Consider the following 57,671-nt stretch of genomic DNA (forward strand, 5'->3'; position numbering starts at 1 on the left):
TCCGCGACCTTGACGATGGTCACCACCACCTGATTGATGTTGCCGGCCTTTTCGTTGAGGATCGCCAGTTTGGCGTTGACCAGATCGGCGGCGCCCATCACCGAGTGCATGGTGTCTTCCATGCGCGCCAGGCCCTGCTGACCGGAACCGGCCAGCACCGAGGCCTGATCGGCGGCGGTGGAGACTTCGGTCATGGTCCGTACCAGATCCCGCGAGGTGGCGGCGATTTCGCGCGAGGTGGCGCCGATTTCAGTGGTGGTGGCTGCTGTTTCAGTGGCAGTCGCCTGCTGCTGTCTGGAGGTGGCGGCGATTTCGGTCACCGACGTGGTGACCTGTACCGAGGAACGTTGCGCCTGGGACACCAGCGAGGTCAGCTCGGTCATCATGCCGTTGAAGCCGGTCTCCACCGCACCGAACTCATCCTTGCGATCGAGGTTCAGACGGCTGCTGAGATCGCCGGTGCGCATGATGTCGAGGATCTGCACGATGCGATTCATCGGCGCCATGATCGCGCGCATCAACAGCAAGCCACAGAGGCCGGCGGCGATGACCGCCACCAGTAAAGACACACCCATGCTGATTTTTGCCGCGGTGACCGCCTGGCGGATTGCCTCGGTGGCGTTAGCGGACTGATCACGATTGTTATCAATGACAACATTCAACTGCTTGCGGCCATCGTCCCAGGCGGGCGTCAACTCCTGCTCCAGCGCCAGGCGAGCTTGTTCGTATTGTTTTTGCTGATACAGACCGACGACTTTATTCAGCACCTGATTGTACGTTTGATAACGAACCTCGAACGCGCCGAACTCGGCCCGATCCTCGGCAGTGAAGATCGTTTTCCGATAGTTGCCCATCTCGTCTTTCAGGTGCGCGTCGGCGCTCTTGTACAGCTCCAGGTCAGCGGCACTCAGGTCGCGATGGTCCGAGAGACCGACGATCCGTTGGGTCAAGACGTAGCTGTCGACCCAGGCGCCGCGAATCATCGAGCTGTAAAACAGCCCCGGAACGGCATCCGTGCGGACCGTTTCCTCACTGGACTCAATCTTCAACAGACTGGAGAACGAGACCATTACCATCAACAGCATGATCGCGATAATCACCGCAAAGCTCGCCAAAATGCGTTGGCGCAATGTCCAGTTCTTCACAGTCAGTCCTCGGGGGCGGTTCAAATGGGGGGGAGTATAGCCGAGGGCGTGCCGTGTTTTATAAGCAGTGCATCTCAAGTAGCAACGAAACACGTGTGGCGAGGGAGCTTGCTCCCAATACTGGCGATTGATCGTTCCCACGCTCCCGCGCGGGAATGCCTCTGGGGACGCTCCGCGTCCGTTGACGCAAGGCGACGTAGCCTCAGACCGAGGCTTTGGGGAAGGATTAAACAAATCAGCGACTGCGCACTCTTTGTGGCGAGGGGGCTTGCCCCCTCGCCACAGGTATTTTGATCGTTCCCACGCTCTGCGGGCTTGCACAGATTCTGTGGGAGCAACCCAGGCCATCGATTAAAAAGATATACACTCGGGTAAATCTATAAAAACCGCCCACCGGGTAATTCCCCATGATGACCTTGCGTCAGATCCGTCACTTCATCGCCGTGGCCGAGACTGGCTCGATCTCGGCTGCCGCGCAAGCGGTGTACATTTCCCAGTCCACCTTGACCCTGGCCATCCAGCAGCTTGAGCAGGAAATTGGCGTCAGCCTGTTCAATCGCCACGCCAAGGGCATGACCCTGACGCACCAGGGCCATCAGTTCCTGCGTCAGGCGCACTTGATCCTGGCCACGGTCGACAACGCCAAACGCAGCCTTCAGCAAAGTACCGACCAGGTCGCCGGCCAGTTGACCATCGGCGTGACCAGCCTGGTCGCCGGTTACTACCTCGCTGATTTGCTCACACGCTTTCAACGCGCCTACCCCAACGTGGACATTCGCGTAACGGAAGACGAGCGGCCCTACATCGAGCATTTGCTGGTCAGCGGCGAAATCGATGTCGGGGTGCTGATCCTTTCCAACCTTGAGGATCGCCATGCACTGCAAACCGAGGTGCTGACCCATTCGCCCCATCGCCTGTGGCTGCCGGCCCAGCACCCGCTGCTGGAGCACGACAGCATCAACCTCGCCGATGTCGCCCGTGAGCCGCTGATTCAATTGAACGTCGACGAGATGGACCGCAACGCCCAGCGCATGTGGTCAGCGGCCTCCCTGCAACCGCGCATCACCTTGCGCACGGCCTCCACCGAAGCCGTTCGAAGCCTGGTGGCGGCCGGCCTTGGCGTGTCGATTCAACCCGACATGACCTACCGACCCTGGTCGCTGGAAGGCGACATCATCGAAGCGCGAGCGATCGCCGACCTCAGCCATACCCTCGACGTCGGCCTGGCCTGGCGTCGCGGCACTGCCCGCCCGGCGCTGGTCGACCCGTTTTTGACCGTCGCCCGCGAGCAGCCTCACGGTGGGCGCAAGCCATCTATTTAATCGAACGCTGCATTCAGTATTTAGTATTTGTCGACCACAAGCTCGACCACTAGTCTCCGTGTATCTAAATAAGACGGTCGGGCCCCCAGTCACAGGGAGCACCATGGCCACACAAGAAAAGAGAACCCGAAAAATGGCTGGCGCGCAGACCCCTTTGTTCACTGCATTGTTGATCGATGGTGAATTAGTCGCAGGCCAGGGTTTTGTCGAGCCGATCCTCAACCCGGCCACCGGTGAAGTGCTGACGCACATTGCCGAAGCCAGCACCGAACAAGTCGAAGCCGCCATCCTCGCCGCCCACCGCGCCTTCGCCGGTTGGTCGCGCACCACCCCGCAACAGCGCTCGAACATCCTGCTGGACATCGCCAACGCGGTGGAAAAGCACGCCGACCTCCTCGCCCGCCTCGAGTCGCTGAATTGCGGCAAGCCGCTGCACCTGGCCCGTCAGGACGATTTGAGCGCCACGGTCGATGTGTTCCGCTTCTTCGCTGGCGCCGTGCGCTGCCAGACCGGCCAGCTCAGTGGTGAATACCTGCCGGGTTACACCAGCATGGTGCGTCGCGATCCGATTGGCGTCGTCGCCTCGATTGCGCCGTGGAACTACCCGATCATGATGGCCGCGTGGAAAATCGCCCCGGCACTGGCTGCTGGCAACACGCTGGTGTTCAAGCCGTCCGAACATACACCGCTGTCGATCCTCGCCCTCGCGCCGGCACTGGCAGAAATCCTCCCGCGCGGAGTGATCAACATCATCTGCGGCGGCGGTGAAGGCGTCGGCAGCCATTTGGTCAGCCACCCGAAAGTGCGCATGGTCTCGCTGACCGGCGACATCGTCACCGGGCAGAAGATTCTTCAGGCCGCCGCCAAAACCCTCAAACGTACGCACCTCGAACTCGGTGGCAAAGCCCCGGTGATTGTCTGCAACGACGCGGATATTCAAGCGGTGGTCGAAGGCGTGCGCACTTACGGCTACTACAACGCCGGGCAAGACTGCACCGCCGCCTGCCGGATTTATGCACAGGCCGGGATTCATGATCGTCTGGTGGCCGAACTCGGCGCCGCGGTCAGCAGCCTGCGCTTCGCCGGTAAACGTGACGCCGACAACGAGCTCGGCCCGCTGATCAGCACTCGCCAGCGCGACCGCGTGGCCAGTTTTGTCGAACGCGCCCTCGGCCAACCGCACATCGAGCGGGTAACCGGCGCGGCAGTGCATTCCGGCGCCGGCTTCTACTACCAGCCGACTCTGCTGGCCGGCTGCAAACAGAGCGATGAAATCGTCCAGCGCGAAGTGTTCGGGCCGGTGGTCACCGTGACCCGCTTCGATGAACTGGAACAGGCGGTGGACTGGGCCAACGACTCGGAATACGGCCTGGCGTCATCGGTCTGGACCCAGAACCTGGATAAGGCGATGCAGGTGGCTGCGCGTTTGCAGTACGGCTGCACCTGGATCAACAGCCATTTCATGCTGGTCAGCGAAATGCCCCACGGCGGCTTGAAGCGCTCGGGTTATGGCAAAGACTTATCCAGCGATTCGCTGCAGGACTACAGCGTGGTGCGGCACATCATGGCGCGTCACGGTAATGATCTGAAGTAACCGCACTACGTTAACAACGAGCCGAAAAGGCCAGCTCTATCACGTTCAAACACTGCCCCGACGATAATTAAAGAAGAGGGAAACCCCATGTTCGTGCACAAGACCGCACTGTTCAGTGCAATCACCCCCTTGCTGCTGGCCAGTGCCAGTATTCAAGCCGCCGAACCGCTGAAAGCCGTTGGCGCGGGCGAAGGCCAGCTGGATATCGTTGCCTGGCCGGGCTACATCGAACGTGGCGAGAGCGACAAGAACTACGACTGGGTCAGCGGTTTCGAGAAGGAAACCGGCTGCAAGGTCAGCGTCAAAACCGCCGCCACGTCTGATGAAATGGTCAGCCTGATGGCCAAGGGCGGTTACGACCTGGTGACCGCGTCCGGCGATGCTTCGTTGCGCTTGATCGGCGGCAAGCGTGTGCAACCGATCAATACGGCATTGATCCCGAACTGGAAAGACATCGACCCGCGCCTCAAGGACGGGCCTTGGTACGTGGTCAACAAACAGGTTTACGGCACGCCTTATCAATGGGGCCCGAACGTGCTGATGTACAACACCAACGTGTTCAAGACCGCGCCTACAAGCTGGAGCGTGGTGTTCGATCCGCAGAACCTGCCGGACGGCAAGGCCAACAAGGGCCGCGTGCAAGCTTATGACGGCCCGATCTACATCGCCGACGCCGCGCTGTACCTGAAATCGACCAAGCCGGAACTGGGCATCAAGAACCCTTACGAACTGACCGAAACCCAGTACAAGGCCGTGCTCGACCTGCTGCGCGCCCAGCAACCGCTGGTGCACCGCTACTGGCATGACGCGACCGTGCAGATGAGTGACTTCAAGAACGAAGGCGTCGCGGCCTCCAGCACCTGGGGTTACATGGTCAACGGCCTGCAAGCCGACAAGCAGCCCGTGGCCTCGACCATTCCGAAAGAAGGCGTTACCGGGTGGGCCGACACCACCATGTTGCACGCCGATGCCAAGCACCCGAACTGCGCCTACAAGTGGATGGACTGGTCGCTGCAACCCAAGGTCCAGGGTGACGTAGCCGCATGGTTCGGCTCGCTGCCAGCCGTGCCGGCGGCCTGCACGGGAAGCGAACTGCTGGGCGCCGAAGGCTGCAAAACCAACGGTTTCGATCAGTTCGACAAGATCGCCTTCTGGAAAACCCCACAGGCTGAAGGCGGCAAATTCGTGCCTTATAGCCGCTGGACCCAGGACTACATCGCGATCATGGGCGGTAGATAACACACCGTTCCCTGTGGTGAGGGGCTTTTGTGGTGAGGGGGCAAGCCCCCTCACCACAGTCAGTATTCCAACCACAAATGTGCGATGGCGACATCGATCACGATTCAGCTTTTTCAGAAGTCCAGGCCGAGCCGCTGCGACGGTTTTGGCCTTTTTGGAGCACCGCACCATGACGCTTGCAGTCCAGTTCACCAACGTCTCCCGTCAGTTCGGCGAAGTGAAAGCCGTCGACCGGGTTTCCATCGATATCCAGGACGGCGAGTTCTTTTCCATGCTCGGCCCTTCCGGCTCGGGCAAAACCACCTGCCTGCGGCTGATCGCCGGTTTCGAACAACCAAGCGCAGGCTCGATCCGCATTCACGGCGCTGAAGCCGCCGGTTTGCCGCCCTATCAACGTGACGTGAACACCGTGTTTCAGGATTATGCGTTGTTCCCGCACATGAACGTTCGCGATAACGTCGCTTACGGTTTGAAGGTCAAAGGCGTCGGCAAGGCCGAACGCCTGAAGCGCGCCCTCGATGCCCTCGACATGGTCGCCCTCGGCGGTTACGGCGAGCGTAAACCGGTGCAATTGTCCGGCGGCCAGCGCCAGCGCGTGGCCCTGGCTCGCGCCTTGGTCAATCGCCCACGAGTGCTGTTGCTCGATGAGCCGTTGGGCGCACTCGATCTGAAACTGCGCGAACAAATGCAGGGTGAATTGAAGAAGCTCCAGCGCCAGCTCGGCATCACCTTCATCTTCGTGACACACGACCAGACCGAAGCGCTGTCGATGTCCGACCGCGTGGCGGTGTTCAACAAGGGCCGCATCGAGCAGGTCGACACACCGCGCAACCTGTACATGAAACCAACGACTACCTTCGTCGCCGAATTCGTCGGCACCTCCAACGTGATTCGCGGCGAGCTGGCCCAACAGTTGAGCGGCCATCCGCAGCCGTTCTCGATCCGTCCGGAACACGTGCGTTTCGCCGAAGGCCCAAAGGCCAGCCATGAAATCGAAGTCAGCGGCCTGCTGCACGACATCCAGTACCAGGGCAGCGCCACACGGTACGAAATGAAGCTTGAAAACGGTCAGACCCTGAATATCAGTCAGGCCAACACTCAGTGGCTGGACGTCAGCGCCCCACATCAAACCGGACAACGCATCAGTGCTCGCTGGGCCCGCGAGGCCATGATTCCGTTGCACGACACCGTTGCGGGCGGGGTGTGAGATGAACAGCGTGGCCATGACCCAAACCCCGGTCGGCAGCTCGCCGCTACGCAGGTTTTCCAACCTGCTGTATCGCCGGCCCAACCTGTACCTCGCGATGTTGCTGGTGCCGCCGCTGATCTGGTTCGGCGCGATCTATCTGGGTTCGCTGCTGACACTGCTGTGGCAGGGTTTCTACACCTTCGACGACTTCACCATGGCGGTCACTCCCGAGCTGACCCTGGCGAATTTCGCGGCGCTGTTCAACCCCTCGAACTTCGACATCATCCTGCGCACCCTGAGCATGGCGATCGTGGTCTCGATTGCCAGCGCCATCGTCGCGTTTCCGATTGCCTACTACATGGCGCGCTACACCACCGGCAACACCAAGGCGTTTTTCTACATCGCGGTGATGATGCCGATGTGGGCCAGTTACATCGTCAAGGCGTATGCCTGGACCTTGCTGCTGGCCAAGGGGGGCGTGGCGCAGTGGTTCGTTCAGCACCTGGGACTGGCGCCGGTCTTGCAGTTCGTGCTGGGGATTCCCGGCGTGGGCGGCAGCACCCTGTCGACCTCCCATCTCGGCCGGTTCATGGTGTTCGTCTATATCTGGCTGCCGTTCATGATCCTGCCGATCCAGGCGTCACTGGAACGCCTGCCGCCATCGCTGCTGCAAGCCTCCGCCGACCTCGGCGCCAAGCCGCACCAGACCTTCATGCAAGTGATTCTGCCGCTGTCGATCCCGGGCATCGCGGCCGGTTCGATCTTCACCTTTTCGCTGACCCTCGGTGACTTCATCGTGCCGCAGCTGATCGGCCCGCCGGGTTACTTCGTCGGCAGCATGGTGTACGCCCAGCAAGGCGCCATCGGCAACATGCCAATGGCCGCGGCCTTCACGTTGGTGCCGATCGTGCTGATCGCCATCTACCTGTCCATCGTCAAACGTCTGGGGGCCTTCGATGCGCTCTGATGCCAAAAAACGTGAGCCCGGGATTCAGGGAGAGAAAGCCTCTCTCGGCCTGCGCATTGCAGCCTGGGGCGGGTTGGTGTTTCTGCACTTCCCGATCCTGATCATCTTCCTGTACGCCTTCAACACTGAAGACGCGGCGTTCAGCTTTCCGCCCCAGGGCTTCACCCTGAAATGGTTCAGCGTGGCGTTCGCGCGGCCCGACGTGCTGGACGCGATCAAGCTCTCGCTGCAAATCGCCGCAATCGCCACGCTGATCGCCATGGTCCTCGGGACCCTTGCCTCGGCGGCGCTGTACCGGCGTGACTTCTTCGGCAAACAAGGCATTTCGCTGATGCTGATCCTGCCGATTGCGTTGCCGGGAATCATCACCGGTATCGCGCTGCTGGCGACGTTCAAGACGCTGGGTATCGAGCCCGGGATGTTCACCATCGTCGTCGGTCACGCGACCTTCTGTGTGGTGATCGTCTACAACAACGTCATCGCCCGCCTGCGCCGGACCTCGCACAGTTTGATCGAAGCGTCGATGGATCTCGGCGCCGACGGCTGGCAGACCTTCCGCTACATCGTCCTGCCGAACCTCGGCTCGGCATTGCTGGCCGGCGGCATGCTGGCGTTTGCGCTGTCGTTCGACGAAATCATTGTCACCACCTTCACCGCTGGCCACGAACGCACCTTGCCGTTGTGGCTGCTCAACCAGCTCAGCCGCCCACGCGACGTACCGGTGACCAACGTGGTGGCGATGCTGGTGATGCTCGTGACGATTTTGCCGATCCTCGGCGCCTATTACCTGACTCGCGGCGGCGAAAGCGTTGCGGGCAGCGGCGGTAAATAACTCAATAACTGACAACGACTACTCACTGTGGGAACCGGATTTTTGTGGGAGCGAGCCTGCTCGCGATGACTGACTGACATTCAACAGAGATGTCGACAGTAAGACCGCTATCGCGAGCAGGCTCGCTCCCACAGGGACCGGTTCCAGCAAGACAACAAGAACTGTTTCAAAGAGGGCAAAACCATGCAAACCAAACTCTTGATCAACGGCCAGCTTGTCGCCGGCGAAGGCCCCGCTCAACCTGTATTCAACCCGGCTCTGGGCCGGGTGCTGATAGAAATCAACGAAGCCAGCGAAGCCCAGGTCGACGCCGCGGTGCGCGCCGCCGATGCCGCCTTCGATGGCTGGTCGCAGACCCCGCCCAAAGACCGTTCGCTGCTGTTGCTCAAACTCGCCGACGTCATCCAGGCCCACGGCGAAGAGCTGGCCAGGCTGGAGTCGGACAACTGCGGCAAGCCCTACAGCGCCGCCTTGAACGACGAGATCCCGGCGATTGCCGATGTGTTCCGGTTCTTTGCTGGCGCCAGCCGCTGCATGAGCGGTTCAGCCGGCGGTGAATACCTGTCGGGCCACACCTCGATGATCCGCCGCGACCCGGTGGGCGTGATCGCCTCCATCGCACCGTGGAACTACCCGCTGATGATGGTCGCCTGGAAGATCGCCCCGGCCCTGGCGGCCGGTAATACCGTGGTGCTCAAGCCGTCGGAGCAAACCCCGTTGACCGCGCTACGCCTGGCAGAACTGGCGTCGGAGATTTTCCCGACGGGCGTACTCAACCTGGTCTTTGGTCGTGGGCCTACGGTCGGTAGTCCGCTGGTGACCCACCCGAAAGTGCGCATGGTGTCCTTGACCGGCTCTATCGCCACCGGCTCGAACATCATTTCCAGCACCGCCGACAGCGTCAAACGCATGCACATGGAATTGGGCGGCAAAGCCCCGGTGATTATCTTCGACGACGCCGACATCGACGCCGCCGTGGAAGGCATCCGCACCTTCGGTTTCTACAACGCTGGGCAGGACTGCACCGCCGCCTGCCGCATCTACGCCCAGGCCGGCATCTACGAAAAATTCGTCGAGAAGCTTGGCGTGGCCGTCAGCAGCATCAAGTACGGTGTGCAGGATGACCCGTCCACCGAGTTGGGCCCACTGATCACCGCCCAGCATCGCGACCGTGTAGCCGGTTTCGTCGAGCGCGCCATCGCGCAACCGCACATCCGCTTGATCACTGGCGGCAAAGCCGTGGAAGGCAACGGCTTCTTCTTCGAACCAACGGTACTGGCCGACGCCCGACAAGACGACGAGATCGTCCGCCGCGAGGTGTTCGGGCCGGTGGTGTCGGTGACCTCATTCGCTGATGAGGCACAAGTGCTGGCGTGGGCCAACGATTCGGACTACGGCCTGGCGTCGTCGGTCTGGACGTCCGATGTCGGCCGCGCTCACCGCCTCGCCGCCCGCTTGCAGTACGGCTGCACCTGGGTGAATACGCACTTCATGCTGGTCAGCGAAATGCCTCACGGCGGTCAGAAACTGTCCGGCTATGGCAAGGACATGTCCATGTACGGGCTGGAGGACTACACCACCGTGCGGCATGTGATGTTCAAGCACTAAAAGCATCGTCGGATCGCCGCCCGGAGCAAGCTTTGCTCCTACAGGTCCGCGCGAAACCTGTAGGAGCAAGGCTTGCCCGCGATAGCGTCACCGCAATCTCAAGGAAGAAACCGGCAACCAGCACCACCAGGTTCCACCCCAAAGAAACCAAAACAATAACCACCGATCCGGGTTGAGCCGTCATGGCCCAGCCACGGTTTCGGACATCCGAAATCTGCCGATTTTCCGGAGCATGAACGCCATGAGTGCACTACCCGATTTATCTGCAATTGCCGCCGACAGCGATGCCGAGCAGTTACGCAAGCTGGGCTACACCTCGAACTTCAATCGCAGCATGAGCCTGTGGGAAAACTTCGCCCTGGGCTTCACCTACCTCTCCCCGGTCGTAGGGGTTTATACCCTGTTCGGCCTGTGCCTGGCCGCCGGTGGCCCGCCGATGTTCTGGGCGTATTTGCTGGTCGGTTGCGGCCAACTGCTGGTCTGCCTGATATTCGGTGAAGTGGTGTCGCAGTTCCCGATTTCCGGTGGTGTCTACCCATGGGCCCGCCGCTTGGTGGGCAAACGCTGGGCGTGGATGGTCGGCTGGATCTACTCCATTGCCCTGTGCGTCACCATCGCGGCCGTTGCGGTCGGTGCCGGTCCTTACCTGGCGGCGATGATGGGCTTTGAACCGAGCAACAACACCAACATCGTCATCGCCCTGGTGCTGACGCTGTTCGCCACTCTGGTGAATCTCAGCGGCACCAAGGTGCTGGCGCGTATCGCCATGTTCGGCTTTCTCTGCGAGCTGGTCGGCGCGGTGGTCGTTGGCGTGTACCTGCTGGTCTTCGAACGCCATCAGCCACTCAGCGTGCTGTTCAACACCTTTGATATCCGCGTCGACGGTTCCTACCTGCCGGCGTTCCTGACCGCCTCCCTGGCCGGGATGTTTCTGTACTACGGCTTCGAGGCCTGCGGCGACGTGGCTGAAGAAACCCCGAACCCGAGCAAGCAGATTCCGGTGGCCATGCGCATGACCATCTACATCGGCGGCATTGCGGCGATGTTTGCCTGCCTGGCGCTGATTCTTGCGGTGCCGGACATGCAAGCGGTGATCAACGGCACTGACAAGGACCCGGTAACCACTATCCTCAACAACGCCTTCGGTCCTGTGGGTTCGAAAGTGGTGATGGGTGTGGTGATGATTTCCTTCATCTCCTGCGTCATCAGCCTGCAAGCGGCGGCCAGTCGTCTGCTGTATTCCTATGCTCGTGATGAAATGGTCATCGGCAGTGCACTGCTGAAAAAGATTTCGCCGACGACTCAGGTTCCGGTTGCCGCGCTGTTCGTGTCTGGCGTCCTCCCTGCACTGATTATTGCCCTCGGCTTTTTCCTGCAAGACGCCGTCGCCACCATCGTCAGCTTCGCGGCCATCGGCATCTACCTGGCGTTCCAGATGATCGTGCTCGCCGCCCTCTACGCCCGCGCTCGCGGCTGGGAACCCAGCGGTAAATTCACACTGGGCGCCTGGGGTCTGCCGGTGAACATCGGCGCGCTGGTCTATGGCGTGGGCGCCATCATCAACATGGCCTGGCCACGCACACCGGATGCCGCGTGGTACATCAACTACGCCATGGTCTTGAGCACTGCCATCGTGATTGGCCTGGGCCTGCTCTACATGTGGCTCGGCAAACCGTATGACCACGGCACCGCCCCTGCGGGTGATGCCTGGAAAGTCAGCCGGTAATGACAGCGCCCTGACCTGTGATAACGGGTCAGGGTGACGAGGAAAGTGGGTTAGCACATTTGCAGTTAGCAGATTAGAGGCGTTTCCTTCAGAGCGAGCCTCCAGATAAAGACACCCATTCCTACAGTAGGTAGTGCCAGAGTAGACTTGCCGCCGTAAGCACCCTGTCGATAGGCTTCATCCCGTCGCTGCAAAATCAGCGGCCCGGGGTCGAAGCCGGGAAAAGTCAAAACGGTGCTTACGCGCCCCCATAGAACTGAGGCTGTTTTATGCCTTCAGTTCTGCTTTATGGCGGGCCGTGTGGCGCGGGCCTTCCGGCTTCCGTTTTGACTGGAAGTGTCCCGACTTCGAACGCCACTCGGTTCGCCACCCAACCTGTCGAAGGGTTGGTGGCGACTCTCCAAATCGAAACGGAAGTCATCTAATGTCCAAATACGCTCGAAATCCGTCCAAAAATGCCTCTTGCCGTCTCTTCGGAGGCAGGCCATGACCCATCCTCATTTCACCCCCACCGTCTTCACCCGCCACAACCGCTTCCTTCACGCCTTCATGCACGAAAACCAAGCCTGGTTCTGCGTTCAGGATCTTGGCCGACTGATGGGGCGCCCGCTGGATCAACGACTCACCCTGAAGCTCGATCCTGATCAGCGTCGATACGTTTGGTTGCTCAAAAGCGGCAATCCCGTCGAAGCGCTGATGGTCAGTGAATCAGGTATGTACGCGCTGCTGATCCATCACTTCGTTCCGGAAAATCGCAACCTGCGCCAATGGCTGAGTCATGAAGTGATGCCGACATTGCGCAGCTCGCAGCCAGCGTTTGAGGCAAACTCTCCAAGCCTGAGTTCGTTGCAGTGGGCCGGCGTGTCTGTGCCGCTGCTGCATTGGCGGGATCAGGCGTGGGTGAAGTGGCGAGACATGCCTGACTTGCTGTTGGCGCAACGCCCATCGATAACAGCCAACGCAGGCTGAACCGCCACAATTCAGCCCGCATAAAAAAATGGGTGGACCGAGTTTTCAGTCCACCCATTCTGTAGGCGAGATATCAAACAACCTCTCTTCAAAACCGCGAAACACGGTGCATCGCATCCACCAGATAGCGCATCGCAATGCGGTCGCTCTCCGATAACTGCCGATACTGCTCGACGAGTTTCACCTCCTCCGAGCTGAGCCGGCGCGACCTTCGCGAGAGGCTCAAGCCTGAGAAAACCCCTAAAAACCCGATGATGCCTTGTGCTTTTTCCATGGACGATGTCCCTCTGCACGTGAACGGAAACTTCAGATACCTCATCGCCCTGCTCCTGTTTCAACCATGTCTGGCACTTGCGTGAGTCCGGCTGAACGTTCACCGGTCTCAAGGGCAAAGTCCGGTCATGAGCCTAAGAATAGGAACAAAAAAACGTTTGCGAGCCGTTTTTAGAGTAATTAGTCAAAAAATAAAAACACTTATTTGAAACACCAAATCGGCTTGAACGACAGCTGAATATCCTCGGGAGGCCAGCTCCTGCAGCTGCGTGCCTTGCGCTGCGAGTAACACGCAGCCCTGGCACGGCCTGTGGGAATTCTCCATAAAGCGCACGCTCATCATTTTCGAGCTATTTCGAACGCTTTATCTTATTGGGCATCTGTTTAAAATCCGATGCGTTTGGCCGAAGGCTTGTCCGAACCTCACATTTTGATCCAAAACGCAGCCAGGAACGCCGCGGGATCGTCCACGACAGGTTGTCCTATGCACCGCAGGAATTTGCTCAAAGCCTCCATGGCCATCGCTGCCTACACCGGCCTTTCGGCCACCGGACTGTTGGCCGCGCGTGCCTGGGCCGGGACGGCCGATGGCGAGGCTCAGGCCTTCGACTTCGAGGCGTTGCAGGCACAAGCCAAGCAACTGGCCAGCAGTGGTTATGCCGACACCAAGCAGGTGTTGCCAGCGACGCTGGCGAACATGACGCCGCAGCAGTTCAACGCGATTCAGTACGACGCCAGACATTCGCTGTGGAATGACCTGAACGGGCAACTCGACGTGCAGTTCTTCCACGTCGGCATGGGCTTCAAGCAACCAGTGCGCATGTACAGCGTCGACCCCAAGACCCGTCAGGCGCGGGAAGTGCATTTCCACCCTTCGCTGTTCAATTACCAGAATTCCAACATCGATACCGCGCAGCTCAAGGGCGACCTGGGCTTTGCCGGGTTCAAGCTGTTCAAGGCCCCGGAACTGGATAAACACGACGTGGTGTCGTTCCTTGGCGCCAGCTACTTCCGCGCTGTGGATAACACCGGTCAGTACGGCTTATCGGCCCGTGGCCTGGCGATCGATACCTACGCCAAAAAGCGCGAAGAGTTTCCGGACTTCACCAAGTTCTGGTTTGAAACCCCGGACAAGGACAGCACCCGTTTCGTGGTCTATGCCCTGCTCGACTCACCGAGTGCCACCGGTGCCTATCGCTTTGACATCGACTGCCAGGCCAATCAGGTGGTGATGGCCATCGACGCACACGTCAACGCGCGCACCGCCATCGAGCAACTCGGTATCGCACCAATGACCAGCATGTTCAGCTGCGGCACTCACGAACGGCGCATGTGCGACACCCTTCACCCGCAGATCCATGACTCGGATCGGCTGGCCATGTGGCGCGGCAACGGCGAGTGGATCTGCCGTCCGCTGAACAACCCGGCGACCCTGCAATTCAACGCCTTTGCCGACACGGACCCGAAAGGTTTTGGTCTGGTGCAGACCGACCATGAGTTCGACAGCTATCAGGACACTGTCGATTGGTACAGCAAGCGCCCGAGCCTGTGGGTCGAGCCGACCACCGCCTGGGGCGAAGGCTCCGTCGACCTGCTGGAAATCCCGACCACAGGCGAAACCCTGGACAACATCGTGGCCTTCTGGACCCCGAAAAAACCGGTGGCCGCCGGCGACTCGCTGAACTACGGCTACAAGCTCTACTGGAGCGCCCTGCCGCCCGTTGGCACGCCGCTGGCGCGGGTCAATGCCACGCGTTCGGGGATGGGCGGTTTCGTCGAAGGCTGGGCTCCCGGCGAGCACTATCCGAAAGTCTGGGCGCGGCGTTTTGCGGTCGACTTTACCGGCGGCGGACTGGATCGTTTGCCTGAAGGCACGGGAATCGAACCGGAGGTCACGGCGTCGAGCGGTCAGGTCAAGGACTTCAACGTGCTGGCGCTGGATGACATCAAAGGCTATCGAATCACCTTTGACTGGGTCCCGACCGATGACAGCGTGGCGCCGGTGGAACTGCGGTTGTTCATCCGCACCCATGACCGAACGTTGAGCGAAACCTGGCTGTATCAGTATTTCCCGCCTGAGCCGGACAAGCGCAAGTACCCGGATTGGCCGGCGTCATAAGACAAGTGGCGTCTGGACGGGGCCCATCGCGGGCAAGCCTTGCTCCTACGGAATCTACCTCGTCGACACCGCTCCCCCGTAGGAGCTGAGCTTGCTCGCGATGAGGCCAGCAAAGCCAATAAAAATTTCCGCCAGACAAGCAAGCCCCGGCCAAACAACCGGGGCTTTTCGTTTTTGCAGTGTCACTCAGTCCCGCAAATCCGACTCATGGATCGGCTGATCGCGACTCGTCGCCCGTTGATACTGCGCCGGCCAGATGGCTTTGCGGCCACCCAGGTCGTCGTCGGCGTGCAGTGGCCAATACGGGTCGCGTAACAGTTCGCGAGCCAGCAGGATGATGTCGGCCTGACAGGTGCGCAGAATGTGTTCGGCTTGCGCGGGCTCGGTAATCAATCCGACGGTGCCGGTGGCAATTCCCGACTCCTTGCGCACGCGCTCGGCAAACCGCGTCTGATAACCCGGCCCGGTCGGGATCTCCGCATTCGCTGCAGTGCCGCCGGACGACACGTCGATCAGATCGACCCCCAACGCTTTCAAGCGCCGCGCCAGCTCCACGGTTTCATCCGGGTTCCAGCCATCTTCAACCCAATCGGTGGCCGATACACGAACGAACAATGGCAACTCTTCAGGCCAGACCGCGCGTACCGCCTCGGTCACTTGCAGCACCAGACGAATGCGGTTTTCGAAAGACCCGCCGTACTGATCACGGCGCTGATTGCTCAGCGGCGACAAAAATTGATGTAGCAGATAGCCGTGAGCCGCATGCACTTCAACCACTTTGAAGCCTGCGGTCAGTGCACGCTTGGCCGACTCGACGAATGCCTGAATCACCTCGGCGATTTGTGCCTCGGTCAGTGGTGTGGGTGGTGTGTGTTGAGGGTCGAAGGCTATCGGCGAGGCGCCGACCGGGGTCCAGCCGCCATCCGCCGGTTTGACACTGCCGTGTTTGCCCAGCCACGGCCGGTGAGTGCTGGCCTTGCGTCCGGCATGGGCCAGTTGAATACCGGCGACCGCGCCTTGGGCAGTGATAAACCGGGTGATGCGTTGCAGTGGTTCGATCTGTTCGTCGTTCCACAGGCCCAGGTCCTGGGCGGTGATCCGACCCTCGGCGGTGACTGCCGTGGCTTCGGTAAAGACCAGGCCGGCCCCGCCCACGGCACGGCTGCCGAGGTGGACCAGATGCCAGTCATTGGCCAGTCCATCGACGCTGGAGTATTGGCACATCGGCGACACCGCGATGCGGTTGAGCAGGGTCAATTGACGAAGGGTATACGGTTCAAGCAGCAGACTCATGGGGCACCTCTCAAATCAGTGGGCAGGCTCCAGGGTTCTGTTTGAATAGTCGACGAGTGACAGGAAAGGATATGGCACCCGCCCCCGCGGGTAAAAAATGGACAAAACGTCACAAGGCCAATCAAGCAGTGATTAGAGCCTAGACGACATCGAGGGATCAGGGAGGGCTCATTAGTAGCCAGAGCGAAACCTGTGGCGAGGGAGCTTGCTCCCGCTGGGGCGCGGAGCGGCCCTAAATGCGTTTTGTCTGACGCATGTCGGTAAGTGGTTTTACGACTGCTGCGCCCGAGCGCGGACCGGCCAGCGGGAGCAAGCTCCCTCGCCACAAAGGCCTCATTGAAACTTCTGCTGGAACCGGGTTCAGCGCGGTTCGATATGGGCAATCATCAGCTGGACGGTTTCCTGGCCGCGGAATTCATTGACGTCTAGCTTGTAGGCCAGCTCGACCCAGCGAATGGTCGGGTTCGGCCAGACGTCGCGGTCGATGCCAAACGCAATGCCGTCGAGTTTCACCGAACCACATTCGCTTTTCAGCACCACTTTGAGGTGACGCTCACCGACCACTCGCTGCTCGACCAACTGGAACACCCCGTGAAACAGCGGTTCCGGGAAGTGTTGGCCCCAGGGACCGGCATGGCGCAGGGCGCGGGCCAGTTCCAGGTGAAATTCTTCGACTGCCAGGGTGCCGTCCGACAGCAACCGCCCGGTCAGGTCCTCTTCACGCATTTGCCGACGAACTTCCGCGTCGAAGGCCACGGCAAACAACGGGAAATTCGCTTCCGGTAACGTCAGGCCCGCCGCCATGGCGTGGCCACCGTACTTGCTGATCAGATTTGGATGCTGCGCCGCCACCACACTCAAGGCGTCACGAATATGAAAGCCCTGCACGGAACGTCCCGAGCCCTTGAGCATGCCGTCACCGGCGTCGGCAAAGGCGATGGTCGGACGGAAATAACGCTCTTTCATACGCGACGCGAGAATCCCGATGACGCCCTGGTGCCACTCGGGGTCAAACAGGCACAAGCCGAAGGGCATCGACTCCAGCGGCAAGTCCTTGAGCTGGGCCAACGCTTCGCGCTGCATGCCCTGTTCGATGGATTTGCGGTCCTGATTCATGCCGTCGAGTTGCGCAGCCATTTCACGGGCCATCGCCACGTCTTCGGTCAGCAGGCATTCGATGCCCAGGCTCATGTCGTCCAGACGCCCCGCCGCGTTCAGGCGCGGGCCGAGAATGAACCCCAGGTCGGTCGAGGTAATGCGCGAGTGATCACGCTTGGCCACTTCGAGAATCGCCTTGATGCCCGGTCGAGCCCGGCCAGCGCGAATCCGCTCCAGGCCCTGATGCACCAGAATCCGGTTGTTGGCATCCAGCGGCACCACGTCGGCAACACTGCCCAGCGCCACCAGATCCAGCAACTCACCGATGTTCGGCTGCGGCTTGCTCTCGTACCAGCCCAGGCTGCGCAAGCGTGCACGCAACGCCATCAGCACATAGAAAATCACCCCGACCCCGGCCAGCGCTTTGCTCGGAAACTCGCATCCGGGCTGGTTCGGATTGACGATGGCATCGGCCAACGGCAGCTCGTCGCCGGGCAAGTGGTGATCGGTGACCAAAACCTTGAGCCCGGCCTTTTTCGCCGCCGTCACGCCCTCGACGCTGGATATGCCGTTGTCCACGGTGATCAGCAACTGTGGCTCGCGCTGCAACGCCACCGCAACGATTTCCGGGGTCAGGCCGTAGCCGTACTCGAAACGATTGGGCACCAGATAATCGACGTGAGCCGCGCCGAGCAGACGCAGTCCCAACAGGCCAACGGTGCTGGCAGTCGCGCCATCGGCATCGAAGTCGCCAACGATCAGAATCCGTTGACGCTGCTCCAGCGCTACCACCAGCAAGTCCACCGCGGCCTCGATGCCCTTGAGCTGTTGATACGGGATCAAGCGCGCCAGGCTCTTGTCCAGTTCCGCCTCCGACTGCACACCCCGCGCCGCGTATAAACGGGTCAGCAGGGGTGGGATATCACCGAGGAATGGCAGGGTGTCGGGCAATAGGCGAGGTTCGATGCGCATGGGGTGACAGGTGCTTCTCTTGAATACGTAGGATAAAACCGGGTGATGCGATCCTGCGGCGAAAAATCAGCCGCGCTCGCCCGCCAACCATTGCAGCTGGACTTCGTGTTGACCACGGTCGTCAGTGACGAAGATCGTCCCTTCGCTGATCATCACGTCCCACTTGATAACGCGGGGCATGTCCTTGGCCAGGGTTTCCAGGACTTCCTGAGGAACCGCGGCAATGTTGACGTTTTTCAGGTTTTTTACCGCCGGAACCACTTTGGTTTCCCAGACGCGCAAGCTGCCGTAGGCCAACAGGCTGGTGCGTTCGGTACGACGCGAGCACCAGGTCAGACGATCGGCGTCTGGCTGGCCGACTTCGATCCAGTGCAGAACGCGGTCATCCAGGCTCTTTTCCCACAAGGCTGGCTCGTCCACTTCCGACAGACCACGGCCAAAGGACAGCTGCTCGTTGTACCAGAGGGCGTAGGCCAATAGCCGCACGGTCATGCGTTCTTCGGTTTCCGAAGGGTGGCGGGCTATGGTCTGCTTGACGCTCTCGTACACGCTGCGGTCGAGGTCGGTAAGGTTCAGTTCAAACTTGTAGGTCGTGGACGGCTGGGCCATGAACGGGCTTCTTGATACGAGGAAAGGCGGCAAGTCTAACCGATGCCGGGGTCAATCAACGAATCATGACGGCCATCAAGCGTGGGCGATGAGCTCCTGCCTATGATAAAACGATCTACTCGCTCAGCCTTTGTCCTACAGGATTGACCATGCCGCTCACCGCCAAGCCCCTTGCCGGCCTGAAAATCATCGAACTCGGTACTTTGATCGCCGGCCCTTTCGCCTCGCGTATTTGTGCCGAATTCGGCGCCGAAGTGATCAAGATCGAATCTCCGGATGGCGGTGACCCGTTGCGCAAGTGGCGCAAACTCTACGAGGGCACTTCACTGTGGTGGTTCGTCCAGGCGCGCAACAAGAAGTCCCTGACGCTGAACCTCAAGCACCCCGACGGCCTCGCGATCCTCAAGCAGTTGCTCAGCGAAGCCGATATCCTGATCGAAAATTTCCGCCCCGGTGTACTGGAAAAACTCGGCCTGGGCTGGGACGTGCTGCATGCGCTGAACCCGAAACTGGTGATGGTCCGTCTGTCGGGCTTTGGGCAAACCGGGCCGATGAAGGATCAACCGGGCTTCGGCGCGGTGGGCGAATCCATGGGCGGTTTGCGTTACATCACCGGCTTCGAGGATCGACCGCCAGTGCGCACCGGGATTTCCATCGGTGACTCGATTGCCGCGCTGTGGGGCGTGATCGGCGCGCTGATGGCCTTGCGTCACCGTGAGGTCAACGGTGGTCAAGGGCAAGTGGTGGACGTGGCGTTGTACGAAGCGATCTTCGCCATGATGGAAAGCATGGTCCCGGAGTTCGATGTGTTCGGGTTTATCCGCGAGCGCACCGGCAACATCATGCCCGGCATCACGCCCTCCTCCATCCACACCAGCGCCGACGGCAAGCACGTGCAGATCGGTGCCAATGGCGATGCAATCTTCAAGCGCTTCATGCAGACCATCGGCCGCGACGACCTGGCCAACGATCCAGCGCTTGCCAGCAACGATGGCCGCGATAGCCGTCGCGATGAATTGTATGGGGTCATTGATCGCTGGGTCAGTTCATTGCCGCTGGATGCAGTGATCGAGCAGTTGAACCTGGCCGAAGTGCCGGCCAGCCGAATCTTCAGCGCCGAAGACATGTTCAGCGACCCGCAATTTCTTGCCCGGGAAATGTTCCTGCAAGCCAAGCTGCCCGACGGCAAGGACTTCAAGATGCCGGGCATCGTGCCAAAACTTTCGCAAACGCCGGGTGCTTGCGAATGGGTCGGCGCAGAGCTGGGTGAACATAACGCGCAGGTGCTGAACGAGCTTGGTTATGACGCGCAACAAATCGCACGGCTGCGTGCCGATGGGGCTATCTAAACTGAAGGGATTGTCATTGATTCACCAGTGTGTGGCGCAACACCTGCGCTTGCTGGGTTTCGGCGCAACACTTTCGTGCTTGCTGGCAATCCCCTCAGCCGCTCAAGCCAAGGACTCGCTGATCTGGTTGATGCGCGATTTACCGCCGCTGACGATTTTCGACGGACCGCAAAAAAACCAGGGCGTGATCGACCGGTTGTTACCGGCGTTGATCGCCAGCATGCCCGAGTACCAACACACAACGTTTCGGGTCAACCGCGCGCGCGGCATGCAAATGCTCCTGGAACCCAGCTTCACCTGCGATCCTTCGCTGCTGTGGAGCCCGGAACGGGCAAAACACATCACCTATTCCATCGTGGCCTATCGAGTCCCCGCCAACGGCATTGTGATACGCCATGCGGACCGCGAAGCACTTGCGCCCTTCATCATCGGCAACAGCGTCGATCTGGAACGGTTGCTGGCGGATCGGGACAAGAAACTGGGAGTGATCGCCGAACGCAGCTACGGCCAGGTCGTTGACCGCCTGCTGCAACAGGCACCGAGCAACAGCCTGGCAGCCCATTACGGTAACGATGCCCTAGGCAGTCTGCTGCAAATGCAGCGCCTGGGTCGTTTGACCGCCCTGCTGGGGTACTGGTCGGAAATTCGTTATCAGGCGCAACAGCAAGGCATTTCGCCCGACGAACTGGAGTTCTACAGGCTTCGCGGCACGGACAAGTACCAGTCGATTCATATTGCTTGCTCGGATACCGAGCAGGGTCGTCAGGCCATCACTCACATAAACACACTATTGCGCGGACCGGGACAGACCAGGCTGGTCGAGTTTTACGCCCAATGGCTCGACCCGAAAATGCGCAGCGAATATCTGGAAGATGCCAAGCGGTTTTTCCAGAATGAGACACCCTGACCAAACGCCAGGCAAAAGAAACCCCGAGAAGTGGGGAGACGACTCGGGGTTAAACGTGGCCTGCAAAGACCCGCCCAACAAGCGACAGGCACCGGAGCACAATGCCTGCTCTTGATGATACAGGGTCTGACTAACCTGATTGCGGGAAGGTTCCCGCAAAAAACAAATCAGCTTCTGCCAGCCAGACGTTTGTCTTGCGCAACATTGCGCAGCGCCGCAATCACGCTGGGCTCAAGCCGTCCTTCGGCGATCAACAAGTCGCGGTGCAATCCGTCGACAACATCTGTCAGCAGCCGATTATCCGTGAACTGCGCCTGATTGAACTCATGTTCGACCACAATGGCGCCAGCGCTACTCTTCAATGTCACCAGGCATTCGCCATGAGCACCTGACGGGGTCAGCGTTACCTGATACGGGCTCAATGCCTCACCCAGCAATAGGCTGATACTTTCCATCTCGATCACCACTCAATAGTCCGAAAACAAATTGCCAAGGGCGTGGTAAATGACCACTGGCCCGAGAAGAAAGTTCTGAACTCGACTGACGGCCTGTTGCTTTACCCTGAGTCTTCAGAGCATGCATGGGAAAGATGACAGGAAAAAAACAGCAGGTTAAACGGGTGCTGGAGGAGCGGCCCCACGACAAGTGCGCCATGCAGAAACGAGGAAGCCCGTCAGGAGACGGGCTTCAACATGCGACAGGAACCCTGTCAGAGTGGCTTGCCGCGGTTGCCATGCTGGCTGACAAAAGCCTGCACGGCTTTCAGGTCATTTGGCAAAACGGTGCAGCGCTCATCTCGCTCGAACAAATCAGAAAGATGGGCAGGCAGTTCAAGCGCTTTTCCTATACCGGCTTTTTCGACGGCTTCAGGGAATTTGACCGGATGGGCCGTTCCCAGAATCACCATCGGGATATCCAGGCTACGACGGCACTCACGCGCAGCCTTGACGCCGATGGCTGTGTGCGGATCGAGCAGCTCACCGGTTTGTGCGAAGACTTCAGCGATGGTCTCGCAGGTTTGCGCGTCATCCACGGCCAGCGAGTCGAAGAGTTTGCGCGCTTCGGTCCAGCGCTCTTGCTCGACGCTGAAACCGCCACCTTGCTTGAAGGTGTCCATCAGGCCGGCAATCGCGGCGCCGTTGCGACCGTGCAGGTCGAACAGCAGGCGTTCGAAGTTCGACGAGACCATGATGTCCATCGACGGCGACAGCGTGGCGTGCAGGGTTTCCTTGACGTACTGATTGCCGCTCATGAAGCGGTGCAGAATGTCGTTGCGGTTGGTGGCGACGATCAACTGATTGATCGGCAGGCCCATGTTGCGCGCCAGATAGCCGGCGAAGATGTCACCGAAGTTGCCGGTTGGCACCGAGAACGACACCGAGCGCGCCGGGCCGCCCAACTGCAGGGCTGCGTGGAAGTAGTAGACGATCTGGGCCATGATCCGCGCCCAGTTGATCGAGTTCACGGCCACCAGACGCGTGCCCTTGAGGAAGCTCTGGTCGGCGAAGCTCGCCTTGACCATTTCCTGGCAGTCATCGAAATTGCCTTCGATGGCGATGTTGTGGATGTTCTCGCCGAAGATAGTGGTCATCTGGCGACGCTGCACTTCGGACACGCGGTTGTGCGGGTGCAGGATGAAGATGTCGACGTTTTCGCAGTGCTTGCAGCCTTCGATGGCGGCTGAACCGGTATCGCCCGAGGTGGCGCCGACGATGACCACGCGTTCACTGCGTTTCTCCAGCACGTAGTCAAGCAGACGACCGAGCAATTGCAGGGCGAAGTCCTTGAACGCCAGGGTCGGGCCGTGAAACAGCTCCAGCACCCATTCGTTGCCGTTCAACTGACGCAATGGCGCCACGGCGCTGTGAGAGAACACACCGTACGTTTCTTCGAGGATTTTTTTGAAGTCGGCATCCGGGATGCTGCCGGTGACAAACGGGCGCATCACCCGCAAAGCCAGCTCGTGATACGGCAGGCCGGCCCAGGAAGCGATTTCTTCCTGGGTGAAACGTGGCAGGTTTTCCGGTACGTACAGACCGCCGTCAGTGGCCAGACCGGCCAGCAGCACGTCTTCGAAATTCAGGGCCGGTGCCTGGCCGCGGGTACTGATATAACGCATGACTGGCTCCACAATTCAGAGTTCGCAAACCCGGGCTCGTGCACGAGCCCGGTGAACGATAACGACTTAGTTCAGGTGCTCGACACGGATCCGCACCACCGGACCGACCACGTCCGCCAAGGCTTCGAGGGCGGCGATCGCATCATTCATGCGCTGTTCCTGCACACGGTGGGTCAGCAGGATCATTGGCACCAGGCCGTCGTGTTCTTCGACTTCCTTTTGCATGATCGATTCGATGTTGATGCCACGCTGCGACAGAATGCTCGCGACCTGGGCCAGCACGCCCGGATGATCCTTGGCCTGGATGCGCAGGTAGTAGGCACTTTCGCAGGCTTCGATCGGCAGGATCGGGTGGGCCGACAGCGAATCCGGCTGGAAGGCCAGGTGTGGTACGCGGTTTTCCGGGTCGCTGGTCATGGCGCGAACCACATCCACCAGGTCGGCGATGACCGACGAAGCGGTCGGTTCCATACCGGCGCCCGCACCGTAGAACAGGGTCGAACCGGCAGCATCACCATTGACCATCACTGCGTTCATCACGCCGTTGACGTTGGCGATCAGGCGATCGGCCGGGATCAGCGTCGGGTGCACGCGCAGTTCGATGCCGGCAGCGGTGCTACGCGCCACGCCCAGGTGCTTGATGCGATAGCCCAGCGCTTCGGCGTAATTCACATCAGCGGTAGTCAGCTTGGTGATGCCTTCGGTGTAGGCCTTGTCGAATTGCAGCGGGATGCCGAATGCGATGGAGGCCAGGATCGTCAGCTTGTGCGCCGCATCGATGCCTTCGACGTCGAAGGTCGGATCGGCTTCGGCGTAACCCAGGGCTTGCGCCTCGGCGAGTACGTCTTCAAAGGTCCGGCCCTTCTCACGCATTTCGGTGAGGATAAAGTTGCCGGTGCCGTTGATGATCCCGGCGACCCAGTTGATACGGTTGGCCGACAGGCCTTCACGAATCGCCTTGATTACCGGAATGCCACCGGCTACCGCGGCTTCGAACGCGACGATCACGCCTTTCTCGCGGGCCTTGGCGAAAATTTCATTACCGTGAACAGCAATCAGTGCCTTGTTCGCGGTGACCACATGCTTGCCATTCTCGATGGCTTTGAGTACCAGCTCGCGGGCAACGGTGTAGCCGCCCATCAGCTCTATAACGATGTCGATCTCAGGGTTCGTGGCCACTTCGAAGACATCGTTGGTAATCGCAATACCGGTCGTCTGGAACTGAGGCTTTGGCGTGCGCATGGCAATTTGTGCCACTTGGATTCCACGCCCGGCACGACGAGCAATTTCCTCGGCGTTGCGCTGAAGTACGTTGAAGGTACCGCCACCGACGGTCCCTAACCCACAGATGCCTACTTTGACCGGTTTCACTGTGAACTCCCCATAAAACGGCCGACTCAAGGTCGGCCGTGGAAAACAGCCGCACAGCGTGCGGCTCTCTATTAATGGAGCGCCGACTTCTGTCGCCGCTCCATGATCGTCAAAGGCTTACCGTGACGACGCAGGATTATTTCGCACTCAGTGCCAGTTTGGCGACTTGTGGTGCTGGCTGGTAGCCCGGAATCACTTGGCCATCGGCCAAAACGATGGCCGGTGTACCGTTCACGCCGATCGACTGACCCAGGGCGAACTGCTTGGAAACCGGGTTGGCGCACTTGGCAGCCTTGATTTCCTTGCCGTCGACCATGTTGTCCATCGCCGCTTTTTTGTCAGCAGAGCACCAGACCGCTTGCAGTTGTTCATCGCCCGGCGAGCCGAGGCCCTGGCGCGGGAAAGCAACATAACGCACTTCGATGCCCATTTTGTTCAATGCAGGCACTTCGGCGTGCAATTTGTGGCAGTACGGGCAAGTGGTGTCAGTGAATACGGTGATGTGGGTCTTGGTTTCGCCAATCGCCGGGTAAACCACGGTTTCAGCAACCGGAATGCCGTTGATCAGTTTGGAGATACCCAGACGCTCGGCCTTCTCGGTGAGGTTGACCGGTTTGCCGTCCTTGAGCTGGAACACATAGCCCTGAACGATGTACTGGCCGTCGGCGCTTGCGTACAGCACGCGGCTGCCCTTGAGTTTGACTTCGTAGAGACCGGCCAGCGGGCTGGCACTGATGGACTCGATCGGGGTGTCGAGCTGTAGGGTTTCCAGGCTTTTACGAATAGCTTTATCAGCCGCATCATCGGCGATGGCAAAGGTGCTGACCAACGCAATGGCTGCGGCGGCGAAAATCTGGGTCAGACGCATGAGGACTCCTGAAGGCGGGCAAATGAGTCGGCTAGAACGCCGGTACTGGAACACCGGGTCATAACCGCCCATCGTGCAAACCCGCAAAGCCTACCACATAAGGCCCGCGTGGCCGACTGTGGCTGATGCATGACTATATGCAAAGCTCAAAGGCCAATGATCATTGTGGCGAGGGAGCTTGCTCCCGCCGGCCGGTCCGCGCTCGGGCGCAGCAGTCGCAATCCGGCTGCTGCGGCTTACCGGAATAACTGCGGTGACCGGCTTTGGGGCCGCTTCGCACCTCAGCGGGAGCAAGCTCCCTCGCCACAGAATCAAGCTCGCCACCGGTGTTCCGCTAGCCACGTGGGTGGTGTTTGGCGTGCAGGTCCTGCAAACGGGCGCGAGCGACGTGGGTGTAGATCTGCGTGGTCGACAGGTCGCTATGACCGAGCAACATCTGCACCACCCGCAAATCGGCGCCGTGGTTGAGCAGATGGGTGGCAAAGGCGTGGCGCAAGGTATGCGGCGACAGGGACTTGCCGATCCCGGCGACTTTGGCCTGGTGCTTGATGCGATGCCAGAAGGTCTGGCGGGTCATCTGCTCGCCGCGCAGGCTCGGAAACAGCACGTCGCTGGGCCGCCCACCCAGCAATTCGCTACGCGCATCGCGCAGGTAGCGCTCGACCCAGACAATCGCCTCCTCGCCCATCGGCACCAGTCGCTCCTTGCTGCCCTTGCCCATGACCCGCAGTACGCCCTGACGCAGATTGATCTGCTCCAGCGTCAGGCTGATCAGCTCGGTAACCCGCAAGCCGCAGGCATACAGCACTTCCAGCATGGCGCGATCGCGCTGGCCGATTGCTTCGCTCAGATCCGGTGCAGCGAGCAAGGCTTCCACGTCCGCTTCCGACAACGACTTGGGCAACGGCCTGCCGAGTTGCGGCATGTCGACACGCAATGTCGGGTCGACGGCAATCAGCTTTTCACGCAGCAAATAGCGATAGAAGCCACGCACGCCCGAGAGAAACCGCGCAGTCGAGCGGGGTTTGTAGTTTTGCTCGAGGCGCCAGGACAGATGATCGAGGATCAGCTCGCGCCCGGCGTCGAGCAGCTCCAGGCCCCTCTCCTGCAACCAGCCGTTGAACAGGGCCAGATCGCTGCGATAGGCGTCACGGGTGTTATCGGACAGGCCTTTCTCCAACCACAGGGCGTCGAGAAACTGGTCTATCAATGGATGATCGATGGCAGGCATAAAGGCTCAAGCAAGACAGACAACAACGGGAGGGTGGCGAACAGTCTTTCATAGCATGGCCGCTCGCGAAACCATGGCACTTTCAGGAGGAGGAATAAATGACGGGCAACAAAAAAGCAGCCCGTAGGCTGCTTTTTTCTGCATCGGAAGCTGGACTTAAGCCAGTTTTTCCTTGATGCGAGCTGCTTTACCCGACAGGTCACGCAGGTAGTACAGCTTGGCTTTACGTACGTCACCGCGACGTTTAACAGCCATGCTGTCGATTTGCGGGCTGTAGGTCTGGAAAGTACGCTCTACGCCAACACCGTTGGAGATTTTACGAACAGTGAAAGCACTGTTCACACCACGGTTGCGCTTGGCGATTACTACGCCTTCGAACGCTTGCAGACGCGAACGGTCGCCTTCCTTCACTTTCACCTGAACGACAATGGTGTCGCCCGGGGCAAAGGTAGGGATCTCTTTGGTCATCTGCTCTGCTTCGAGTGCAAGGATGATTTTGTTAGTCATGCTGTGCTCCTAAGGTAAATCGTCGGATCTACCATCGATACGTTGTTAACTATCGTCCCGCTCGCGGATGTATTCCTCGAGCAGCTTCTTCTCTTCTCCAGAAAGCGAGCGGCTTTCCAGAAGATCGGCGCGTCGTTCAAAGGTCCTACCAAGGGACTGCTGTAAACGCCAACGCCGGATATGCGCGTGATTGCCACTCAGCAACACGTCGGGAACACGCTGATCCGCATACACCTCAGGTCGGGTGTAGTGCGGGCAATCCAGCAAACCATCCGTAAAGGAATCTTCCTCGGCGGAGTCCGCATGCCCTAAAGCTCCAGGCAGCAGTCGTGTAACCGCATCGATCAGGACCATCGCCGGCAGCTCGCCGCCAGACAGTACATAGTCGCCAATCGACCACTCTTCATCGACATGAGCGTCAATAAAACGCTCGTCAATGCCTTCATAGCGGCCGGCAATCAGGATTAATGCTTCCTCATTCGCCAACTCGCGTACCGCCGACTGAGTCAGCTGACGGCCTTGGGGCGACAGGTAAATTACCTTCGCCGCCTCCCCGGCTGCTGCCTTGGCCTGAACCAGAGCATCTTCCAGGGGCTTGATCTTCATCACCATGCCCGGACCACCGCCAAATGGGCGATCATCCACAGTGTGATGTCGATCCGTTGTGTAGTCTCGCGGATTCCAACAGGTCAGCTGCAACAGCCCCTGTTTCACCGCACGACTGGTGATGCCGTAGTCGCTGATGGCGGAAAACATCTCGGGAAACAAACTGATCACTTCGACGCGCAAGTTAGCCACGCTTAGAAGTCCGCGTCCCAATCCACCTTCATCTCGCCCGCTGCGAGGTCGACAGCCAACACGCATTGCTCCGTATAGGGCAACAGGCGTTCGCGATCATCCAGGCTGCCAGCGCAAGGCTTGACCACCATGACATCATTCGAGCCGGTCTCCAGCAGGTGATCGATCTTCCCGAGCAATTGCCCGAGGTGGTCGATAACCTTCAGACCTTCCAGCTGGTACCAGTAGTACTCGCCGTCGGTCAGATCAGGAAACAGGTTACGCGGCACGCAGATTTCAAAACCGGCCAGAAGACGAGCTTCTTCGCGGTCATCGAGACCTTTGAGCTTCGTGACCAGAAACTTGCCGTTATGTACACGGCCGCTGACCAGCTCTACCTGCCGTACATCGCCTTCGCGCTTGAGCGTCCAGGTTTTGTAGTCCAACAGGTTTCCAATCGGATCAGTAAAGGAAAAGACCTTCACTTCGCCGCGAACGCCATGAATAGAATAAATCTTGCCGATAACGATCAAATCATCAGCATTTGCCGGCGTCGCGTTCATATTGCTCAGGCCGCAGCCTTAGCAGCGTCCTTCAGCAACTGAGCAACACGCTCAGAAGGTTGTGCACCAACGCTCAGCCAGTAGGCTACGCGCTCTTGGTTCACGGACAGGCGGATTTCTTGACCACGAGCGATCGGGTTGAAGAAACCAACTTGTTCTTTGTGCGAACCGTCGCGTGGGTTGCGGCTGTCGGTCACGTTCAAGTGGTAAAACGGGCGCTTTTTGGAGCCGCCAAGGGCAAGACGGATTGTTAGCATGTGAACATAGTTCCTGTAGTCGGTGCTGCAAATCTAAATGCACAGCGGGCATAGGTGCCCGAAAGGCCGCATATTCTAAGGAATATCCGGACTTTTGCAAATGTCTTTTTCCGGCACCTGTCAGTGTGCCATCCAGATTTGCTATAGAGCCGTTGCGAACAACGGCGAGTCAGCTCCCGCCAATGCGGGCTTGCTGTAGGTCCCACGTCCGTGTGGGGCCGCGCCGACATGAATGCCGGCGCGAATCTTTTACATCTTGGGCATGCCGCCGCCGGGCAACATACCGCCCATGCCGCGCATCATTTTGGCCATTCCGCCTTTGGCGGAGAACTTCTTCATCATCTTCTGCATCTGCTTGTGCTGCTTGATCAAGCGACCGATATCCTGCACCTGGGTGCCGGAACCCATGGCGATCCGACGTTTGCGCGAACCGCTGATCAGCTCAGGGTCGCGGCGCTCGGCCGGGGTCATGGAATTGATGATGGCTTCCATCTGCTTGAATTGCTTCTCTGCCGCACCCTGGGCATTGCCCATTTGCGCCAGATTCACCCCGCCAATGTTCGGCAGTTTGTCCATAAGCCCGCCGAGGCCGCCCATGTTCTTCATCTGCTGCAGCTGATCGCGGAAGTCTTCAAGGTCGAAGCCTTTGCCCTTCTTCAGCTTTTTGGCCAGCTTGTCGGCCTTGTCTTTGTCGAGGGTCGCCTCGGCCTGCTCGATCAGGCTGAGCACGTCGCCCATGCCGAGGATACGCGACGCAATACGCTCCGGGTGGAACGGCTCGAGGGCTTCGGTCTTCTCGCCCATACCGATGAACTTGATCGGCTTGCCAGTGATCGCACGCACCGACAGCGCGGCACCGCCACGGGCGTCACCGTCGACCTTGGTCAGGATCACCCCGGTCAGCGGCAGCGCGTCGCCAAAGGCCTTGGCCGTGATGGCGGCGTCCTGGCCAGTCATGGCGTCGACCACGAACAGTGTTTCGACCGGTTTGATCGCCGCGTGCAGGGCCTTGATCTCGCCCATCATCTCTTCGTCGATGTGCAGACGACCGGCGGTATCGACGATGACCACGTCGATGAATTTCAGTCTGGCTTCTTTAATCGCCGCTTCGGCGATGTCGACCGGCTTCTGGCTCAGGTCGGACGGGAAGAACGTCACGCCGATGTCGTTGGCCAGGGTTTCCAGCTGCTTGATCGCGGCCGGGCGGTAAACGTCCGCCGACACCACCATGACCGACTTCTTCTTGCGCTCTTTAAGGAAGCGCGCCAGTTTGCCAGCGGTGGTGGTTTTACCGGCACCTTGCAGACCAGCCATCAAAATGACGGCTGGCGGCACGGCGCTCAGGTTCAAATCTTCGTTGGCCGCGCCCATCAGGCTTTCGAGTTCGGCCTGGACGATCTTCACGAAGGCCTGGCCCGGCGTCAGGCTGCGCGACACCTCGGTGCCGACAGCGCGCTCCTTGACCGAATTGACGAAGTCTTTGACCACCGGCAAGGCGACGTCGGCTTCGAGCAACGCCATGCGCACTTCGCGCAGTGTGTCTTTGATATTGTCCTCGGTCAGCTTGGCCTTGCCGGTGACATGGCGCAGCGTCTGCGAGAGACGGTCGGTTAAGTTTTCAAACATGCGCGATCCTTTCAGGCCCTATGGAGACCGAGGTAATGGCGGCCCAGACCGTGAAAAACATGTGCTCGGCGAGCCTGCGGCGTGGGCAGGTCGCGGATTATAGCGAAGACTGCGTCTGGCGCACACCCGCCGTCTGGTTGAGTGGTCTTTCGTGTCATGTCGGTTGTATGCCAAACTCAGCCTCTTTCGGGCTTGCCTAACAGGATTTATGCTCCCTTTGTCACCCAGTTTGCTCAGCACCCTCGCCGCCGCCTGCTTATATGCCGCTGCGACTCTCTATCAAGGCACTCGTCTGGCCCAAGGCGCCAAGGCGAACAAACGCCTGCTGGTCTCGCTCGGCATCCTTGCCGTGCTGGCCCACAGCGCGAGCCTTCTCACCCACCTGATAACGCCGACTGGCCTGGGTCTGGACTTTTTCAGTGCCGCCAGTCTGATCGCCGCGGCCGTCATCGCGCTGACACTGCTGGCCTGCTCACGGATCCCGGTGGAAAACCTGCTGGTGTTGCTGTTCCCGCTGGGGATGGCCACGGTGCTGCTGGCGCAATTCGCGCCGTCGGGCACCGTGCAGGTGATCGACGAAGAGCCGGGGATTCTTGCGCATATCCTGCTGTCGATCCTCGCCTACGGAATGTTCACCATTGCGGTGTTCCAGGCGTTGCTGCTGTTGGTCCAGGACCACCAGCTCAAGCACAAGCACCCGTCCGGCCTGATCAAGAACTTCCCGCCGCTGCAAACCATGGAAAGCCTGCTGTTCGGCTTCCTCTGGGCCGGCTGGACCCTGCTGTCACTGTCGCTGATCTCCGGCTGGCTGTTCGTCGAAAACCTGTTCGCCCAGCATCTGGTGCACAAGACCCTGCTGGCATGCCTGGCCTGGATCGTGTTCAGCGTGTTGCTGTGGGGTCGCAATCGTCTTGGCTGGCGCGGCCACAAGGCCATTCGCTGGACCCTCGCCGGTTTCTGCCTGCTGATGCTGGCCTATTTTGGCAGCAAGCTGGTCCGCGAATTCATCCTGCACATCTGACGGGTATTCGTTATGGATAACCTGCCCATAGGGCCGCTGCTCGCCGTGCTGGCCCTGCTGATCTTATGGTCGGGGCTGTTCACTGCCATCGAAGCCGCACACCAGCACCTGTTGACTCAGCGCACCGCCTCGCGCTCCGGCGACAAGCCGCTCGCGAAACTCGGTTTCCCGCTCAACAGTCTGATCTTCTGCAATACCCTGTGCCGCGTGCTGGTGGTGGTCATCAGCACCCTGCTGGCGATTTTCGGCTGGGCGGAAAAAGGCCCATGGCTCGCCTGCCTGAGTGCCGCTGCTGCGCTGCTGGTATTTGCCGATTACCTGCCACGCACCCTCGCCAGCCGTTATCCAGACGCCATTCTGGCACTGGGTAACACCCTGCTCGGCGTGCCGCTGAAAATAATTTACCCGGCCGCCTGGCTGCTCAGCGGCATCAGCCAATTGCTGCTCAAGCCCTTCGCACGCAAGATCAAGGTCGTTCAGCAAAGCGAAGACGAGCCACCGGCACCGCAGAACAACGGCACCGACCACGAACACGCAGCCTGCCGCCCACACATGCTGTCGGGCATTCATGCGCTGGACAACATTACCGTCAACGACATCCTGGTACCGCGCAGTGAAGTCGACGGGATCAATCTGGATGACTCGATCGAGGAAATCATCGAACAGCTGCGCGCCAACAAACGCACGCGCTTGCCGGTGTTTCACAGCGATATCAATCAGGTCGAAGCGGTTCTCAATACCCGGCAGATCCGCCATTTGCTGCCCGACGCCAGGCTGACCAAAGAAGCCTTGCTCGACGCGTGCCACGAACCTTACTTCGTCCCGGAAAGCACCCCGCTGCAATTGCAACTGCTGAACTTTCACAAGCAGCAGCGCCGCCTGGGCATGGTGGTCGACGAATACGGCGAAGTAGAAGGCATCGTCACCCTGGAAGACATTCTCGAAGAAATCGTCGGCGAATTCGAAAGCCAGCACAGCCTCGACAATCCGCACATTCACCCGCAGGCCGATGGCCGGTTGGTGATCGAGGGCGCGGCCTCGATTCGTGAACTGAACAAGAGCCTGGGCTGGCACCTGCCGAGCGACGGCCCGAAAACCCTCAACGGACTGGTCACCGAAGCGCTGGAAACCATTCCAGACAGCGCGGTGTGCCTGAAAATCGGGCGTTATCGCCTGGAAATCCTCGAAACCGAAGACAACCGCGTCAGCCGGGTATTGATCTGGCACGTAGCCACTGGCGAGGCCACAAGCCTGCGTTCGGCGGCGAAACCGCTGTAAAACCCACATCCCTGGGTGTTCGACCATAATAATTCGCTCCACCGGAGCACATGACTGTCAGGGATTACCGCATGACGACCAGCACCACTTACAGCGACGCTGCGCCTGCCCAACCGACGAACTCCACCACGCGAGTCGCAACGGCCAGCTTCATTGGCACCGCCATCGAGTTCTACGACTTCTACGTCTACGCCACCGCCGCCGCGCTGGTGATCGGCCCGGTGTTCTTTCCGCAGACCTCCGGCACCGCCCAGATGCTCTCGGCCTTCCTGACCTTCGGTATCGCGTTCCTGGCCCGCCCTTTGGGCTCGGCGCTGTTCGGCCACTTCGGCGACCGCATCGGACGCAAATCCACCCTGGTCGCGTCCCTGCTGCTGATGGGCGTCTGCACCACGCTGATCGGCGTGCTGCCGGGTTACGAGAGCATTGGCGCCTGGGCACCGATCCTGCTCTGCGTGTTGCGCTTCGGCCAGGGCCTTGGACTGGGCGGCGAATGGGGCGGTGCAGCCTTGCTTGCCACTGAAAACGCGCCAAAGGGCAAACGCGCCTGGTTCGGCATGTTCCCGCAACTCGGCCCTTCTATCGGTTTTCTCGCAGCTAACGGGCTGTTCCTGACCCTGGCGATGACCCTGAACGACGAGCAGTTCCGCTCCTGGGGCTGGCGGATTCCGTTCCTGCTCAGCGCCGTGCTGGTGATGGTCGGCCTCTATGTGCGCCTGAAACTGCATGAAACACCGGTCTTCGCCAACGCGATAGCACGCCAGGAACGGGTGAAGATCCCGCTGGTCGAGCTGTTCAGCCAATACTGGGCACCGATGCTGTTGGGTGCGGCGGCGATGGTGGTCTGCTACGCGCTGTTTTACATCTCGACGGTGTTTTCCCTGAGTTACGGTGTTTTGACCCTGGGTTACAGCCGCGAAACCTTTCTCGGCCTGCTGTGCTTCGCCGTGCTGTTCATGGCTGCAGCCACACCACTGTCGGCCTGGGCCAGTGACCGTTTCGGGCGCAAACCGGTGCTGATCATCGGTGGCGTGCTGGCGATTATCTCGGGCTTCACCATGGAACCGCTGCTGACCCACGGCACGACCTGGGGCGTGGCGCTGTTCCTGTGCATCGAGCTGTTCTTGATGGGCGTGACGTTCGCCCCGATGGGCGCGCTGCTGCCAGAGCTGTTCCCCACCCGTGTGCGTTATACCGGCGCGTCGGCGGCCTACAACCTGGGCGGCATTGTTGGCGCTTCGGCTGCACCGTTTTTCGCGCAGAAGCTGGTGGCGATGGGCGGCTTGAGTTGGGTCGGCGGGTATGTGTCAGCCGCAGCGGTGATCAGCCTGATCGCGGTGCTGTGCCTGAAAGAGACGCGGCATAACGACCTGAATCAGGTTGCCTGATAGATCGTCATCGCGGGCAAGCCTTGCTCCTACGGATACATGTCGAACACACCATTGTGCATTGACCCAATCCTGTAGGAGCAAGGCTTGCCCGCGATGCTTTTAGAGCTCTACAACGACGGCCTGGGAGGCGCGGGTCGCTTTGGCGCGGGCGGCTTCGATCGACTCGTCACGAGCCAGGGCAACGCCCATGCGGCGCTGACCGTTGACTTCCGGCTTGCCAAACAGACGCAGTGCCGTATCCGGCTCGGCCAGTGCAGCACCCAGGTTGGCGAAAGCGGTCTGGGTCGACTGCCCTTCCACCAGAATCACTGCCGACGCCGATGGGCCGAACTGACGGATCAACGGGATCGGCAAGCCGAGAATCGCCCGTGCATGCAAGGCGAACTGTGACAGGTCCTGAGAAATCAGGGTCACCAGACCGGTGTCGTGCGGACGCGGCGAGACTTCGCTGAACCAGACTTGATCACCCTTGATGAACAGCTCAACGCCAAACAGACCACGGCCACCCAGGGCTTCGGTCACGGCTTTGGCCACGCGCTCGGATTCCGCCAGCGCAACCGGGCTCATGGCTTGCGGCTGCCAGGATTCCTGGTAGTCGCCCTTCTCCTGACGATGGCCGACCGGCGCACAGAACGTGGTGCCACCCACGTGACGAACAGTGAGCAAGGTGATTTCGTAGTCGAAGTCGATGAAGCCTTCGATGATCACCCGACCTTTACCGGCACGACCGCCTTCCTGCGCGTAATCCCAGGCTTTCTGCACGTCATCGACGCTGCGCAGCAGGCTCTGGCCCTTGCCCGAGGAGCTCATGACCGGCTTGACCACGCACGGGAAGCCCAGGTCGTCGACCGCCTTGCGGTAGTCTTCGAAGGTATCGGCGAAGTGGTACGGCGAGGTCGGCAGGTCCAGCTCTTCAGCGGCCAGACGACGAATGCCTTCACGGTTCATGGTCAACTGCGCGGCGCGAGCGGTCGGGATCACGGTGAAGCCTTCAGCTTCCAGTTCAACCAACGTGGCGGTGGCGATGGCTTCGATTTCCGGCACGATGAAGTGCGGCTTCTCGGCTTCGATCACTGCACGCAGGGCGGCGCCGTCGAGCATGTTGATCACGTGGCTGCGATGCGCCACCTGCATCGCCGGCGCGTTGGCGTAGCGATCCACGGCAATCACTTCAACGCCCAGGCGTTGCAGCTCGATCACCACTTCCTTGCCCAACTCACCACAGCCACACAGCAAAACGCGGGTCGCGGTTGGCGACAATGGAGTTCCGATACGGGTCATCTCAGGTCCTCAAAGGAGCGGATCATCGAGGGATGCGGCGCCAGGCGCGCATCCCTTAGGGAGAAAGCGCGGCATTTTACATGAACCTGAGGTTTTGGCTCAGCTTGCCAGCGCGTTCTTGCGCAAACGCCAGGCCATGGCCAGCCAGACGATGGTCACGCCGGCGAATTTCGAGCCCAGGGCGGTGAGGATCACGCCCGGCGTCAGGGCATCGATCATGCCGAAGAAAATGAAGGTATCCAGTGGAATGCTCAGCGCCGAACTTATCCACAGACGGTCGTGCAACGGGCGCTTGGTGATGCTGAATACCAGCCAGTCAATGCACTCCGAAACAGCGAAGGCAATGGCGCTGGCCAGGGCAATGGACGGATCGGAGGTGATGTAGGACAGCACCAGCGCCGCCAGCATCGCGGCCAGCGCGCCGTGACCGAAACGGGTTTGCACCATGTCGCGCAGCACAAATACCAGGCCACCCCAGGCTGACCAGATGATGTCCAGGTGCGGGGCAGTGGAAAAGGCGTAGTTAATCAGCACGACGCTGCTGATGTAAGCGATCAGGAAGAGCATGGTGCGCGGGGATACCTGTCAATTTTGTGCACAGGGTACTTCAGGCAAAGAACTCGGCCAAGTTCAGTACATGAGGCGTACACATCACCTGTGGCGAGGGGGCTTGCCCCCGTTGCGTTGCGAAGCGGCGCAAATACTTGCAACCGCGCTCTGTCAGGCACACCGCATTTACTGATTTTACGGCTGCTGCGCAACCGAGCGGGGGCAAGCCCCCTCGCCACAAAAGCCCCGGACTCAGGAATTGGACTTGGAAGGCAACATCCAAAGCAACCCACTCGACTTGGCCCTTTCATGGCACAACCCCAGCACCTTGCGGCGTTCGTCGTTGTCCATGCGGCTCCAGCGGGTAATCTCCTCCACCGTGCGTTGGCAGCCAGTGCAGATATCGTCCTCATCCAGTGCGCAAATGTTCACGCACGGCGAGCGTACGGGTTTTTCGGTGTCGTTCATTGTTCCTGCTCGACCAGATCGCGGGCATAGCGCTGCGAGTTATGCACATAGTGGGCCGCGCTGGCTTCGAGCATTTTCTTCTGCGGCTCGGTCAGTTCACGCACTACTTTGCCCGGCGAGCCCATGACCAGCGAACCGTCAGGGATTTCCTTGCCTTCGCCGATCAGCGAGTTGGCGCCGATGATGCAGTTCTTGCCGATTTTCGCGCCGTTGAGAATCACCGCGTTGATGCCGATCAGGCTGTAATCGCCTACCGTGCAACCGTGCAGCATCGCGTTGTGGCCGATGGTCACGCCGGTACCAATGGTCAAGGGGTAGCCCATGTCGGTGTGCATCACCGTGCCGTCCTGGACGTTGCTGTTCTTGCCGATCAGGATCAGCTCGTTGTCACCGCGCAACACCGCGTTGAACCAGACATTGGCGCCCTCTTCCAGTTTGACCTTGCCCACCAGCACGGCGTTGGGTGCGACCCAGCTTTGCGGGTGGGTTTCGACGCGGGCGTCGCCCAGGCGGTATTTCATCTTATTGTCCTCAAGGCCAGGCAGGCTCACTTGCAAAACAGGGTTCACGCCATACGCGCGATGGCTTCAAATATTGATAAAGCTTTTCGGCGGTTGATGCAGGCTGATCTGCGCGTCATAGAGCAGGTTGATCAGTTCGACGATCATGATCGCGGTCAGGCCCCAGATCTTGTATTCGCCGAAACGGTAGCTCGGTACATACCAACTGCGGCCCTGATAATCGATGCGGTGCGTGTGTTCACGCGGGTCCTTGCGGAAGAACTCCAGCGGTACGCTGAACACTGCGGCAATTTCGGCATCGTTGGCCCGGTATTCGACGAAGTCCGGAATCACCCCGACATAAGGCGTGACCTTGATCCCGTGCAGGGAGATCAACGGGCTCAGCGGGCCGATGACTTCCACCAGACCCGGTGGCAAGCCGATTTCTTCTTCCGCTTCGCGCAACGCGGTGAAAATCAGGTCCGGGTCTTCCGGATCGCGTCGCCCGCCGGGGAAGGCCACTTCACCGCCGTGGGTCGAGAGCCCGCTGGCACGCAGGGTCAGAACCAGCTCCGGCTCATCACTGCGGGTGATAGGCACCAGGACCGCGGCCTCCGGAAAACGCAGATCGGATTCCAGCGTGCGCGGCGTGTGGTTGCTTACCCGATGCAGTAGCTCGTCCAGCATGAGTGATCTCGACTTGTTCACTGTCTTGCATCATGCACCAAACACATCGACCGCCCAACCCCTGAACCGTGGCATGTCGCTAAACGACAACTTGCCGACAGACACCGCCGCACGCCAAGATAGGCGCAGCATTTTCGGAAGCCCAGCATGAAATTCTGCAGCCAGTGCGGTAACCCGGTCACCCAACGCATTCCCGAAGGCGACTCGCGCCTGCGGTACGTCTGCGACCAGTGCCAGACCATCCATTATCAGAATCCGAATATTGTCGCCGGCTGCCTGCCAACCTGGGGTACTCAGGTACTGTTATGCCGGCGCGCCATTGAGCCGCGCCGCGGTTACTGGACCTTGCCGGCCGGCTTCATGGAAAACGGTGAAACCATCGAACAGGCGGCCATTCGCGAAACCGCCGAAGAAGCCTGTGCACGGGTGCGCAACCTGAACATCTATACACTGATCGATGTGCCGCACATCAGCCAGGTGCATGTGTTCTTTCGCGCAGAGCTGGTGGACCTGGACTTTGCCGCGGGCGAAGAAAGCCTGGAAGTGAGGCTTTTCGAAGAAGCTGACATCCCGTGGTCGGAGCTGGCTTTCCGCACAGTCGGCCGTACCCTAGAATGCTTCTTCGCTGACCGCCGGGTAGAACATTTTCCTGTGCGTTGCGAATCAATTCCTCCGCTTGCTCAGCCTGCGATCACTTAAACTATAAAAGTACGCCGTACTCTCAGGGATATCGTTTTAATGCGCTGGTTGCTTGCGTTCTTCTGCCTGTCGTTCGTTGTTGTTTCCCAGGCCTCCACCACGGAAACCCTGGACGGCAAAACCATAGAAAAAGTGTTGGTGCTCAAATCTGCCCATCAGTTGCAACTGATCAATGATGGCAAGCCACTGCGAACCTATCGCATCTCGCTGGGCAAAAACCCCAAGGGTCCAAAGTTGATGGAGGGTGATCGGCGCACGCCAGAAGGCTTGTATTGGCTGGACTGGCGTAAGGTCAGCGACCGCTTCAACCTGGCCATGCACATTTCCTACCCGAACATCAGCGACTCCGTCCGTTCGCGCCGCGAAGGTGTGCAGCCCGGTGGCATGATCATGATTCACGGCACCCCGGACACTGAAGAAAACCCTGAAGAGCTGTTCCACACCCTGGACTGGACCGACGGCTGCATTGGCATGCGCAACGTCGATATGCGCGAAGTCTGGGGCCTCGTCAAAGACGGCACGATGATCGAAATCCGCCCATAGTCCTCAAACACCCCGATACCTGTGGCGAGGGAGCTTGCTCCCGCTCGGCTGCGAAGCAGTCGTAAAACCGGCTAAGCGTTGTTTCTGGAAATATGGGTTGCCCGGTTTTGGGAGTGCTCCGCACTCCAGCGGGAGCAAGCTCCCTCGCCACAAAGTACATCCGAACCTCGACGTTCCCCGCCCAACAAAAAAACCGCTGACCGTTTCCGGCTCAGCGGTTTTTTCGTTTTGTGGCGCATGAATGACCTGCTGCGCCGCTATTCCTTGACGTAAAACTGGTCCGACTCCGACGGGTTGTAGTCATCCAGCGCCTTGTCCACCAACAACAAAGCGCCATCGACCATCCGGCAAATCGCCAGCGCCACACTGCGGCGCGAACCCTCGATCTCGAATGCCAGGTCGGCGGCCATGACCTTGACCGACGCCAGATCTTCCGAGGCATTGGCCAACAGGCTTTCAAGGCCCACGTCGGGGGCAACGCTGAACAAGCGGTCTGAGCGCAGGTCGCTGAAGCGCAGTTTGGCGAGGGTGGGTTTCAGGTAGTGATCGAGGGCGCGGTGCGCGGCGTCGTGGAGTTTTTTTGAATCGAGGGATTCGTAGGGGGAGACGTCGTCGTGTTCGGGAGGGTTGGGAGTTTCTTTGATCATGGTGGAGCTCCTACGGTAGTGGGAGCCACGACTTGCCGGTCTCACTCAGCGAAGAGGTGGCAGCTGTGAACGGGGTGAGAATACCGGTCGTAGGCACCCAGCCAGACCTAAGTCTGCCCGCACACAGCCGCCATAATGCATGGCGCAGACGAAAAACGTCGGCGACGATTATGGTAGAGCTAGCGCTTTGCGCCTACTGAATTTCCTGGGTTCTCACACCCTGTCGCTGAATTGTCAGCGACGATCAAAGGCTAGAGGCCGTGCTTCCGAGGGGCAACCTTAAAGACTTGTCAGAGATTTCTGCGTTGCCCGTGATGCTGTCGTCGAATTCGACTCTACTCCTACAGGCATTACACAAGTGCCATTCCCACGCGCAGCATCCAACCACTCAGGCCGGCTGTCAGGCCGCCGTGCTGTTGCTTTTGATCTTGATCCACCCGCCCCTATCGGAAGGCCGAGTGGAGGTGTTCATCAGGGGGTGGGCGCGCAGCGCCGTACGGCGCAGCCGGACACATCGAGAGGAGGTCGTCGCGCAGCAGACCGTAGGCGATGCCCCCTGATGGACACCGGAGTGAGGGGACGCCGAGCCTAGGCGAGGTGCCGTACGCTTGGGGCGAGCGTTTTTTTGCTTACTTTTTTTAGGCGCTTGTAAAAAAAGTGAGTCGCCGTCAGGGCGAAACCCTAAGTGGCCGTTACCGCAGGAATGGATATGTACATCTGTCAGAGACAGGTCGGCTGTCAGGCCGCCTCGCCATAAAAAACCCGCAGAACCAATAACGGTTCTGCGGGTTTCTCAATTCAACGGCAGGAAGATCAGAAATCCTCCAACCGCCACACCTCGTAAGCCGGCGTCTCATAGGGATGACTCTGCTTCAGAGCCGCCACCACAGCACCAATCAACTCATCGCTGACCACCAGCTCAACCTTCCATTCCTCAACCTGCTCGACCAGCCCCGCCTGACCAATAAACGGCTGACTACCGTCCAAAGGCCGAAACTGACCCAAACCAAGCACCTGCCACGAACAGTGGTCATAAGCACCGATCCGCCCACCACCGGCAGCGAACACAGCACCCTTGACCACCTCAACATGGCTCTGAGGAACAAAAAAACTGAGCTTGTACACAGCGCTTAGTTCACCCACACACGAGCGTTACGGAACATACGCATCCACGGCGCGTCTTCGTTCCACTCTTCCGAGCGCCACGAGTTCTGCACGGCGCGGAACACCCGCTCCGGGTGCGGCATCATGATGGTCACGCGACCGTCGCGGCTGGTCAAACCGGTAATCCCGCGCGGCGAACCGTTCGGGTTGGCCGGGTAGCGTTCAGTGACCTTGCCGTGGTTGTCGACGAAACGCATCGCCACGCATCCCGACAGATCGGCTTGCAGCAACGCTTCTTCGCTGGCGAATTCGGCATGACCTTCACCGTGAGCGATGGCGATCGGCATACGCGAACCGGCCATGCCCTGCAGGAAGATCGAGTTCGATTCCTGAACCTGAACCATCGCCACACGCGCTTCGAACTGCTCGGAACGGTTGCGCACGAAGTGCGGCCAGAACTCGCTGCCCGGGATCAGCTCATGCAGGTTGGACATCATCTGGCAACCGTTGCACACGCCGAGGGTGAAGCTGTCGGTACGTTCGAAGAAGCCCTGGAACGCATCGCGAGCACGGCTGTTGAACAGCGCCGATTTCGCCCAGCCTTCACCGGCACCCAGTACGTCACCGTAGGAGAAGCCACCGCACGCCACCAGACCTTTGAACTCGTTCAGGTCGACACGGCCCGCCAGAATGTCGCTCATGTGCACGTCGATCGCGCTGAAACCGGCGCGGTCGAACGCTGCGGCCATTTCCACCTGACCATTGACGCCCTGCTCACGCAGTACGGCAACCTGTGGGCGAATGCCTTTCTTGATGTAAGGCGCGGCGACGTCCTGGTTCACGTCGTAGCTCAGCTTGGCGCTCAAGCCAGGGTTGTCTTCTTCCAGCAGCACGTCGAACTCTTGCTCGGCGCAGTCGGCGTTGTCACGCAAACGCTGGATCTGGTAGCTGGTTTCAGCCCACTGACGTTGCAGCAGACCACGCTGACCTTCGAACACGGTGTCGCCGTTGAAGGTGATGCTGATTTCGCTGTTGTTCATCGGCTGACCGATCACCGACACACAGTCGCCCAGGCCAGCCGCGCTGAACTGCGCAAGGATGTCCGGCGTGGAGTCCTGACGAACCTGGATCACCGCACCCAGTTCTTCGTTGAACAGGATCGCGGCGATGTCGGCCGAGGTTTCCGCCAGGCCGTCGAGGTTCAGGCTCAGGCCGCAGTGGCCGGCAAAGGCCATTTCCACCACGCTGGTCAGCAGACCACCGTCGGAACGGTCGTGGTAAGCCAGCAGGTGACCGTCGGCGTTGAGGCCCTGGATCACCGCGAAGAAGGCTTTCAGGTCTTCGGCGTCATCGACGTCCGGTGCCTGCTTGCCGAGCTTGCCGTGAACCTGCGCGAGGATCGAGGCGCCCATGCGGTTCTGGCCACGGCCCAGGTCGATCAGGATCAGGTCGGTGGTGCCCTTGTCCATGCGCAGTTGCGGGGTCAGGGTCTGACGGATGTCAGTCACTGGCGCGAAACCGGTCACGATCAGGGACATTGGCGAAGTCACGGTCTTGTCGACGCCTTCGTCATTCCAGCGCGTGGCCATGGACATCGAGTCCTTGCCCACCGGAATGGTAATGCCCAGTTCCGGGCACAGTTCCATGCCGACCGCTTTGACGGTGTCGTACAGACGCGCATCTTCGCCCGGGTGACCGGCAGCCGACATCCAGTTCGCCGACAGTTTGATGTCGGAGATCTTGCCGATGCGCGAGGCCGCGACGTTGGTCAGGGTTTCGCCGATGGCCATGCGGCCCGACGCCGGAGCATCCAGCAGGGCCAGCGGAGTGCGCTCGCCCATGGCCATGGCTTCACCGGTGTAAACGTCAAAGCTGGTAGCGGTGACGGCAACGTCAGCCACTGGAACCTGCCACGGGCCGACCATCTGATCACGGGCCACGAGGCCGGTGATGGTGCGGTCGCCAATGGTGATCAGGAAGCTCTTGCTGGCCACGGCCGGGTGATGCAGAACGCGCTCGACGCAGTCGGCAATGGCCAGCGTCGACGGATCGAAATCGTCGCCCAGTTCGGCTTCACGAACGGCCGAACGGTGCATGCGCGGGGCTTTACCCAGCAGCACTTCGAGCGGCATATCCACAGGGCTGTTGCCGAAGTGGCTGTCGGTCACGGTCAGTTGCGGCTCGGCAGTCGCTTCGCCGACAACGGCGAACGGGCAACGCTCACGTTCGCAGATCGCCTTGAAGCGTTCGAAGTCAGCCGGGCCGACCGCCAGAACGTAGCGTTCCTGGGATTCGTTACTCCAGATTTCGTGCGGGGCCATGCCCGGCTCGTCGTTTGGAATATTGCGCAGTTCGAAGCGGCCGCCACGGTCGCCATCGTTGACCAGTTCCGGGAAGGCGTTGGACAGGCCGCCCGCGCCGACGTCGTGGATGAAGCTGATAGGGTTGTGTTCACCCAACTGCCAGCAACGGTCGATGACTTCCTGGCAACGGCGTTCCATTTCCGGGTTTTCGCGCTGTACCGAAGCAAAATCCAGGTCGGCCGAGCTGGTGCCGGTGGCCATGGAGGAAGCTGCACCGCCACCCAGACCGATCAGCATCGCCGGGCCGCCGAGTACGATCAGCTTGGAGCCCACGAGGATTTCGCCTTTCTTGACGTGTTCCTCACGGATGTTGCCCATGCCGCCGGCCAACATGATTGGCTTGTGGTAACCGCGCACTTCATCGCCACGCGGGGTGGTGATGGATTGTTCGAAGGTTCGGAAGTAACCGGTCAGCGCCGGACGGCCGAATTCGTTGTTGAATGCAGCGCCGCCCAATGGGCCTTCGATCATGATGTCCAGCGCGGTGACAATGCGCTCGGGTTTGCCGTACGGCACTTCCCACGGCTGTTCGAAGCCCGGGATTTGCAGGTTGGATACGGTGAAACCGGTCAGGCCAGCCTTTGGCTTGGCGCCGCGACCGGTCGCGCCTTCGTCGCGGATCTCGCCACCGGAACCGGTGGATGCGCCCGGGAACGGGGCAATCGCGGTCGGGTGGTTGTGCGTCTCGACTTTCATCAGGATGTGCACCGGTTCCTGCACCGCGCCGTACTGGCGGGTCTCAGGGTCCGGGAAGAAACGACCGGCGACAGAGCCGACGATCACCGAAGCGTTGTCCTTGTATGCCGACAGAACGCCTTCGCTGTGCATCACGTAGGTGTTCTTGATCATGCCGAACAGGCTTTTTTCCTGGCTCTCGCCGTCGATGTCCCAACTGGCGTTGAAGATCTTGTGACGGCAGTGCTCGGAGTTCGCCTGGGCGAACATCATCAGTTCGATGTCGTGCGGGTTGCGCTTCAAGCCAATAAAGGCGTTGACCAGGTAGTCGATCTCGTCTTCCGCCAGGGCCAGGCCCAGCTCGACGTTAGCGGTTTCCAGTGCGGCGCGACCGCCACCCAGAACGTCGATTGCCGTCAGCGGCTTCGGTTCGGAGTGACTGAACAGGCCGGCAGCCTGCTCGAGGTTTTCCAGCACGATCTGGGTCATGCGGTCGTGCAGTGCATCAGCAATAAGCTGTGCTTGTGCGTCGGCGAACTCACCGGTCACGTAGAAAGCGATACCGCGCTCCAGGCGCTGGATTTTCGCCAGGCCACAGTTGCGGGCAATATCGCTGGCCTTGCTCGACCAGGGCGAGATGGTGCCGAAACGTGGCAACACCAGGAACAGACGGCCGGCCGGCTCTTGTACCGGAACACTAGGACCGTACTTCAGAAGGCGCGCTAGCACCTGCTGTTCGTCGCCGGTCAGGACGCCGGTGACTTCGGCGAAGTGAGCGAATTCAGCATACAAGCCACTGACAGCCGGAACCTTTTGGCTCAGTTGCTCAAGGAGTTTGCTGTGGCGAAAGGCAGAAAGGGCAGGAGCGCCGCGCAGGATCAACATCTTCGGGACAGCCTCGGAAGGGGGTGTGCTTTGAGGCCGTGCATTCTAGCCTAAACCGCCCGCGACAGCACCCGAAACGCTACACCCGGTATTGTCCGAACGTCGGCCTGGGGCTCAAATCCGGCAACCCATGCTCTTCAAGGTGCACGCCGGGGGTTATTTTGCTTGTCACATTCCGGCCTGAGCGCCTGTACTTGCGGGCTTGCGCCGGGTTTTGCACGCTCTAGCAGACAAGCCCTTTGCTGTCGAGATATGGCGGCCGTGGTCCTTTGCGTATACTGCGCAGATGTTTTCCCCAACGGCTTTGCGTCCGCGATTCGCCAAATGGCTCATCGCAACCGGACTCTTCCTGATGCTCAGTGGCTGTGTTGATAAACCCAACACACTGGAGCGCGTAAAGGAGGATGGCGTGCTGCGTGTGGTTACCCGCAACAGCCCCGCCACCTACTTTCAGGATCGCAACGGTGAAACCGGCTTCGAATACGAGCTGGTGAAGCGCTTCGCCGACGATCTGGGGGTGACACTCAAGATCGAAACCGCAGACAACCTCGACGACCTGTACGGTCAGTTAGGCAAACCTGGCGGCCCGGTGCTGGCTGCTGCCGGCCTGGTCAGCAGCGAGAAACGCAAGGCCCAGGTCAGGTTTTCCCACTCGTATCTGGAAGTCACCCCACAGATCATCTACCGCAACGGTCAATCGCGACCTACTAATGCGGCGGATCTGGTCGGCAAGACAATCATGGTGCTCAAGGGCAGCACCCACGCCGACCAACTGGCGGCGCTGAAAAAGAAATACCCCGGCATTCAATACGAAGAGTCCGACGCGGTTGAGGTCGTTGACCTGCTGCGCATGGTTGATGAAGGTCAGATCGATCTGACACTGGTCGACTCCAACGAAGTCGCGATGAACCAGGTCTACTTCACTAACGCGCGGGTCGCCTTCGACCTGGGCGACGCCAGCAACCAGAGTTGGGCGGTGGCCGCCGGTGATGACAACAGCCTGCTCAACGAGATCAACGACTTTCTCGACAAGGCGCAGAAGAACGGCATGCTGCAACGGCTGAAAGACCGCTATTACGGGCATGTCGATGTACTCGGCTACATGGGCGCCTACACCTTCGCCCAGCACTTGCAGCAACGGCTGCCCAAGTACGAAAAGCACTTCAAGGCCTCGGCCAAGGAAGAGAAAGTCGACTGGCGACTGCTCGCCGCAATCGGTTATCAGGAATCGCTGTGGCAACCGGCGGTCACCTCGAAAACCGGTGTTCGCGGCCTGATGATGCTGACCCAGAACACCGCACAGGCCATGGGCGTATCCAATCGCCTGGACGCCAGGCAAAGCATCATGGGCGGCGCGAAGTACCTGGCTTACATGAAGGATCAACTGGACGACTCGATCCAGGAGCCGGATCGCACATGGTTTGCGCTGGCGGCCTACAACGTCGGCAGCGGCCACCTGGATGACGCCCGCAAACTGGCGGCCAAGGAAGGGCTGAATCCGGACAAGTGGCTGGACGTGAAAAAGATCCTGCCGCGCCTGTCGCAGAAACAGTGGTACAGCAAAACCCGCTATGGCTACGCCCGGGGCGGTGAGCCGGTGCATTTTGTGGCGAACATCCGGCGCTACTACGACATCCTGACGTGGGTCACGCAGCCGCAGCTTGAGGGTGACCAGGTCGCCCAAGGCAACCTGCATGTGCCGGGCATCGACAAGACCAAACCGCCCGAAGAAAACCCACCGCTCTAGGCACCCCCCTCCTCCCGTAGGAGCAAGGCTTGCCCGCGATAGCATCACCGAGGTGATTCTGGCGGACCGCGGCGCCTGCATCGCGGGCAAGCCTTGCTCCTACGGGTATGGGGTTGAGCGTCAGGCTTTTGCAGCCGCGGCGAGGATCAGCGCTTTCATCTCCGATACAGCCGACTTGAACCCGACGAACAGTGCATGAGCCACCAGCGCGTGGCCGATGTTCAGTTCGTTGATGCCTTGGATCGCCGCGACCGCTTCGACGTTGTGGTAGTGCAGACCATGACCGGCGTTGACGATCAGGCCTTGCGTCAGGCCAAACGCCACGCCATCCGCCACACGCTTCAGCTCTTCAGCCACCGCAGTCGGCGTCTCGGCGTCCGCATAACGGCCGGTGTGCAATTCGATGGCCGGTGCGCCAACGCGCTTCGAGGCTTCGATCTGACGCTCGTCGGCGTCGATGAACAGCGACACTTCGCAGCCGATTTTCGCCAGACGATCCACCGCCGCCTTGATCCGCGCTTCCTGCCCCGCCACATCCAGACCGCCTTCGGTGGTCAGTTCCTGACGGGTTTCCGGGACCAGGCAAATGTGCGCCGGACGAATGCGTTCGGCGAATGCCATCATTTCCTCGGTGACGCCCATCTCGAAGTTCATGCGAGTTTGCAGCACGTCCTTGAGCAACAGCACGTCGCGCTCTTGAATGTGCCGGCGGTCTTCACGCAGATGCACGGTGATGCCGTCAGCGCCCGCCTCTTCCGCGTCCAGCGCTGCTTTCACAGGGTCAGGGTAACGCGTACCCCGGGCCTGACGCAGGGTGGCAACGTGGTCGATGTTCACGCCAAGAAGAATGCGATTGCTGGTGGTCACGGAAGCGCTCCAGAAGAAGAGAAAGTTCGGTGCACAGCATACACGTCAGGCTTATGGCTTTCGAAACAACTCGCGACTCACCAGCGGGCGACCGCCCAGGTGAACGGCCAACGCCTGACGCATCAAGCGTTTGGCGGCGGACAAGGCACCCGGCGCGCTCCAGTCAGCGTCGGCCATGGCCAACAGTTCGGTACCGTTGAACAGACCGGGCTGCAACAAGTAGACCCGCTCCAGACCCGCATCGACCTGCAAGCGATACAGGCCATCAGGCGCGACAGGTTCGCCATGGATATCCGCGTTCAGTGCAAAGCCGTAACCCAGGTCATCGAGCAGTCGCCATTCGAACGAGCGCAACAAGGGCTCCAGCGGACGCCCTTCGGCAAGGGCCAGCAAGGTCGCGGCGTAATGATCGAATACCGCAGGATGGGGGTCTTCGGACGGCAGCAGGCGGATCAGCAGTTCATTGAGGTAAAGGCCGCTGAACAGCGCCTCACCATTGAGCCAGGTGGAGACGCCGGCGCTTTCCATGCGTCCGACGTTCTTCAGTTCGCCCCGACCACGGAACTCGACTTCCAGCGGCACGAATGGCCGTGCCAGCGTTCCGGCCTTACCCCGCGCACTGCGCAACACCGCCCGCAGCCGACCTTGCGGCGTGAGGAAATCCACCAACGCGCTGTTTTCGCGGTAGGCGCGGCTATGGAGCACGTAGGCGGGTTGGCCGGTTGGCGCGGTGGTCGACATCAGAGTCCAAATCTCAGAGGAGATCAACTGTGGCGAGGGAGCTTGCTCCCGCTGGGCTGCGAAGCAGCCCCGACATCAAGCAGCCGCGGAGAGTCAGGCACACCGGGGAAAATGGTTTTGGGGCCGCTTTGCGACCCAGCGGGAGCAAGCTCCCTCGCCACAAAGGCCAGCACAAGGCCTTGAACCTTGTGCCGATCCTGATTACAGGTCGCCGTAACCCAGCGAACGCAGGGCGCGTTCGTCGTCGGACCAGCCACCTTTCACTTTGACCCAAAGGTTGAGCATGATCTTGGAGTCGAACAGCAGCTCCATGTCCTTGCGCGCTTCGGTGCCGATGCGCTTGATCCGCTCGCCCTTGTCGCCAATGATGATTTTCTTCTGACCGTCACGTTCGACGAGGATCAACGCATGGATGTGCAGGGTTTTCCCCTGCTGCTTGAATTCTTCGATTTCCACGGTGATCTGGTACGGCAGCTCAGCGCCCATCTGGCGCATGATTTTCTCGCGTACCAGTTCGGCGGCGAGGAAGCGGCTGCTGCGGTCGGTGATCTGGTCTTCCGGGAAGAAGTGATCGTTTTCCGGCAGGTGATCGGCGATCACCCGCTCCAGCGCGTCGAGGTTATGCCCGTGCTGAGCTGAAATCGGAATGATCTGCGCGTTCGGCAACTGCTCCTGCAACCAGCTCAGGTGCGGCATCAGTTCGGCTTTGTCTTCGATGCGATCGGTCTTGTTCAGCGCCACGATCAACGGCCCCGTCACGTACTGAACGCGCTCGAGCACCATCTGGTCTTCTTCGGTCCACTTGGTGCGGTCAACCACGAAGATCACCACGTCAACGTCTTTCAACGCGGCCGAAGCGGTCTTGTTCATGTAGCGGTTGAGGGCTTTCTCGCCACCTTTGTGCATGCCGGGGGTGTCGACGTAGATCGCCTGCACGGCGCCTTCGGTCTTGATCCCGAGCATGTTGTGACGGGTGGTTTGCGGCTTGCGCGAGGTGATTGCCAGCTTCTGACCCAGAATGTGGTTCAGCAGCGTGGATTTGCCCACGTTCGGACGGCCAACGATGGCGACATAGCCACAGCGAGTTGCAGTTGAATCAGTCATGGCCATTCTCCACGCCCAGGGCAATCAGTGCTGCAGCGGCCGCTACCTGTTCGGCAATACGACGACTCACACCCTGACCTCGGCTTTTTTCGTTCAGTAAGGTGATTTCGCATTCGACGAAGAACGTCCGGCAATGCGGCTCACCCTGGATATCCACCACTTCGTAACGCGGCAGTTCACAGGCACGCGACTGCAAGAACTCTTGCAGGCGGGTCTTTGGATCTTTGTTGGTATCGACCAGCGTCAGGCTGTCGAACTCGGACGTCAGCCAGGCCAGCACGCGTTCGCGCGCCATGTCCATGCCGGCATCCAGATAGATCGCACCGATCAGCGCTTCGAGGGCATCGGCGAGGATCGATTCACGGCGGAAACCGCCACTCTTCAACTCACCGGACCCCAGGCGCAGGTACTCGCCCAGGTCGAAACCACGCGCCAACACCGCCAGCGTTTCACCCTTGACCAGGCGTGCGCGCAAACGCGACAGCTGGCCTTCGCGAGCCAGCGGAAAGCGGTCAAACAGCGCCTCACCAGCAACGAAGTTGAGGATGGCATCACCGAGGAATTCCAGGCGTTCGTTGTTACGCCCGGCAAAGCTGCGATGCGTCAGGGCCAGAACCATCAGTTCCTGGTCCTTGAAGGTATAACCGAGCTGACGCTCGAGACGGCTTAAAGAGACGCTCACGGTTTACCCACGCTGAGTTCGTGGTCGGCATCCATCACAGCAACGCTGCTAGGCTCTTGGACAATTAACGCTGTGTTCAAAAATTACATCCTGAATATCGTTGGCTTCATGCATCTGCGGCAACCTTCTGCAGGCTCCAGAAATGCATTCGGCGCTGTGTTCAACAGCGCCGTGGGTGATTACTTGATCAGGCCAACCCGCGAGAAATTCGGCAGGTGACTGAGTTTGGGTTCCGGCCAGCTCATCCAGACTGCGAAGGCCTTGCCGACGATATTCTTGTCGGGAACCATGCCCAGCAGATCCTTGGGAATACTTGGATCATCCCAGTAGCGACTGTCGTTGGAGTTGTCGCGGTTGTCGCCCATCATGAAGTAGTGCCCGGCAGGCACGGTCCATTGATGGTCCGGGGTTGCACGGTAGCGGCTCATTTCCTTGCGGATCAGGTGCTCGGCGGCGCCGAGTTTTTCCTTGTAGAGCTCGGCACTGCCCAACGTACCCGGCTCGGAGCCGACCAACTGCTCTGCAATCGACTCACCGTTGACGAACAGACGCTTGTCGGCGGTGTAACGAATCTGATCACCCGGCAGGCCCACTACACGCTTGATGTAGTTGACGTTCGGGTCGCTTGGGTAGCGGAACACCATCACATCGCCGCGCTGCGGATCACCGACCTGGATGACTTTCGTATCGAGCACCGGCAAGCGGATCCCGTAAGAAAACTTGTTCACCAGAATGAAGTCGCCAACGTCCAGGGTCGGCTTCATCGAACCAGACGGAATCTGGAACGGCTCCACCAGGAACGAACGCAAGACCAGCACGATGAACAGCACCGGAAAGAACGATTTGCCGTATTCGACCAGCATCGGTTCTTTGTTCAGTCTCTCGACCACCATCATGTCCGGCTCGCCGACGCTGCCCTGATAAGAGCTGATGGCGGCACGCCGACGCGGCGCCAGAAAGATCAGATCGAGCAACGCCAACAGACCGCAAACTAAAACGGCGATGACCAGCAACAGCGGGAAATTTAGTGACATAGGACCTAACTATCCAACCTGAGCACAGCGAGGAAGGCTTCTTGTGGAATTTCCACGTTGCCGACCTGCTTCATGCGTTTTTTACCGGCCTTCTGCTTTTCCAACAGCTTGCGCTTACGGCTAACGTCACCACCGTAGCATTTGGCCAATACGTTCTTTCTGAGTGCCTTGACGGTTGTCCGCGCCACAATCTGCCCGCCAATGGCGGCCTGGATTGCCACGTCGAACATCTGCCGCGGAATCAGTTCTTTCATCTTCTCGGTCAACGCACGACCTTTGTAGTGCGCGTTGTCACGGTGCACGATCAACGCCAGGGCGTCGACTTTTTCACTGTTGATCAATACATCCAGCTTCACCAGATTAGCTGATTGATAACGATCGAAATGGTAATCCAGCGAAGCATAGCCGCGACTGGTGGATTTCAGACGATCGAAGAAGTCCAGGACCACTTCGTTCATCGGCAAATCGTAGGTCACCTGGACCTGGCTACCGAGGAACAGCATATCGTGTTGAATGCCACGCTTCTCGATACACAGGGTAATGACGTTACCCAGGTGCTCCTGCGGCACAAGAATATTTGCCCGAACGATTGGCTCGCGCATGTCTTCAATAGACGACAGGTCCGGTAGCTTGGACGGGTTGTCGACGTAAATCGTTTCACCGGTTTTCAGCAACAGCTCGAAAATAACCGTCGGCGCCGTGGTAATCAGGTCCAGGTCGTACTCGCGCTCCAGGCGCTCCTGGATGATCTCCATGTGCAGCATGCCGAGGAACCCGCAACGGAAGCCGAAGCCCAGGGCGTCCGAGCTTTCCGGGGTGTATTGCAGCGACGAGTCGTTCAGGGTGAGCTTTTGCAGCGCTTCGCGGAAGTCTTCGAAGTCGTCGGAGCTGACCGGGAACAGACCGGCATACACCTGCGGCTGAATGCGTTTGAAACCTGGCAGCACGTCGACGTCCGGCGTCGAGCTCAAGGTCAGGGTGTCGCCTACCGGCGCGCCATGAATGTCCTTGATGCCGGCGATGATGAAACCTACTTCACCGGCTTTCAGATCAACGGTAGCGGTGTGCTTCGGATTGAACACACCGACGCTGTCGACCAGGTGGATCTTGCCGGTGGACTTCACCAGAATCTTGTCGCCCTTTTTCACGCGGCCGTGGCGTACGCGAACCAGGGAAACAACGCCCAGATAATTGTCGAACCAGGAGTCGATGATCAACGCCTGCAGCGGATCCTCGATATTGCCGGTCGGCGCAGGAATGGTGTGTACCAGACGTTCGAGCACTTCATCGACGCCCAGACCGGTCTTGGCACTGCACTCGACCGCATCGGTGGCATCGATGCCGATGATTTTTTCGATTTCTTCTTTTACGCGGTCCGGATCGGCCTGTGGCAGGTCGATCTTGTTCAGGACCGGCATCACTTCCAGGCCCTGCTCGATCGCCGTGTAGCAGTTGGCAACCGATTGCGCCTCGACACCCTGACCGGCATCGACCACCAGCAAGGCACCTTCACAGGCCGCCAGCGACCGGCTGACTTCATAGGTGAAGTCAACGTGGCCGGGGGTGTCAATGAAGTTCAACTGGTACTTGATACCGTCACGGGCAGTGTAATAGAGGGTAACGCTGTGAGCCTTGATGGTGATCCCGCGTTCACGCTCAAGGTCCATGGAGTCCAGTACCTGGGCTTCCATTTCGCGCTCGGCCAGGCCGCCGCACATCTGGATGAAGCGATCGGCCAGAGTCGACTTGCCATGGTCAATGTGGGCGATGATGGAGAAATTGCGGATATGACTCAAATCACTCACGGATCAACACTCAAAAAGGCTGCAGGCATAGCCCGCCGAAAAATAGCCGGGAATTGTACCTGATACACGACGCAAGCGTCACGTTCACAGGTCAACGGTATTGGATACAAAAACGCCCCGCTCTTGCGAGCGGGGCGTTTGAATGTTGGTCGGGGCAGAAAATACCTGCGATCAACCGGCTCGGCGCAGCAACCAGATACCGGCCACCGCACAGATACTGGCCGGAACCAGCACCGCGAACAACGGCGAGAAGCCGAAGACCAGGCTTGAAGGCCCGAGCAAATCCTGGGCGATACGGAAGGTAAAGCCGACCAGCACACCGGTGAATACGCGCTGCCCCAGGGTCACCGAGCGCAGCGGACCGAAAATAAAGGAAATTGCCATCAATACCAGGGCAACTGTGACCAGCGGCTGCAACACCTTGACCCAAAACGCCAGCCAGTAACGGCCATTGTTCAGGCCCTGATCCGCCAGATAGTGGATGTAACCCCACAAACCGCTGATCGACAATGATTCCGGCACCATGATCACCGTGTTCAGCAGTTGCGGGCTCAACGGTACTTCCCAGCGCTCTTGCGGGGCAGTGACCACTTCGGTACTGCCGTCATGGAACACCGTGGTGGTGATGTCATTCAACTGCCAATGGTCTGTTTCGAACTCTGCACGCTTGGCAAAGCTCGAGATCAGCATGTGACGCTGGTTGTCGAAACGATAGCGGGTCACCCCATACAGAATGCCGTCCGGCTGCACTGAGTTGATGTGAATGAACTCATCACCCTGACGGTGCCACATACCGTGTTTGGCGCTCTGCGCATCACCGCTGCCCTGGGCCAGGGAGCGATTGGCCTGGGCCACGTTTTCCGCAACGGGCGCAATGTACTCACCGACCAGCACGCCTGCCAGCATCAACACCAGCATCGGCTTCATCACCGCCCAGACGATCCGGCCGATGGACACGCCAGCGGCGCGCATGATGGTCAATTCACTGCTGCTGGCCAGACTGCCCAGGCCGATCAGGCAGCCGATCAGCGCCGCCATCGGCAGCATGTCATAAACCCGACGCGGCGCTGTCAGCGCGACGTAGCTCAATACGTCGGTGAGGGTGTAGGTATCTGTGACATCACTCATCTCGTCGATGAAGGCAAACAAGGTCGCCAGGCCCAGAATGATCCCCAGTACCGCCAGGATCGCCATGAAAACACTGCCACCGATGTAGCGATCGAGCTTAACCACGGGTCACCTCCAGCGCACTGCGGCGACTCGCCATTTTCAAGCGCAACGGCTCCCAGTAGAGCAGTCCCAGGCCAATGGCCAGGAATATTGCGTGAACCCACCACAGGCCCAGTGCCGGGGGGATCTTGCCTTTTTCCAGAGCACCGCGTGCGGCGATCAGGATCGTCAGATAAGCCATATATAGAAGAACCGCCGGCATTAACTTGAGGAATCGTCCCTGACGCGGATTGACCCGCGACAGCGGCACCGCCATCAACGTCACGATAAACACCAGCAACGGCAGCGACACACGCCACTCAAGCTCGGCGCGTGCACTAATATCCGGATTATTCAGCAGGGTACGGGTCGGCATCGCATCGCGATCGGTCACCTCGTCGCTGACATCCGGTTTAGGCAGCAGCACGCCATAGGTGTCGTACTTGATGGCCCGGTAGTCGGCCAGCCCCGGCTGACCGTCGTAACGGTAGCCATTGTCGAGAATCAGGTAGCGGTTGCCGTCTTCCTTGATTTCCTGACGGCCCTTTTCGGCCACCAGTACGGAAATGCCGCGATCCTTCTGATCGGCGGAAAGACGCTTCTCCGAGATGAAGACGCCGCCCAGATTGATCCGGTCATCGGACATCTGCTCGGTGTACGTCACCCGCGAACCATCGCGCAACGCCTGAAAACGGCCCGGCACCAGCGTGTCGAACTCGGTCATGGCGTCCTGCTTGTTCAGCAGCAACTGGAACTGATTGGCGCCTTGCGGTGCCAGGCTCAGGCTCAGCCAGGCCACGATCACGGCCACCAGCGCAGCCGGAAACAGGGTCATGCCCAGCAGACGCTGCTGGCTCATACCGGTCGCGGAGAGCACGGTCATTTCGCTTTCAAGGTACAGGCGACCGTAGGCCAGCAGGATCCCGAGAAACAGCCCTAACGGCAGAATAAGTTGCAGGAAACCCGGCAGACGAAAGCCCATGATCAGGAACAGCGAGCCAGGGTCCAGGACGCCCGAGGCGGCCTGGGCCAGGAACTTGATGAAGCGCCCACTCATGATGATGACCAACAGCACAGCGCTGACGGCGCTCAAGGTCAACAGGACTTCGCGGGAAAGATAACGGAAGACGATCAAACCAGACACTCCAGGGCTGTCAGGCTAAGGCGGCCAAACAAGCAAACATATCGGGCGGCCCGCAGGGCTGAGCCGCCGAAAAAGATGGCGCATTATCCTGTGATTGAACGCGCCTGTCACTGCGCACGCTCAAGCAGCCGCGCAATGGCGCAAAGATCACCCGCGCGAGGGTTGTCAGGCGCACGGAGCGAGGTTCAAACTGCGGCCTTTGTCGCTGGCCTGCACCAGCGTCTTTCTATAGAGAGGCAAACGTGTGCGCGCACTGCGTAACACGCTGCACTTTGACCATTTATTCAGGGACCCGGACATGGAACTGGTTGTAAAAAGCGCTAGCCCAGAAACGTTGAAAACCGCCACTCTGGTGGTCGCCGTCGGCGAAGACCGCAAACTCGGCACTGTCGCCAAACAGCTCGACGAGCTCTGCGGCGGCGCGATCAGCGCAGTGCTCAAGCGTGGCGACCTGGCCGGCAAAGTGGGTCAGAGCCTGTTGCTGCACAGCCTGCCGAACCTCAAAGCCGAACGCGTGTTGCTGGTTGGCGTGGGTAAAGACGCCGAACTGGGCGACCGTCCGTTCCGCAAAATCATCGCTGGCGTACTGAACACCCTCAAGGGTCTGGGCGGCAGCGATGCCGCACTGGCGCTGGACGAAGTCGTGGTCAAAGGGCGTGACAGCTACGGCAAGACCCGTCTGCTGGCCGAGACCCTGGTCGACGGCGAATACACCTTCGAGCAGTTCAAGAGCCAGAAGTCCGATCCGCGCGCCCTGAAGAAAATCACCCTGCTGACTATCAAGGCCGCACAGGCTGAAGTCGAACGCGCCGTGACTCACGCCACTGCGATTGCCAACGGCATGTCCTTCACCCGCGATCTGGGCAACCTGCCGCCGAACATCTGCCACCCAAGCTTTCTCGCCGAACAGGCCAAGAACCTGGGCAAGGCCAACAAGGGACTGAAGGTCGAGATTCTTGATGAGAAGAAAATCAAGGAACTGGGCATGGGCGCGTTCTACGCCGTGGGCCAGGGCAGCGATCAACCACCGCGCCTGATCGTCATGCAATACCACGGCGGCAAGAAATCCGAGAAGCCTTATGTGCTGGTCGGCAAGGGCATCACCTTCGACACCGGCGGCATCAGCCTCAAGCCAGGCGCCGGCATGGATGAAATGAAGTACGACATGGGCGGCTCGGCCAGCGTTTTCGGCACCCTGCACGCAGTGCTCGAGTTGAAACTGCCGATCAACCTGGTGTGCATCCTGGCCTGTGCCGAGAACATGCCAAGCGGCGGTGCGACCCGTCCGGGCGATATCGTCACCACCATGAGCGGCCAAACCGTGGAGATCCTCAACACCGACGCCGAAGGCCGTCTGGTGCTGTGCGACGCCCTGACCTACGCCGAACGCTTCAAGCCACAGGCAGTGATCGACATCGCGACCCTGACCGGCGCCTGCGTCGTCGCCCTCGGCGCCCATACTTCGGGACTGCTGGGCAACGACGACGAACTGATCGGCCAACTGCTGAGCGCAGGCCAACAGGCTGACGACCGCGCCTGGCAACTGCCGCTGTTCGATGAGTACCAGGAACAGCTGGACAGCCCGTTCGCCGACATCGCCAACATTGGTGGCCCGAAAGCCGGCACCATCACCGCGGCCTGCTTCCTGTCGCGCTTCACCAAGAACCTGAAGTGGGCGCACCTGGACATCGCCGGCACGGCCTGGACCAGCGGCGGCAAGGACAAGGGCGCCACTGGCCGTCCGGTTCCATTGTTGACCCAATACCTGCTGGACCGCGCCAAAGCCTGAAACTGAAGATCCTGAACGGCGTCATCCGCGGATGACGCCGCGCAGGCATCAGGAACCGCAATGACCAAAGTCGACTTCTATATCCTGCCCAGCGCCGATCCCTCCGCGCGGCTGGATTTTGCCTGCAAGCTCACCGAAAAAGCCTGGCGCATGGGCCACCGCATCTACCTGCATTGCAGCGATGCCGCCCAGCGTGACGATCTCGATGCACGCCTATGGGCGTTCAAAGGCGAAAGCTTCGTGCCTCACGGCCCCGCCGAAAGCGAACCGGACGGTTTGGTAATACTCGGCCTGGGAGACGATCCAGGACAACACCAGGACTTGCTGGTCAATCTCGACCTCAAAGTCCCGTCTTTTGCCCAGCGCTTTGCCCGTGTGGCCGAAGTGGTGGTTGAAGACCCGACTATTCGTCAGGCCGCGCGGGAGAGTTTCCGTTTCTACCGCGAACAGGGCTATCCTCTGCAAGATCACCGTTTACAGCGACTCTGAGCATACGATGGACACGTCAAACCCGCTGCAAAAGTCCGCACACCTGCTGGACGACCTCGAGTCGATCCGCCAGTTGCTCGGCGACGACAACCTGCAACCACCGCTGCTGACCGACACCGTCGAGCAAGGCCGCGATGAAGGCCAGATTCCGATGTTGTTCGATAAGGTCGGCGGCAAACCGCAGGCTGAATTCATCGAACCACCTGCTCCAACACCCGCGCCCGCGCCTGTCGCAGCTCCGGCTCCGGCATCATCTGTCCAGCAAGGCGCCGATGTCATGCTGCACCTGAACGACGAACTGCGCGCTGCCGCGCAAATGATCATGCAAGACGTGATCGACGACTTCGCCCCGCACATCGAAACCGAAATCAAACGCCGCCTGGATGCGCGGATGGAGCGGATGTTGAGTCAGTACGAGTAACACCAATCCCCTGTGGGA

General features: G+C 59.9%; 52 protein-coding genes (1 of these 52 running past the window's edge). 21 read left to right on the top strand and 31 right to left on the bottom strand.

Features of this window, described 5'->3' with window-relative positions; all coding sequences use genetic code 11:
• A protein-coding gene (locus HK44_RS09410) for a methyl-accepting chemotaxis protein (RefSeq protein WP_019692040.1) crosses the window boundary here: on the bottom strand, nucleotides 1–1,145 show its 5' portion. It extends 478 nt beyond the left edge of the window; 1,145 of the gene's 1,623 nt are visible here — the first part of the coding sequence; the start codon lies at nucleotides 1,143–1,145; its stop codon lies off the left edge, out of view.
• Between the two features lie 407 nt (nucleotides 1,146–1,552).
• Between HK44_RS09410 and HK44_RS09415 the strand changes: the two genes are divergently transcribed.
• The 9 genes from HK44_RS09415 (at nucleotide 1,553) to HK44_RS09455 (ending at nucleotide 12,591) form a co-directional block, all read left to right on the top strand.
• Nucleotides 1,553–2,467: a LysR family transcriptional regulator gene (locus tag HK44_RS09415; protein ID WP_019692039.1), complete on the top strand. Its 915-nt coding sequence runs from the start codon at nucleotides 1,553–1,555 to the stop codon at nucleotides 2,465–2,467.
• A 103-nt stretch (nucleotides 2,468–2,570) separates the two neighbouring features.
• Nucleotides 2,571–4,061 carry a gamma-aminobutyraldehyde dehydrogenase gene (locus HK44_RS09420; protein WP_080690600.1) on the top strand — a complete coding sequence of 497 codons (1,491 nt, stop codon included), beginning with the start codon at nucleotides 2,571–2,573 and terminating at the stop codon, nucleotides 4,059–4,061.
• 87 nt (nucleotides 4,062–4,148) lie between these two features.
• A complete protein-coding gene (gene ydcS, locus HK44_RS09425; RefSeq protein WP_019692037.1) occupies nucleotides 4,149–5,300 on the top strand; it encodes a putative ABC transporter substrate-binding protein YdcS in 1,152 nt (383 codons plus the stop codon).
• Between the two features lie 169 nt (nucleotides 5,301–5,469).
• Nucleotides 5,470–6,507: an ABC transporter ATP-binding protein gene (locus HK44_RS09430; RefSeq protein WP_019692036.1), complete on the top strand. Its 1,038-nt coding sequence runs from the start codon at nucleotides 5,470–5,472 to the stop codon at nucleotides 6,505–6,507.
• Nucleotide 6,508: 1 nt separating this feature from the next.
• Nucleotides 6,509–7,456: an ABC transporter permease gene (locus HK44_RS09435; protein WP_019692035.1), complete on the top strand. Its 948-nt coding sequence runs from the start codon at nucleotides 6,509–6,511 to the stop codon at nucleotides 7,454–7,456.
• A gap of 22 nt (nucleotides 7,457–7,478) precedes the next feature.
• Complete coding sequence (locus HK44_RS09440; protein ID WP_141651693.1) at nucleotides 7,479–8,288, top strand: ABC transporter permease; 810 nt, start codon at nucleotides 7,479–7,481, stop codon at nucleotides 8,286–8,288.
• A gap of 183 nt (nucleotides 8,289–8,471) precedes the next feature.
• Entirely contained in the window at nucleotides 8,472–9,896 is a 1,425-nt protein-coding gene (locus tag HK44_RS09445; protein WP_019692033.1) for a gamma-aminobutyraldehyde dehydrogenase, read from the top strand.
• 241 nt (nucleotides 9,897–10,137) lie between these two features.
• A complete protein-coding gene (locus HK44_RS09450; protein WP_019692032.1) occupies nucleotides 10,138–11,622 on the top strand; it encodes an APC family permease in 1,485 nt (494 codons plus the stop codon).
• Between the two features lie 486 nt (nucleotides 11,623–12,108).
• Complete coding sequence (locus HK44_RS09455) at nucleotides 12,109–12,591, top strand: BRO-N domain-containing protein (protein ID WP_019692030.1); 483 nt, start codon at nucleotides 12,109–12,111, stop codon at nucleotides 12,589–12,591.
• 88 nt (nucleotides 12,592–12,679) lie between these two features.
• Here HK44_RS09455 and HK44_RS09460 read toward each other — a convergent pair whose 3' ends face one another.
• Nucleotides 12,680–12,865 carry a hypothetical protein gene (locus HK44_RS09460; RefSeq protein WP_024264827.1) on the bottom strand — a complete coding sequence of 62 codons (186 nt, stop codon included), beginning with the start codon at nucleotides 12,863–12,865 and terminating at the stop codon, nucleotides 12,680–12,682.
• A 483-nt stretch (nucleotides 12,866–13,348) separates the two neighbouring features.
• On the opposite strand from HK44_RS09460, the gene HK44_RS09465 reads away from it, so the two are divergent.
• A complete protein-coding gene (locus tag HK44_RS09465; protein WP_019692028.1) occupies nucleotides 13,349–14,983 on the top strand; it encodes a glucan biosynthesis protein D in 1,635 nt (544 codons plus the stop codon).
• 186 nt (nucleotides 14,984–15,169) lie between these two features.
• Here HK44_RS09465 and HK44_RS09470 read toward each other — a convergent pair whose 3' ends face one another.
• The 3 genes from HK44_RS09470 to HK44_RS09480 form a co-directional block, all read right to left on the bottom strand.
• Nucleotides 15,170–16,276, bottom strand: a complete 1,107-nt coding sequence (locus HK44_RS09470) for an NADH:flavin oxidoreductase/NADH oxidase (RefSeq protein ID WP_019692027.1) — start codon at nucleotides 16,274–16,276, stop codon at nucleotides 15,170–15,172.
• Nucleotides 16,277–16,636: 360 nt separating this feature from the next.
• Nucleotides 16,637–18,346, bottom strand: a complete 1,710-nt coding sequence (recJ, locus tag HK44_RS09475) for a single-stranded-DNA-specific exonuclease RecJ (protein ID WP_019692026.1) — start codon at nucleotides 18,344–18,346, stop codon at nucleotides 16,637–16,639.
• A 66-nt stretch (nucleotides 18,347–18,412) separates the two neighbouring features.
• Nucleotides 18,413–18,955, bottom strand: coding sequence for a YaeQ family protein (locus tag HK44_RS09480; RefSeq protein WP_019692025.1), 543 nt, complete (start codon nucleotides 18,953–18,955; stop codon nucleotides 18,413–18,415).
• Nucleotides 18,956–19,104: 149 nt separating this feature from the next.
• On the opposite strand from HK44_RS09480, the gene HK44_RS09485 reads away from it, so the two are divergent.
• On the top strand, nucleotides 19,105–20,304 hold the full coding sequence (locus HK44_RS09485) for a CaiB/BaiF CoA transferase family protein (protein WP_019692024.1): 1,200 nt from the start codon (nucleotides 19,105–19,107) through the stop codon (nucleotides 20,302–20,304).
• Nucleotides 20,258–21,211 (top strand): TIGR02285 family protein, encoded by a 954-nt coding sequence (locus HK44_RS09490; protein ID WP_019692023.1) that lies wholly within the window; start codon nucleotides 20,258–20,260, stop codon nucleotides 21,209–21,211. The genes HK44_RS09485 and HK44_RS09490 overlap by 47 nt, the downstream gene beginning before the upstream one ends.
• Nucleotides 21,212–21,378: 167 nt before the next feature.
• Here HK44_RS09490 and HK44_RS09495 read toward each other — a convergent pair whose 3' ends face one another.
• The 10 genes from HK44_RS09495 to ffh form a co-directional block, all read right to left on the bottom strand.
• Nucleotides 21,379–21,666, bottom strand: a complete 288-nt coding sequence (locus tag HK44_RS09495) for a DUF3509 domain-containing protein (RefSeq protein ID WP_019692022.1) — start codon at nucleotides 21,664–21,666, stop codon at nucleotides 21,379–21,381.
• Nucleotides 21,667–21,920: 254 nt separating this feature from the next.
• Nucleotides 21,921–23,330, bottom strand: a complete 1,410-nt coding sequence (thrC, locus tag HK44_RS09500; protein WP_019692021.1) for a threonine synthase — start codon at nucleotides 23,328–23,330, stop codon at nucleotides 21,921–21,923.
• Nucleotides 23,331–23,396: 66 nt separating this feature from the next.
• Entirely contained in the window at nucleotides 23,397–24,701 is a 1,305-nt protein-coding gene (locus HK44_RS09505; protein ID WP_019692020.1) for a homoserine dehydrogenase, read from the bottom strand.
• A 136-nt stretch (nucleotides 24,702–24,837) separates the two neighbouring features.
• A complete protein-coding gene (locus tag HK44_RS09510; protein ID WP_019692019.1) occupies nucleotides 24,838–25,569 on the bottom strand; it encodes a DsbC family protein in 732 nt (243 codons plus the stop codon).
• A 334-nt stretch (nucleotides 25,570–25,903) separates the two neighbouring features.
• Nucleotides 25,904–26,800: a site-specific tyrosine recombinase XerD gene (gene xerD, locus HK44_RS09515; RefSeq protein WP_019692018.1), complete on the bottom strand. Its 897-nt coding sequence runs from the start codon at nucleotides 26,798–26,800 to the stop codon at nucleotides 25,904–25,906.
• Nucleotides 26,801–26,956: 156 nt separating this feature from the next.
• A complete protein-coding gene (gene rplS / locus HK44_RS09520; protein WP_003175895.1) occupies nucleotides 26,957–27,307 on the bottom strand; it encodes a 50S ribosomal protein L19 in 351 nt (116 codons plus the stop codon).
• Nucleotides 27,308–27,352: 45 nt separating this feature from the next.
• The gene (gene trmD / locus HK44_RS09525) at nucleotides 27,353–28,105 is read right to left on the bottom strand and encodes a tRNA (guanosine(37)-N1)-methyltransferase TrmD (protein ID WP_019692017.1); all 753 of its coding nucleotides are present in this window, start codon (nucleotides 28,103–28,105) and stop codon (nucleotides 27,353–27,355) included.
• A gap of 2 nt (nucleotides 28,106–28,107) precedes the next feature.
• Nucleotides 28,108–28,647: a ribosome maturation factor RimM gene (gene rimM / locus HK44_RS09530; protein ID WP_019692016.1), complete on the bottom strand. Its 540-nt coding sequence runs from the start codon at nucleotides 28,645–28,647 to the stop codon at nucleotides 28,108–28,110.
• A gap of 5 nt (nucleotides 28,648–28,652) precedes the next feature.
• Nucleotides 28,653–28,904, bottom strand: coding sequence for a 30S ribosomal protein S16 (gene rpsP / locus HK44_RS09535; RefSeq protein ID WP_019692015.1), 252 nt, complete (start codon nucleotides 28,902–28,904; stop codon nucleotides 28,653–28,655).
• Between the two features lie 249 nt (nucleotides 28,905–29,153).
• Nucleotides 29,154–30,530 (bottom strand): signal recognition particle protein, encoded by a 1,377-nt coding sequence (gene ffh / locus HK44_RS09540; RefSeq protein WP_019692014.1) that lies wholly within the window; start codon nucleotides 30,528–30,530, stop codon nucleotides 29,154–29,156.
• 208 nt (nucleotides 30,531–30,738) lie between these two features.
• Between ffh and HK44_RS09545 the strand changes: the two genes are divergently transcribed.
• From HK44_RS09545 to HK44_RS09555, 3 genes are all read left to right on the top strand, one after another.
• Nucleotides 30,739–31,551: a cytochrome C assembly family protein gene (locus HK44_RS09545; RefSeq protein ID WP_019692013.1), complete on the top strand. Its 813-nt coding sequence runs from the start codon at nucleotides 30,739–30,741 to the stop codon at nucleotides 31,549–31,551.
• Nucleotides 31,552–31,563: 12 nt separating this feature from the next.
• A complete protein-coding gene (locus HK44_RS09550; protein WP_019692012.1) occupies nucleotides 31,564–32,829 on the top strand; it encodes a transporter associated domain-containing protein in 1,266 nt (421 codons plus the stop codon).
• Between the two features lie 71 nt (nucleotides 32,830–32,900).
• Nucleotides 32,901–34,217: an MFS transporter gene (locus HK44_RS09555; RefSeq protein ID WP_019692011.1), complete on the top strand. Its 1,317-nt coding sequence runs from the start codon at nucleotides 32,901–32,903 to the stop codon at nucleotides 34,215–34,217.
• Between the two features lie 102 nt (nucleotides 34,218–34,319).
• On the opposite strand, the gene purT is transcribed toward HK44_RS09555, so the two are convergent.
• The 5 genes from purT to HK44_RS09580 form a co-directional block, all read right to left on the bottom strand.
• Entirely contained in the window at nucleotides 34,320–35,501 is a 1,182-nt protein-coding gene (purT, locus tag HK44_RS09560; RefSeq protein WP_019692010.1) for a formate-dependent phosphoribosylglycinamide formyltransferase, read from the bottom strand.
• A 99-nt stretch (nucleotides 35,502–35,600) separates the two neighbouring features.
• Nucleotides 35,601–36,068, bottom strand: a complete 468-nt coding sequence (locus HK44_RS09565; protein WP_019692009.1) for a VUT family protein — start codon at nucleotides 36,066–36,068, stop codon at nucleotides 35,601–35,603.
• 234 nt (nucleotides 36,069–36,302) lie between these two features.
• The gene (locus tag HK44_RS09570; protein ID WP_019692008.1) at nucleotides 36,303–36,518 is read right to left on the bottom strand and encodes a DUF1289 domain-containing protein; all 216 of its coding nucleotides are present in this window, start codon (nucleotides 36,516–36,518) and stop codon (nucleotides 36,303–36,305) included.
• A complete protein-coding gene (locus HK44_RS09575; RefSeq protein WP_007936184.1) occupies nucleotides 36,515–37,039 on the bottom strand; it encodes a gamma carbonic anhydrase family protein in 525 nt (174 codons plus the stop codon). Before HK44_RS09575 ends, HK44_RS09570 begins: the two co-directional genes overlap by 4 nt.
• Before the next feature lie 66 nt (nucleotides 37,040–37,105).
• On the bottom strand, nucleotides 37,106–37,705 hold the full coding sequence (locus HK44_RS09580; RefSeq protein ID WP_019692007.1) for a CoA pyrophosphatase: 600 nt from the start codon (nucleotides 37,703–37,705) through the stop codon (nucleotides 37,106–37,108).
• Nucleotides 37,706–37,852: 147 nt separating this feature from the next.
• On the opposite strand from HK44_RS09580, the gene HK44_RS09585 reads away from it, so the two are divergent.
• Both HK44_RS09585 and HK44_RS09590 read left to right on the top strand, forming a co-directional pair.
• Nucleotides 37,853–38,404 carry an NUDIX hydrolase gene (locus tag HK44_RS09585; protein ID WP_019692006.1) on the top strand — a complete coding sequence of 184 codons (552 nt, stop codon included), beginning with the start codon at nucleotides 37,853–37,855 and terminating at the stop codon, nucleotides 38,402–38,404.
• Nucleotides 38,405–38,443: 39 nt separating this feature from the next.
• Nucleotides 38,444–38,947 (top strand): L,D-transpeptidase family protein, encoded by a 504-nt coding sequence (locus tag HK44_RS09590; RefSeq protein WP_019692005.1) that lies wholly within the window; start codon nucleotides 38,444–38,446, stop codon nucleotides 38,945–38,947.
• A 257-nt stretch (nucleotides 38,948–39,204) separates the two neighbouring features.
• Here HK44_RS09590 and HK44_RS09595 read toward each other — a convergent pair whose 3' ends face one another.
• From HK44_RS09595 to purL, 3 genes are all read right to left on the bottom strand, one after another.
• Nucleotides 39,205–39,594 carry a DUF6124 family protein gene (locus tag HK44_RS09595; protein ID WP_019691374.1) on the bottom strand — a complete coding sequence of 130 codons (390 nt, stop codon included), beginning with the start codon at nucleotides 39,592–39,594 and terminating at the stop codon, nucleotides 39,205–39,207.
• An 813-nt stretch (nucleotides 39,595–40,407) separates the two neighbouring features.
• Nucleotides 40,408–40,719 carry a YqfO family protein gene (locus HK44_RS09600; RefSeq protein ID WP_019692003.1) on the bottom strand — a complete coding sequence of 104 codons (312 nt, stop codon included), beginning with the start codon at nucleotides 40,717–40,719 and terminating at the stop codon, nucleotides 40,408–40,410.
• Between the two features lie 5 nt (nucleotides 40,720–40,724).
• On the bottom strand, nucleotides 40,725–44,621 hold the full coding sequence (gene purL / locus HK44_RS09605; protein WP_019692002.1) for a phosphoribosylformylglycinamidine synthase: 3,897 nt from the start codon (nucleotides 44,619–44,621) through the stop codon (nucleotides 40,725–40,727).
• 286 nt (nucleotides 44,622–44,907) lie between these two features.
• On the opposite strand from purL, the gene mltF reads away from it, so the two are divergent.
• Entirely contained in the window at nucleotides 44,908–46,368 is a 1,461-nt protein-coding gene (mltF, locus tag HK44_RS09610; RefSeq protein WP_019692001.1) for a membrane-bound lytic murein transglycosylase MltF, read from the top strand.
• A gap of 120 nt (nucleotides 46,369–46,488) precedes the next feature.
• Here the strand turns inward: mltF and pdxJ are convergent, their stop codons facing one another.
• From pdxJ to lptF, 8 genes are all read right to left on the bottom strand, one after another.
• Nucleotides 46,489–47,235 carry a pyridoxine 5'-phosphate synthase gene (pdxJ, locus tag HK44_RS09615; protein ID WP_019692000.1) on the bottom strand — a complete coding sequence of 249 codons (747 nt, stop codon included), beginning with the start codon at nucleotides 47,233–47,235 and terminating at the stop codon, nucleotides 46,489–46,491.
• A gap of 51 nt (nucleotides 47,236–47,286) precedes the next feature.
• A complete protein-coding gene (gene recO / locus HK44_RS09620; RefSeq protein ID WP_019691999.1) occupies nucleotides 47,287–47,976 on the bottom strand; it encodes a DNA repair protein RecO in 690 nt (229 codons plus the stop codon).
• Nucleotides 47,977–48,177: 201 nt separating this feature from the next.
• Nucleotides 48,178–49,080 (bottom strand): GTPase Era, encoded by a 903-nt coding sequence (gene era, locus HK44_RS09625; RefSeq protein WP_019691998.1) that lies wholly within the window; start codon nucleotides 49,078–49,080, stop codon nucleotides 48,178–48,180.
• Entirely contained in the window at nucleotides 49,073–49,762 is a 690-nt protein-coding gene (gene rnc, locus HK44_RS09630; protein WP_019691997.1) for a ribonuclease III, read from the bottom strand. Before rnc ends, era begins: the two co-directional genes overlap by 8 nt.
• A 179-nt stretch (nucleotides 49,763–49,941) precedes the next feature.
• Nucleotides 49,942–50,796: a signal peptidase I gene (gene lepB / locus HK44_RS09635; RefSeq protein ID WP_019691996.1), complete on the bottom strand. Its 855-nt coding sequence runs from the start codon at nucleotides 50,794–50,796 to the stop codon at nucleotides 49,942–49,944.
• Nucleotides 50,797–50,801: 5 nt separating this feature from the next.
• Nucleotides 50,802–52,601, bottom strand: coding sequence for a translation elongation factor 4 (gene lepA, locus HK44_RS09640; RefSeq protein WP_019691995.1), 1,800 nt, complete (start codon nucleotides 52,599–52,601; stop codon nucleotides 50,802–50,804).
• Nucleotides 52,602–52,772: 171 nt separating this feature from the next.
• On the bottom strand, nucleotides 52,773–53,834 hold the full coding sequence (gene lptG / locus HK44_RS09645; protein WP_019691994.1) for an LPS export ABC transporter permease LptG: 1,062 nt from the start codon (nucleotides 53,832–53,834) through the stop codon (nucleotides 52,773–52,775).
• Nucleotides 53,827–54,945: an LPS export ABC transporter permease LptF gene (gene lptF / locus HK44_RS09650; RefSeq protein ID WP_019691993.1), complete on the bottom strand. Its 1,119-nt coding sequence runs from the start codon at nucleotides 54,943–54,945 to the stop codon at nucleotides 53,827–53,829. The genes lptG and lptF overlap by 8 nt, the downstream gene beginning before the upstream one ends.
• A gap of 307 nt (nucleotides 54,946–55,252) precedes the next feature.
• On the opposite strand from lptF, the gene HK44_RS09655 reads away from it, so the two are divergent.
• Genes HK44_RS09655 through HK44_RS09665 form a run of 3 tightly spaced genes read left to right on the top strand, consistent with a single transcriptional unit; the run spans nucleotide 55,253 to nucleotide 57,653 of the window.
• Entirely contained in the window at nucleotides 55,253–56,743 is a 1,491-nt protein-coding gene (locus tag HK44_RS09655; protein ID WP_019691992.1) for a leucyl aminopeptidase, read from the top strand.
• 60 nt (nucleotides 56,744–56,803) lie between these two features.
• A complete protein-coding gene (locus HK44_RS09660) occupies nucleotides 56,804–57,232 on the top strand; it encodes a DNA polymerase III subunit chi (RefSeq protein WP_019691991.1) in 429 nt (142 codons plus the stop codon).
• Nucleotides 57,233–57,239: 7 nt separating this feature from the next.
• Entirely contained in the window at nucleotides 57,240–57,653 is a 414-nt protein-coding gene (locus tag HK44_RS09665) for a hypothetical protein (RefSeq protein WP_019691990.1), read from the top strand.
• Nucleotides 57,654–57,671: the final 18 nt, after the last annotated feature.

Source organism: Pseudomonas fluorescens HK44, from assembly GCF_000217955.3.
In the GTDB taxonomy this organism is placed as follows: domain Bacteria; phylum Pseudomonadota; class Gammaproteobacteria; order Pseudomonadales; family Pseudomonadaceae; genus Aquipseudomonas; species Aquipseudomonas fluorescens_AQ.

Coding starts and splice junctions, on each gene's coding strand:
- purT (WP_019692010.1), bottom strand. CDS start 35,501: ATGACCCGTATCGGAACTCCATTGTCGCCAACCGCGACCCGCGTTTTG.
- HK44_RS09510 (WP_019692019.1), bottom strand. CDS start 25,569: ATGCGTCTGACCCAGATTTTCGCCGCCGCAGCCATTGCGTTGGTCAGC.
- HK44_RS09565 (WP_019692009.1), bottom strand. CDS start 36,068: ATGCTCTTCCTGATCGCTTACATCAGCAGCGTCGTGCTGATTAACTAC.
- HK44_RS09550 (WP_019692012.1), top strand. CDS start 31,564: ATGGATAACCTGCCCATAGGGCCGCTGCTCGCCGTGCTGGCCCTGCTG.
- thrC (WP_019692021.1), bottom strand. CDS start 23,330: ATGCGTTATATCAGTACCCGCGGCCAGGCACCGGCCCTGAATTTCGAA.
- HK44_RS09445 (WP_019692033.1), top strand. CDS start 8,472: ATGCAAACCAAACTCTTGATCAACGGCCAGCTTGTCGCCGGCGAAGGC.
- HK44_RS09455 (WP_019692030.1), top strand. CDS start 12,109: ATGACCCATCCTCATTTCACCCCCACCGTCTTCACCCGCCACAACCGC.
- HK44_RS09585 (WP_019692006.1), top strand. CDS start 37,853: ATGAAATTCTGCAGCCAGTGCGGTAACCCGGTCACCCAACGCATTCCC.
- HK44_RS09570 (WP_019692008.1), bottom strand. CDS start 36,518: ATGAACGACACCGAAAAACCCGTACGCTCGCCGTGCGTGAACATTTGC.
- HK44_RS09495 (WP_019692022.1), bottom strand. CDS start 21,666: ATGGAAAGTATCAGCCTATTGCTGGGTGAGGCATTGAGCCCGTATCAG.
- HK44_RS09555 (WP_019692011.1), top strand. CDS start 32,901: ATGACGACCAGCACCACTTACAGCGACGCTGCGCCTGCCCAACCGACG.
- purL (WP_019692002.1), bottom strand. CDS start 44,621: ATGTTGATCCTGCGCGGCGCTCCTGCCCTTTCTGCCTTTCGCCACAGC.
- HK44_RS09595 (WP_019691374.1), bottom strand. CDS start 39,594: ATGATCAAAGAAACTCCCAACCCTCCCGAACACGACGACGTCTCCCCC.
- mltF (WP_019692001.1), top strand. CDS start 44,908: ATGTTTTCCCCAACGGCTTTGCGTCCGCGATTCGCCAAATGGCTCATC.
- HK44_RS09545 (WP_019692013.1), top strand. CDS start 30,739: ATGCTCCCTTTGTCACCCAGTTTGCTCAGCACCCTCGCCGCCGCCTGC.
- HK44_RS09480 (WP_019692025.1), bottom strand. CDS start 18,955: ATGGCCCAGCCGTCCACGACCTACAAGTTTGAACTGAACCTTACCGAC.
- HK44_RS09435 (WP_019692035.1), top strand. CDS start 6,509: ATGAACAGCGTGGCCATGACCCAAACCCCGGTCGGCAGCTCGCCGCTA.
- rpsP (WP_019692015.1), bottom strand. CDS start 28,904: ATGCTAACAATCCGTCTTGCCCTTGGCGGCTCCAAAAAGCGCCCGTTT.
- lepB (WP_019691996.1), bottom strand. CDS start 50,796: ATGTCACTAAATTTCCCGCTGTTGCTGGTCATCGCCGTTTTAGTTTGC.
- HK44_RS09575 (WP_007936184.1), bottom strand. CDS start 37,039: ATGAAATACCGCCTGGGCGACGCCCGCGTCGAAACCCACCCGCAAAGC.
- xerD (WP_019692018.1), bottom strand. CDS start 26,800: ATGCCTGCCATCGATCATCCATTGATAGACCAGTTTCTCGACGCCCTG.
- HK44_RS09655 (WP_019691992.1), top strand. CDS start 55,253: ATGGAACTGGTTGTAAAAAGCGCTAGCCCAGAAACGTTGAAAACCGCC.
- HK44_RS09665 (WP_019691990.1), top strand. CDS start 57,240: ATGGACACGTCAAACCCGCTGCAAAAGTCCGCACACCTGCTGGACGAC.
- rplS (WP_003175895.1), bottom strand. CDS start 27,307: ATGACTAACAAAATCATCCTTGCACTCGAAGCAGAGCAGATGACCAAA.
- HK44_RS09590 (WP_019692005.1), top strand. CDS start 38,444: ATGCGCTGGTTGCTTGCGTTCTTCTGCCTGTCGTTCGTTGTTGTTTCC.
- HK44_RS09490 (WP_019692023.1), top strand. CDS start 20,258: ATGACGCGCAACAAATCGCACGGCTGCGTGCCGATGGGGCTATCTAAA.
- HK44_RS09580 (WP_019692007.1), bottom strand. CDS start 37,705: ATGCTGGACGAGCTACTGCATCGGGTAAGCAACCACACGCCGCGCACG.
- recJ (WP_019692026.1), bottom strand. CDS start 18,346: ATGCGCATCGAACCTCGCCTATTGCCCGACACCCTGCCATTCCTCGGT.
- HK44_RS09470 (WP_019692027.1), bottom strand. CDS start 16,276: ATGAGTCTGCTGCTTGAACCGTATACCCTTCGTCAATTGACCCTGCTC.
- recO (WP_019691999.1), bottom strand. CDS start 47,976: ATGTCGACCACCGCGCCAACCGGCCAACCCGCCTACGTGCTCCATAGC.
- ydcS (WP_019692037.1), top strand. CDS start 4,149: ATGTTCGTGCACAAGACCGCACTGTTCAGTGCAATCACCCCCTTGCTG.
- HK44_RS09450 (WP_019692032.1), top strand. CDS start 10,138: ATGAGTGCACTACCCGATTTATCTGCAATTGCCGCCGACAGCGATGCC.
- HK44_RS09420 (WP_080690600.1), top strand. CDS start 2,571: ATGGCCACACAAGAAAAGAGAACCCGAAAAATGGCTGGCGCGCAGACC.
- HK44_RS09430 (WP_019692036.1), top strand. CDS start 5,470: ATGACGCTTGCAGTCCAGTTCACCAACGTCTCCCGTCAGTTCGGCGAA.
- HK44_RS09485 (WP_019692024.1), top strand. CDS start 19,105: ATGCCGCTCACCGCCAAGCCCCTTGCCGGCCTGAAAATCATCGAACTC.
- HK44_RS09660 (WP_019691991.1), top strand. CDS start 56,804: ATGACCAAAGTCGACTTCTATATCCTGCCCAGCGCCGATCCCTCCGCG.
- HK44_RS09465 (WP_019692028.1), top strand. CDS start 13,349: ATGCACCGCAGGAATTTGCTCAAAGCCTCCATGGCCATCGCTGCCTAC.
- era (WP_019691998.1), bottom strand. CDS start 49,080: ATGACTGATTCAACTGCAACTCGCTGTGGCTATGTCGCCATCGTTGGC.
- ffh (WP_019692014.1), bottom strand. CDS start 30,530: ATGTTTGAAAACTTAACCGACCGTCTCTCGCAGACGCTGCGCCATGTC.
- rimM (WP_019692016.1), bottom strand. CDS start 28,647: ATGAACGCGACGCCGGCAAATGCTGATGATTTGATCGTTATCGGCAAG.
- HK44_RS09415 (WP_019692039.1), top strand. CDS start 1,553: ATGATGACCTTGCGTCAGATCCGTCACTTCATCGCCGTGGCCGAGACT.
- HK44_RS09460 (WP_024264827.1), bottom strand. CDS start 12,865: ATGGAAAAAGCACAAGGCATCATCGGGTTTTTAGGGGTTTTCTCAGGC.